General features: G+C 71.1%; 39 protein-coding genes and 2 pseudogenes. 18 read left to right on the forward strand and 23 right to left on the reverse strand.

Annotation, left to right across the window (positions count from 1 at the left end; translation table 11 throughout):
• Nucleotides 1-353 precede the first annotated feature (353 nt).
• The 5 genes from pflA to ACFW1A_RS07165 form a co-directional block, all read right to left on the reverse strand.
• On the reverse strand, nucleotides 354-1,166 hold the full coding sequence (gene pflA, locus ACFW1A_RS07145; RefSeq protein ID WP_380405552.1) for a pyruvate formate-lyase-activating protein: 813 nt from the start codon (nucleotides 1,164-1,166) through the stop codon (nucleotides 354-356).
• 80 nt (nucleotides 1,167-1,246) lie between these two features.
• Nucleotides 1,247-3,508 carry a formate C-acetyltransferase gene (gene pflB, locus ACFW1A_RS07150; RefSeq protein ID WP_380405557.1) on the reverse strand — a complete coding sequence of 754 codons (2,262 nt, stop codon included), beginning with the start codon at nucleotides 3,506-3,508 and terminating at the stop codon, nucleotides 1,247-1,249.
• A 31-nt stretch (nucleotides 3,509-3,539) separates the two neighbouring features.
• Nucleotides 3,540-6,188: a bifunctional acetaldehyde-CoA/alcohol dehydrogenase gene (gene adhE / locus ACFW1A_RS07155; RefSeq protein ID WP_380405561.1), complete on the reverse strand. Its 2,649-nt coding sequence runs from the start codon at nucleotides 6,186-6,188 to the stop codon at nucleotides 3,540-3,542.
• A 239-nt stretch (nucleotides 6,189-6,427) separates the two neighbouring features.
• Nucleotides 6,428-7,285 carry a universal stress protein gene (locus tag ACFW1A_RS07160; protein WP_380405564.1) on the reverse strand — a complete coding sequence of 286 codons (858 nt, stop codon included), beginning with the start codon at nucleotides 7,283-7,285 and terminating at the stop codon, nucleotides 6,428-6,430.
• Nucleotides 7,286-7,708: 423 nt separating this feature from the next.
• Nucleotides 7,709-10,093, reverse strand: coding sequence for a phosphoketolase (locus ACFW1A_RS07165; RefSeq protein ID WP_380405567.1), 2,385 nt, complete (start codon nucleotides 10,091-10,093; stop codon nucleotides 7,709-7,711).
• Nucleotides 10,094-10,385: 292 nt separating this feature from the next.
• Here ACFW1A_RS07165 and ACFW1A_RS07170 point away from each other — a divergent pair, with 292 nt between their 5' ends.
• The gene (locus tag ACFW1A_RS07170; RefSeq protein WP_380405570.1) at nucleotides 10,386-11,975 is read left to right on the forward strand and encodes an oleate hydratase; all 1,590 of its coding nucleotides are present in this window, start codon (nucleotides 10,386-10,388) and stop codon (nucleotides 11,973-11,975) included.
• A gap of 289 nt (nucleotides 11,976-12,264) precedes the next feature.
• Here ACFW1A_RS07170 and ACFW1A_RS07175 read toward each other — a convergent pair whose 3' ends face one another.
• Genes ACFW1A_RS07175 through ACFW1A_RS07195 form a run of 5 tightly spaced genes read right to left on the reverse strand, consistent with a single transcriptional unit; the run spans nucleotide 12,265 to nucleotide 17,857 of the window.
• Nucleotides 12,265-13,041: an HPF/RaiA family ribosome-associated protein gene (locus tag ACFW1A_RS07175; protein ID WP_380405573.1), complete on the reverse strand. Its 777-nt coding sequence runs from the start codon at nucleotides 13,039-13,041 to the stop codon at nucleotides 12,265-12,267.
• The gene (locus ACFW1A_RS07180) at nucleotides 13,041-14,060 is read right to left on the reverse strand and encodes a carbamate kinase (protein ID WP_380405576.1); all 1,020 of its coding nucleotides are present in this window, start codon (nucleotides 14,058-14,060) and stop codon (nucleotides 13,041-13,043) included. The genes ACFW1A_RS07175 and ACFW1A_RS07180 overlap by 1 nt, the downstream gene beginning before the upstream one ends.
• Before the next feature lie 2 nt (nucleotides 14,061-14,062).
• Nucleotides 14,063-15,067: an ornithine carbamoyltransferase gene (argF, locus tag ACFW1A_RS07185; protein WP_380405579.1), complete on the reverse strand. Its 1,005-nt coding sequence runs from the start codon at nucleotides 15,065-15,067 to the stop codon at nucleotides 14,063-14,065.
• A gap of 17 nt (nucleotides 15,068-15,084) precedes the next feature.
• Nucleotides 15,085-16,308, reverse strand: a complete 1,224-nt coding sequence (locus ACFW1A_RS07190; RefSeq protein ID WP_380405582.1) for an arginine deiminase — start codon at nucleotides 16,306-16,308, stop codon at nucleotides 15,085-15,087.
• A gap of 19 nt (nucleotides 16,309-16,327) precedes the next feature.
• Nucleotides 16,328-17,857, reverse strand: a complete 1,530-nt coding sequence (locus tag ACFW1A_RS07195) for an amino acid permease (protein WP_380405585.1) — start codon at nucleotides 17,855-17,857, stop codon at nucleotides 16,328-16,330.
• Nucleotides 17,858-18,331: 474 nt separating this feature from the next.
• Between ACFW1A_RS07195 and ACFW1A_RS07200 the strand changes: the two genes are divergently transcribed.
• From ACFW1A_RS07200 to ACFW1A_RS07215, 4 genes and pseudogenes are all read left to right on the forward strand, one after another.
• Complete coding sequence (locus ACFW1A_RS07200; protein ID WP_380405588.1) at nucleotides 18,332-18,982, forward strand: hypothetical protein; 651 nt, start codon at nucleotides 18,332-18,334, stop codon at nucleotides 18,980-18,982.
• A 617-nt stretch (nucleotides 18,983-19,599) separates the two neighbouring features.
• The gene (locus tag ACFW1A_RS07205) at nucleotides 19,600-20,487 is read left to right on the forward strand and encodes an aldo/keto reductase (RefSeq protein ID WP_380405591.1); all 888 of its coding nucleotides are present in this window, start codon (nucleotides 19,600-19,602) and stop codon (nucleotides 20,485-20,487) included.
• A 170-nt stretch (nucleotides 20,488-20,657) separates the two neighbouring features.
• A pseudogene (locus tag ACFW1A_RS07210) lies at nucleotides 20,658-21,071 on the forward strand (transposase); the annotation flags it as partial.
• Between the two features lie 278 nt (nucleotides 21,072-21,349).
• Nucleotides 21,350-22,246: a serine/threonine-protein kinase gene (locus ACFW1A_RS07215; protein WP_380405594.1), complete on the forward strand. Its 897-nt coding sequence runs from the start codon at nucleotides 21,350-21,352 to the stop codon at nucleotides 22,244-22,246.
• 900 nt (nucleotides 22,247-23,146) lie between these two features.
• Here the strand turns inward: ACFW1A_RS07215 and ACFW1A_RS07220 are convergent.
• The 4 genes from ACFW1A_RS07220 to ACFW1A_RS07235 all read right to left on the reverse strand — a co-directional run bounded on the left by ACFW1A_RS07220 (nucleotide 23,147) and on the right by ACFW1A_RS07235 (nucleotide 25,408).
• Nucleotides 23,147-23,611 (reverse strand): hypothetical protein, encoded by a 465-nt coding sequence (locus tag ACFW1A_RS07220; protein ID WP_380405597.1) that lies wholly within the window; start codon nucleotides 23,609-23,611, stop codon nucleotides 23,147-23,149.
• Between the two features lie 121 nt (nucleotides 23,612-23,732).
• Nucleotides 23,733-24,098 (reverse strand): hypothetical protein, encoded by a 366-nt coding sequence (locus ACFW1A_RS07225; protein ID WP_380405600.1) that lies wholly within the window; start codon nucleotides 24,096-24,098, stop codon nucleotides 23,733-23,735.
• A gap of 231 nt (nucleotides 24,099-24,329) precedes the next feature.
• Nucleotides 24,330-24,821: a hypothetical protein gene (locus ACFW1A_RS07230; protein ID WP_380405603.1), complete on the reverse strand. Its 492-nt coding sequence runs from the start codon at nucleotides 24,819-24,821 to the stop codon at nucleotides 24,330-24,332.
• A 113-nt stretch (nucleotides 24,822-24,934) separates the two neighbouring features.
• Complete coding sequence (locus ACFW1A_RS07235) at nucleotides 24,935-25,408, reverse strand: hypothetical protein (protein WP_380405605.1); 474 nt, start codon at nucleotides 25,406-25,408, stop codon at nucleotides 24,935-24,937.
• A gap of 898 nt (nucleotides 25,409-26,306) precedes the next feature.
• Here ACFW1A_RS07235 and ACFW1A_RS07240 point away from each other — a divergent pair.
• On the forward strand, nucleotides 26,307-26,993 hold the full coding sequence (locus ACFW1A_RS07240; RefSeq protein WP_380405608.1) for a bacterial transcriptional activator domain-containing protein: 687 nt from the start codon (nucleotides 26,307-26,309) through the stop codon (nucleotides 26,991-26,993).
• Between the two features lie 168 nt (nucleotides 26,994-27,161).
• Here ACFW1A_RS07240 and ACFW1A_RS07245 read toward each other — a convergent pair whose 3' ends face one another.
• Nucleotides 27,162-28,109 (reverse strand): ketoacyl-synthetase C-terminal extension domain-containing protein, encoded by a 948-nt coding sequence (locus ACFW1A_RS07245; RefSeq protein WP_380405611.1) that lies wholly within the window; start codon nucleotides 28,107-28,109, stop codon nucleotides 27,162-27,164.
• A gap of 580 nt (nucleotides 28,110-28,689) precedes the next feature.
• Here ACFW1A_RS07245 and ACFW1A_RS07250 point away from each other — a divergent pair.
• A complete protein-coding gene (locus ACFW1A_RS07250; RefSeq protein ID WP_380405613.1) occupies nucleotides 28,690-30,504 on the forward strand; it encodes a ThiF family adenylyltransferase in 1,815 nt (604 codons plus the stop codon).
• Entirely contained in the window at nucleotides 30,501-31,493 is a 993-nt protein-coding gene (locus ACFW1A_RS07255; protein ID WP_380405616.1) for a 3-oxoacyl-ACP synthase III family protein, read from the forward strand. Before ACFW1A_RS07250 ends, ACFW1A_RS07255 begins: the two co-directional genes overlap by 4 nt.
• Nucleotides 31,494-31,996: 503 nt before the next feature.
• On the opposite strand, the gene ACFW1A_RS07260 is transcribed toward ACFW1A_RS07255, so the two are convergent.
• Both ACFW1A_RS07260 and ACFW1A_RS07265 read right to left on the reverse strand, forming a co-directional pair.
• Nucleotides 31,997-32,677 carry a response regulator gene (locus ACFW1A_RS07260; protein WP_380405619.1) on the reverse strand — a complete coding sequence of 227 codons (681 nt, stop codon included), beginning with the start codon at nucleotides 32,675-32,677 and terminating at the stop codon, nucleotides 31,997-31,999.
• Nucleotides 32,674-33,819: a sensor histidine kinase gene (locus ACFW1A_RS07265; RefSeq protein WP_380405665.1), complete on the reverse strand. Its 1,146-nt coding sequence runs from the start codon at nucleotides 33,817-33,819 to the stop codon at nucleotides 32,674-32,676. Before ACFW1A_RS07265 ends, ACFW1A_RS07260 begins: the two co-directional genes overlap by 4 nt.
• A gap of 184 nt (nucleotides 33,820-34,003) precedes the next feature.
• Between ACFW1A_RS07265 and ACFW1A_RS07270 the strand changes: the two genes are divergently transcribed.
• Genes ACFW1A_RS07270 through ACFW1A_RS07285 form a run of 4 tightly spaced genes read left to right on the forward strand, consistent with a single transcriptional unit; the run spans nucleotide 34,004 to nucleotide 36,627 of the window.
• Nucleotides 34,004-34,708, forward strand: coding sequence for a hypothetical protein (locus ACFW1A_RS07270; RefSeq protein WP_380405621.1), 705 nt, complete (start codon nucleotides 34,004-34,006; stop codon nucleotides 34,706-34,708).
• A complete protein-coding gene (locus tag ACFW1A_RS07275) occupies nucleotides 34,705-35,517 on the forward strand; it encodes a hypothetical protein (protein ID WP_380405624.1) in 813 nt (270 codons plus the stop codon). The genes ACFW1A_RS07270 and ACFW1A_RS07275 overlap by 4 nt, the downstream gene beginning before the upstream one ends.
• Complete coding sequence (locus tag ACFW1A_RS07280; RefSeq protein ID WP_380405627.1) at nucleotides 35,514-36,434, forward strand: ABC transporter ATP-binding protein; 921 nt, start codon at nucleotides 35,514-35,516, stop codon at nucleotides 36,432-36,434. The genes ACFW1A_RS07275 and ACFW1A_RS07280 overlap by 4 nt, the downstream gene beginning before the upstream one ends.
• Nucleotides 36,435-36,465: 31 nt before the next feature.
• On the forward strand, nucleotides 36,466-36,627 hold the full coding sequence (locus ACFW1A_RS07285) for a hypothetical protein (RefSeq protein ID WP_380405630.1): 162 nt from the start codon (nucleotides 36,466-36,468) through the stop codon (nucleotides 36,625-36,627).
• A 571-nt stretch (nucleotides 36,628-37,198) separates the two neighbouring features.
• Here ACFW1A_RS07285 and ACFW1A_RS07290 read toward each other — a convergent pair.
• From ACFW1A_RS07290 to ACFW1A_RS07300, 3 genes and pseudogenes are all read right to left on the reverse strand, one after another.
• Nucleotides 37,199-37,352 (reverse strand): annotated as a pseudogene (locus tag ACFW1A_RS07290) (DUF255 domain-containing protein); the annotation flags it as partial.
• A gap of 310 nt (nucleotides 37,353-37,662) precedes the next feature.
• Entirely contained in the window at nucleotides 37,663-37,977 is a 315-nt protein-coding gene (locus tag ACFW1A_RS07295) for a putative quinol monooxygenase (RefSeq protein ID WP_380405633.1), read from the reverse strand.
• A 97-nt stretch (nucleotides 37,978-38,074) separates the two neighbouring features.
• Nucleotides 38,075-38,449 carry a nuclear transport factor 2 family protein gene (locus ACFW1A_RS07300; protein WP_380405636.1) on the reverse strand — a complete coding sequence of 125 codons (375 nt, stop codon included), beginning with the start codon at nucleotides 38,447-38,449 and terminating at the stop codon, nucleotides 38,075-38,077.
• Nucleotides 38,450-38,577: 128 nt separating this feature from the next.
• Here ACFW1A_RS07300 and ACFW1A_RS07305 point away from each other — a divergent pair, with 128 nt between their 5' ends.
• Together ACFW1A_RS07305 and ACFW1A_RS07310 are read left to right on the forward strand one after the other, a co-directional pair.
• On the forward strand, nucleotides 38,578-39,396 hold the full coding sequence (locus tag ACFW1A_RS07305) for a MerR family transcriptional regulator (RefSeq protein WP_380405639.1): 819 nt from the start codon (nucleotides 38,578-38,580) through the stop codon (nucleotides 39,394-39,396).
• Between the two features lie 101 nt (nucleotides 39,397-39,497).
• A complete protein-coding gene (locus ACFW1A_RS07310; protein WP_380405642.1) occupies nucleotides 39,498-39,965 on the forward strand; it encodes a nuclear transport factor 2 family protein in 468 nt (155 codons plus the stop codon).
• A gap of 88 nt (nucleotides 39,966-40,053) precedes the next feature.
• On the opposite strand, the gene ACFW1A_RS07315 is transcribed toward ACFW1A_RS07310, so the two are convergent.
• From ACFW1A_RS07315 to ACFW1A_RS07325, 3 genes are read right to left on the reverse strand one after another with little or no spacing between them, the layout of a single operon-like run.
• On the reverse strand, nucleotides 40,054-40,533 hold the full coding sequence (locus ACFW1A_RS07315) for a hypothetical protein (RefSeq protein WP_380405645.1): 480 nt from the start codon (nucleotides 40,531-40,533) through the stop codon (nucleotides 40,054-40,056).
• Entirely contained in the window at nucleotides 40,530-41,447 is a 918-nt protein-coding gene (locus tag ACFW1A_RS07320; RefSeq protein ID WP_380405648.1) for a metallophosphoesterase family protein, read from the reverse strand. The genes ACFW1A_RS07315 and ACFW1A_RS07320 overlap by 4 nt, the downstream gene beginning before the upstream one ends.
• Nucleotides 41,448-41,467: 20 nt before the next feature.
• Entirely contained in the window at nucleotides 41,468-41,776 is a 309-nt protein-coding gene (locus ACFW1A_RS07325) for a plastocyanin/azurin family copper-binding protein (RefSeq protein ID WP_380405651.1), read from the reverse strand.
• On the opposite strand from ACFW1A_RS07325, the gene ACFW1A_RS07330 reads away from it, so the two are divergent.
• The 4 genes from ACFW1A_RS07330 (at nucleotide 41,769) to ACFW1A_RS07345 (ending at nucleotide 44,871) form a co-directional block, all read left to right on the forward strand.
• On the forward strand, nucleotides 41,769-42,005 hold the full coding sequence (locus ACFW1A_RS07330; protein WP_380405654.1) for a hypothetical protein: 237 nt from the start codon (nucleotides 41,769-41,771) through the stop codon (nucleotides 42,003-42,005). The genes ACFW1A_RS07325 and ACFW1A_RS07330 overlap by 8 nt on opposite strands.
• Before the next feature lie 281 nt (nucleotides 42,006-42,286).
• Nucleotides 42,287-42,862, forward strand: coding sequence for an RNA polymerase sigma factor (locus tag ACFW1A_RS07335; protein WP_380405656.1), 576 nt, complete (start codon nucleotides 42,287-42,289; stop codon nucleotides 42,860-42,862).
• Complete coding sequence (locus tag ACFW1A_RS07340) at nucleotides 42,859-43,590, forward strand: Rieske (2Fe-2S) protein (RefSeq protein WP_380405659.1); 732 nt, start codon at nucleotides 42,859-42,861, stop codon at nucleotides 43,588-43,590. The genes ACFW1A_RS07335 and ACFW1A_RS07340 overlap by 4 nt, the downstream gene beginning before the upstream one ends.
• Before the next feature lie 126 nt (nucleotides 43,591-43,716).
• Nucleotides 43,717-44,871 (forward strand): hypothetical protein, encoded by a 1,155-nt coding sequence (locus ACFW1A_RS07345; protein WP_380405662.1) that lies wholly within the window; start codon nucleotides 43,717-43,719, stop codon nucleotides 44,869-44,871.
• The last annotated feature ends 132 nt before the right edge of the window (nucleotides 44,872-45,003 follow it).

Raw genomic sequence — 45,003 nt, forward strand, 5'->3', positions numbered from 1 at the left:
GCCCCCCCCGCGGCCTGGCGCCACCCCCCCCGGAGCCCGCCACCCCGCCCCCGCACCCCCACCCCCACCCGCACCCAAGCGACGCGGCCGGCCGCGCGCGTGCGGGCGCCCGCCACTGCGCTGTGCCTTGTGCCTTGCGCGGGTCTCGGCCGCTGCCCCGCAACCATGGGCCAAGCCCCGCGACAGGCCGGGAAGCGCGTCCGCGGACATCCCTCGCTGTGGTCCGGATCGCGCGTCCGGAGCCCGGAGCCCGGCCGTCAGTGGCTCGCGGCGCCGAGCACGACGAAGCTCCCCGGTCGGTCAGCGAGCCGTGGGGCTCGACCGTACCGGGGAGCGGGTGGGACAGGCTCGGGTCACACGGCGTGCAACCCGTGGGCGGCGAACACCGCGCGAGCGGCGGCCACCTGGTCGCCGGTCGGCGTCGGCGTGTCGGCAAGGGTGAACTCCAGACCCAGCGCGCGCCACTTGCCGGCGCCGAGCTTGTGGAAGGGCAGCACGTCGACCCGCGCGACGTTGCCGAGGGAGGCGGCGAAGGAGGCGACGCCCTCGATGTTCTCGGGAAGGTCGGTGAGCCCCGGGACGAGGACGAAGCGGACCCAGACCTCGGTGCCGAGGTCGGCCAGGCGGCGGGCGAAGTCCACGGTGGGAGCGAGTCCCTGCCCGGTCAGCCGGCGGTAGAGCGCGCGGTCCCAGGACTTGATGTCGAGCAGGACGAGGTCGGTGTCGGCGAGCAGCGCGTCGGTGGCGCGGGAGCCGAGGAAGCCGGAGGTGTCCAGGGCGGTGTGCAGGCCGAGTTCGTGCTTGAAGCGGTGCAGCAACTCGCCGGTCAGGGCCGGCTGGAGCAGCGGCTCGCCGCCGCTGATCGTCGCGCCGCCGCCGCAGGCGCGGATGAACTCGGTGTACTTCGCGGCCTCCCGGACGATCTCGTCGGCGGTGGTGCGCCGGCCGTCGCGCAGGTGCCACGTGTCGGGGTTGTGGCAGTAGAGGCAGCGCAGCGGGCAGCCGGCGAGGAAGGCGACGAAGCGCGTCCCCGGGCCGTCGACGCCGGTCGACAGGTCCCAGGAGTGCAGCATGCCGGTCACCGGGCACGAGGCCGTCGTGCCCGCAGCCGGGCACGGCGGGGGTGCGGCGTCGCCGGCCGGGGCGGCGACGGTGGGTTCGGTCATTCCGGGTCTCCTTGCGCAAAGGCGCGGTGCCGACGCCCGTGGTCGGGGTGGGCGTCGGCACCGCGTGCGGGTGGGCGCTGCTACAGCGCGCTGTGGAAGGTGCGGCCGATCACGTCGAGTTGCTGCTCGCGGGTGAGGCGGACGAAGTTGACCGCGTAGCCGCTGACCCGGATGGTCAGCTGCGGGTACTTCTCGGGGTGCTCCATGGCGTCCAGCAGGGTTTCGCGGTCGAGGACGTTGACGTTCATGTGGAAGCCGTGGCAGGCGGTGTAGCCGTCGAGCACGCCGACCAGGTTGGCGATCCGCTCCTCCGCGGAGCGGCCGAGCGCGTCGGGGGTGACGGTGTTGGTCAGGGAGATGCCGTCCTCGGCCTGCTCGTAGGGGAGCTTGGCCACGGAGAGGGCCGCGGCGACGTAGCCGTGGCGGTCGCGTCCGTTCATCGGGTTGGCGCCCGGGGAGAACGGTTCGCCGGCCTTGCGGCCGTCCGGGGTGGCGCCGGTCTTCCGGCCGTAGACGACGTTGGAGGTGATGGTCAGCACGGACTGGGTGTGCTCGGCGCCGCGGTAGGCGGGCTGCTTGCGGACCTTGTCCATGAACTCCTCGACCAGCCGCACCGCGATGGCGTCCGCCCGGTCGTCGTTGTTGCCGTAGGCCGGGTACTCGCCTTCGACGACGTAGCCGACGGCGAGGCCGGTGTCGTCGCGCACCGGGCGCACGGTCGCGTGCTTGATGGCGGAGAGCGAGTCGGCCGCCACCGCGAGGCCGGCGATGCCGCAGGCCAGGGTGCGCCGGACGTCGCGGTCGTGCAGGGCCATCTCCAGGCGCTCGTAGGCGTACTTGTCGTGCATGTAGTGGATGACGTCCAGCGCGTGGACGTAGGTGGCGGCCAGCCAGTCGAGCTGCTGGTCGAGTTTGGCGAGCACCTCCTCGTAGTCGAGGACGTCGCCGGTGACCGCACCGGTGGCGGGGCCGACCTGGGCGCCGGAGATCTCGTCCCGGCCGCCGTTGATCGCGTAGAGCAGGGTCTTGGCGAGGTTGACCCGGGCACCGAAGAACTGCATCTGCTTGCCGACCGGCATCGCGGAGACGCAGCAGGCGATGGCGGTGTCGTCGCCGAACCGCGGGCGCATCAGCTCGTCCGACTCGTACTGGATGCTGGAGGTGTCGATCGACACCCTCGCGCAGAACTCCTTGAAACCAGCCGGGAGTTGCGGCGACCAGAACACGGTCAGGTTCGGCTCGGGGGCGGGCCCGAGGTTGTAGAGGGTCTGCAGGTAGCGGAACGAGGTGCGGGTCACCAGCGGGCGGCCGTCCTCGCCGATCCCGCCGATGGACTCGGTCACCCAGGTCGGGTCGCCGGAGAACAGCTCGTCGTACTCGGGGGTCCGCAGGAAGCGCACGATCCGCAGCTTGACGACGAAGTCGTCGATCAGCTCCTGCGCCTGCTCCTCGGTCAACCTGCCCGCGTCGAGGTCCCGTTGCAGGTAGACGTCGAGGAAGGTGGAGGTGCGGCCCAGCGACATCGCGGCGCCGTTCTGCTCCTTCACGGCGGCCAGGTAGGCGAAGTAGAGCCACTGGACCGCCTCGCGGGCCGTCGCGGCGGGGCCGGAGACATCATGGCCGTAGCCCGCGGCCATCTGCTTCAACTCGCCCAACGCCCTGATCTGCTCGGCGAGTTCCTCACGCTCCCGGAGGGTCTCCTCCAGTCGCGACGGGTCGTGCGGCAGGTGATCCAGTTCGGCCTTCTCGGCCCGCTTCACCTCGATCAGCCGGTCCACGCCGTACAGCGGCACCCGGCGGTAGTCGCCGATGATCCGGCCGCGTCCGTAGGCATCGGGCAGGCCGGTGATGACGCCGGCCTTGCGGGCGGCGAGGATCTCGGGGGTGTAGGCGTCGAAGACGCCGTCGTTGTGGGTCTTGCGGTACTCGGTGAACACCTTCTCCAGCCCCGGGTCGACCGGGTAGCCGTAGGTCTTCAACGCGCCGGCGACCATCCGCCAGCCGCCGTAGGGCATGATCGCGCGCTTGAGCGGGGCGTCGGTCTGCAGCCCGACGATCAGTTCCCGTTGCCGGTCGATGTATCCGGGCGCGTGCGCGGTGATGCCGGCGGGCACGTCGTGGGCGACGTCGTACACCCCCTTCGCCCGCTCCTCGGGGAAGCGGTCGGTGATCTGCTTCCAGACCGCGAGGGTTCGCTCGGTGGGCCCGGCCAGGAAGGAGGCGTCTCCCTGGTAGGGGGTGTAGTTGTGCTGGACGAAGTCGCGCACGTCGATGGTCTCGCGCCAACGGCCGCCCTGGAAGCCGTGCCAAGCGGTCGAGGTCCCGTGCTGCTGTGCGGTCATGGTCGGTCTGTCCTTCTCGCTCGGGTGGTGGTCAGGACTGGTTGCCGTAGTAGGCCTGGCGCATCAGCTGCTGCATGTCGGCGAGCAGCGGCATCCGGGGGTTCGCCGGGGCGCACTGGTCCTCGTAGGCGTTCATCGCCTGCTGCGGCAGGGCCGCCAGGAAGGCCGTCTCGTCGACGCCGACCTCCTTGAAGGAGCGCGGGATGCCCACCCGGTCGCGCAGTTCCTCGACGGCGGCAGCCAGCGACTCGACGCCCTGCCCGGGGGTGTCGGCCGGCAGTCCGAGCATCCGGGCGATGGCCTGGTAGCGCTCGGGAGCCACGTAGCTGCGGTACTTGGGCCAGCTGGTGACCTTGGCCGGGGCCGTGCCGTTGTAGCGGATCACGTGGGGCAGCAGCAGCGCGTTGGTGCGGCCGTGGGCGACGTGGAAGGTCGCGCCCAGGGTGTGTGCCATGGCGTGCACGACGCCGAGGAAGGCCGAGCCGAAGGCCATGCCGGCGATCGTGCCGGCGTTGTGCATCTTCTCCCGCGCGGCGGGGTTGGTCGGGCCCTCGGTGACGGCCTGCTCCAGGTTGTCGAAGATCAGCCGGATGCCGTGCAGGGCCAGGCCGTCGGTGAAGTCGTTGGCGTAGACCGAGACGTAGGTCTCGATGCAGTGGGTGAGCGCGTCGAATCCGGTGTCGGCGGTGACGGCCTTGGGCAGGTGGGTGGTCAGCGCCGGGTCGACGATGGCCACGCTCGGGGTGAGCGCGTAGTCGGCGAGCGGGTACTTCTGGCCGGTGGCGGTGTCGGTGATCACCGCGAACGGGGTCACCTCGGCCCCGGTGCCCGAGGTGGTCGGGATGCACACCAGCTTCGCCTTCTCACCCAGGTCGGGGAAGGTGAAGGCGCGCTTGCGGATGTCGAAGAACTTCTCCTTCAGGTCGGCGAAGTCGACCTCCGGGTGCTCGTACATCAGCCACATCACCTTGGCCGCGTCCATCGGCGAGCCGCCGCCGAGCGCCACGATGGTGTCGGGCCGGAACGCGCGCATCAGCTCCGCGCCCCGCCGGACGGTGTCGATGCTCGGATTGGGCTCGACGAAGTCGACCACCCGGACCTCGACCGGCTCCCGGCGGCGGTCCAGGATGCCGCGGATCCGTTCCAGGTGGCCGATCTCCACCATGGTCCGGTCGGTCACGACGACGATCCGGTGGGCGTTCGGCATGCTGGCCAGGTACTTGATGCTGTTGCGCTCGAAGTAGATCTTCGGGGGGACCTTGAACCACTGCATGTTGGTGTTGCGCCGCCCGATCCGCTTGATGTTCAGCAGGTTCAGCACCGAGACGTTCCCGGCCACCGAGTTGTGCCCGTAGCTCCCGCAGCCGAGCGTGAGCGAGGGCAGGAAGGCGTTGTACACGTCCCCGATGCCGCCCTGCGAGCTGGGCGCGTTCCAGATGATCCGGCACGCCTTGACCGCGTGGCCGAACTCCTCGACGAACGCCGCGTCCTCGGTGTGCACCGCCGCCGAGTGCCCCAGCCCGTTGAACTCCACCATTGCCGCGGCAAGTTCGACGCCCTCGCGGCGCGAGGCCGCGGTCAGCACGGCCAGCACCGGGCACAGCTTCTCCCGGGTCAGCGGCTCCGAGGGCCCGACCCGCTCCACGTCCACCAGGATCACCGAGGTGCCGGCCGGCACCTCGAACCCGGCCGCCGCGGCGATCTCGTGGGCGCTGCGGCCCACCGCGTCCGCGTTCAGCCGCTCGCCGGCGCAGGAGGAGCCCCCGTCGTCGGCGGGGAACAGGTACCGCTCCAGCAGCACCTTCTCCTCGGCACTCGCGTGATGCGCCATCAGCGTGCGGAACTCGCCGAGCGCGGCGTCGCGGACCTCGGCGTCCAGGACGACGGCCTGCTCGGAGGCACAGATCATGCCGTTGTCGAAGGTCTTCGACAGCACGATGTCGTTGACGGCCCGCTTCAGGTCGGCGCTCCGCTCGACGTAGGCGGGGACGTTGCCGGCGCCGACCCCGAGGGCCGGCTTGCCGCAGGAGTACGCGGCCCGGACCATCGCGTTGCCGCCCGTCGCCAGGATGGTGGCCACGTCCGGGTGGTGCATCAGGGCGTGGGTGGCCGCCATCGACGGCGTCTCGATCCACTGGATGCAGGACGCGGGCGCTCCGGCGGCCACCGCGGCGTCCCGCACGATCCGGGCCGCCTGCGCCGAGCAGCGCTGCGCCGAGGGGTGGAAGGCGAACACGATCGGATTGCGGGTCTTCAGCGCCAGCAGGCACTTGAAGACCGTGGTGGAGGTGGGGTTGGTGACCGGGGTGATGCCCGCGACCACGCCGACCGGCTCGGCGATCTCCACGATCCCGTCGATCTCGTCCCGGCGGACCACTCCGACGGTCTTCGTCCGGGCCATCACGTGGGTGACGTTCTCGCAGGCGAAGACGTTCTTGACCGCCTTGTCCTCGAACAGGCCGCGCCCGGTCTCCTCCACGGCCAGCGCCGCGAGGCCGGTGTGCTGCGCCAGTGCGGCCAGGGACGCCTTCTTGACGATGTGGTCGACCTGCTCCTGGGTGAAGTCCGCGTACTCCTGAAGGGCCGTCAGCGCGTCGGCGACCAAGGCGTCGACGGCGGTGGTGCTGGCCGGGGCGGGGACGGGAGGATTCGGTTCCTCGGCCTGTGGGCGGCGGGGCATGGCGGGACCACCTTTCGGTTCGTCATCCGGGGATCGTGCGCCGGCGGGCATCGCTCCCGCTGCTCCTCACAGCCTTCCCGAACGACACGCTTCGGGGCGGCGGCCGTTGGGGCACTCCCAGCGGGTCGAAGGTCCCTCGTCCGACGGCTGCCGGTGCACCAACGCCCCGGGGCCGGACGCGACAGCGGCCGTGGCGGGACCTGGTGTCGGTCCTGCCACGGCCACTGTCGCGTTGCCGGTCAGGCGTGCGGCACCACCGCGACCGGGCTGTGCGCGTGGTGCAGGACCGCGTGGGCCACGGCGCCCAGCCCGGGCACGGCCGGCCCGATCCTCGGGGTCCGCCGGCCCACAACCACCAACGAAGCGCTGCGAGATGCCTCCACCAGGGCCTTCCCGGCCGGCCGGCCCGTCACCTCGGCCGCGACGCGCACGTCGGGGAACTTCTCCCGCCAAGGTGCCAGCGCGTCCTGGAGCCGGACCAGCGCAGCCATGGCCAGAGCCTCCGCAATGTCCGGCGAGTCTGTCGGAGCTGCCGTCACATACCGTCCGGTCGACAGGTTCCGGCTCTCCACCAGGCGCAGCCCGACGCCCCGCTCGGCGGCCTGCTCCAGGGCGAAGGCGAGCACCTCCGCAGCGGGCCGGGCACCGTCCACCCCCACCACCACGTCGGATGCCGCGCCGCCGCCCTCCGTTCCCACCGGGACCAGAACCACGGGGCAGGCCGCGTGCGCCGCCACGCGCAGCGCGACCGACCCGACCAGCAGTCCGGCGAGCCCGCCGAGCCCGCGCGAACCGAGCACCAGCAGGCCCTCCCGGTCCCCGGCGGCAACCAACGCGTAGGCCGGGTGGCCGGGGACGTGCTCGCAGGAGATCTCCAGGCCCGGCAGCACGCCCGCGAGGTGGTCCCGCAATTCGAGCACCGGCCGGGGCAGCGTCGGCGCCGGGTCCCGGGGGACCGCCGAGAACGCCGGCTCCTCCCCGCCGACGTGGATCATCCGCAACGCACGACCGCTCCGGTGGGCCTTCTGGGCCGCCCACTCGGCCGCGGCCGCGCTCCGCGCCGATCCGTCGACCCCCACCACGACAGCGTGAGACATGATCACGACCTCCTTCGTCCTGGGTCGCGAACCGATGTGCGCGACCTCGTGGTGGTCGCGAACGGATGTGCGCGACCTGGTGTCTGACGGACAGGCTCGCGGCCGGCGACGGCCGGCCACAGAGGCCGAGCAGCCCCCGACCGGTTCCGAAGGTCCCGGTCGGAGGCTGCTGCGACGCCTCGGGTACGACTGCCACCGGGCAGTCGGCGTGCTGCAGGCTCCACCGGGGGAGCAGGTGCGGCACCAGGGGCAGGGCGTGCAGCAGGTGCGGCGTGCGGCCACGCAGCAGCGCCTCGCAGGCGGCCCACTCGGCGGACCACTCGGCGGGCGCCGGGCGGGCTTCGGATCCGTCGATGCCGACCGTGACGGCCGGGTCCTTGGCGATCGTCCCCTCGGGCGGAGCGCCTTCGGTCCGGATCCGGGTCAGCGGCCCGGCTGCCAGTCCGCGATCTCGGGCAGGTCGGTGCCGTGTTCGCGGATCCAGTCGTGGTGCCGGCTCCGCTGGTCGGCCATGGCCTGCCGGACGGCGGCGGCCCGGACGGCCAGGCCGGGGACGCGGTCGATGACGTCCATGACCAGGCGGTAGCGGTCGAGGTCGTTGCGCACCACCATGTCGAAGGGCGTGGTGGTGGTGCCGGACTCCTTGTAGCCGCGCACGTGCAACTGCGGGTGGACGGTTCGGCGGTAGGCGAGCCGGTGGATCAGCCACGGGTAGCCGTGGTAGGCGAAGACCACCGGCCTGTCCCGGGTGAACAGGGCGTCGAACTCGGCGTCGGGCATCCCGTGCGGGTGCTCCTCGGCGGGCATCAGCCGGGCCAGGTCGACCACGTTCACCACGCGCACCCGCAGCTGCGGCAGGTGACGGCGCAGCAGCTGTGCGGCGGCGACCACCTCCTGGGTCGGCACGTCACCGGCGCAGGCCAGCACCACGTCCGGCTCGACGCTGCCGTCGTCGCTGCCGGCCCACTCCCAGATCCCGGCTCCGCGCGCGCAGTGGGCGCGGGCCTCCTCCAGGCTCAGCCAGTCGAAGCAGGGCTGCTTGCCCGCGACCACCACGTTGACGTAGTCGCGGCTGCGCAGCACGTGGTCCGCGGTGGCGAGCAGGGTGTTGGCATCCGGCGGGAAGTAGACGCGCACGGCCTCGGGGCTCTTGCTGAGGACGTGGTCGACGAACCCGGGGTCCTGGTGGGAGAAGCCGTTGTGGTCCTGGCGCCAGACGTGCGAGGTGAGCAGGTAGTTGAGGGAGGCGATCGGGGCGCGCCAGGGGATCTGCCGGGTGGTGCGCAGCCACTTGATGTGCTGGTTGACCATCGAGTCGACGATGTGGACGAACGCCTCGTAGCAGGAGAACAGGCCGTGTCGGCCGGTGAGGAGGTAGCCCTCCAGCCAGCCCTGGCAGGTGTGCTCCGAGAGGATCTCCAGTACCCGGCCGTCGCGGGCCAGGTGCTCGTCGACCGGCAGGGTGTCGGCCTGCCAGGCCTTGCCGGTGGCGCCGTAGACGGCCTGGAGCCGGTTGGAGGCGGTCTCGTCCGGCCCGACCAGGCGGAAGTCGCGGCGCCGCGCGGTGTCGGCCATCAGCTGTTCGAGCAGGTCGCCGAGGACGCGGGTGGGCTCGTGCAGGGTGGTGCCGGGCTTGTCGACCGGGACGGCGTAGCGCTCCAGGGCGGGCAGGGGCAGGTCCTGCAGCAGCAGGCCGCCGTTGGCGTGCGGGTTGGCGCCGAGACGGCGGCGGCCCTCGGGAAGGCAGTCGAGGACTGGTGCGGTGGGCCGCCCGTGCTCGTCGAACAGCTCCTCGGGGCGGTAGGAGCGCAGCCAGGCCTCCAGCTGCGCCAGGTGGGCGGGGTTGTCGCGGACCTGGTCCAGCGGGACCTGGTGGGCCCGCCAGGTGCCCTCGACGGGCACACCGTCCACCTCCCGCGGGCCGGTCCAGCCCTTCGGAGTGCGCAGGACGATCATCGGCCAGCGCGGGCGCCGGGTGGAGCCGTCGGTGCGGGCCTCGTGCTGGACGGCGGCGATCCGGTCGAGGGCGGTGTCCATGGCGACGGCCATCGCGCGGTGCACGGCCATCGGGTCGTCTCCGGTGACGTACAGCGGGTCGTGGCCGTAGCCGCGCAGCAGGGCGTCGAGTTCGGCCTCGGGCAGCCGGGAGAGCACCGTGGGATTGGCGATCTTGTAGCCGTTCAGGTGCAGGACCGGCAGCACCGCGCCGTCGTGCACCGGGTCGAGGAACTTGTCGCTGTGCCAGGAGGCGGCCAGCGGTCCGGTCTCCGCCTCTCCGTCGCCGATCACGCAGGCGACCAGCAGCCCGGGGTTGTCGAAGGCGGCCCCGTAGGCGTGGGAGAGGGCGTAGCCGAGCTCGCCGCCCTCGTGGATCGAGCCGGGGGTCTCGGGGGCGACGTGGCTGGGCACCCCGCCGGGGAAGGAGAACTGCCGGAACAGCTTCGCCATGCCCTCGGCGTCCCGGGTGACGGACGGGTAGGTGTCGGTGTAGCTGCCGTCCAGCCAGGAGCCGGCCAGCACGGCCGGGCCGCCGTGGCCCGGCCCCCAGACGCAGACGGCGTCCAGGTCGCGCCCGGAGATCACCCGGTTCAGGTGGGTGTACACCAGGTTCAAGCCGGGCGAGGTCCCCCAGTGCCCGAGCAGGCGGGGCTTGATGTGCTCGGGCCGCAGGGGCTCGCGCAGCAGCGGGTTGGCCATCAGGTAGATCTGACCGGCCGCCAGGTAGTTGGCGGCCCGCCAGTGGGCGTCGAGCGCCCGCAGGTCGGACTCGGTCGGCTCTGCGGTGGTCGGATCGGCGGTCACGGGCATGGCGGCGGGCTCCTCGGGAACCGGGTGTGGCTGACCCCTCCATCGTCACGCCCCGCACCCGCCCGGGCACAGGGCCGACCGGGCCGTCGCGGGCGGCCGAACGAAGGACTTCCGGCCCACCAGGGCCCTCCCGGTCCTGTCCGGGGGCGCGCGGCGAAGCGCCTGACGGAGGACCAACGGCCCTGGGAGCGGGGCCGCCGGCCCCACGCGCGCGCCGCCACTGCGGCCGGAGGCTGGCGGCACCCCTGCCGACCGCCGCGGGGGCGCACCCAGCGGACGAACGGAACACGACATGATCGACAGCGGACGTGAGACGAAGGCGTACCTGGTCGGCGGCGGGATCGCCGCACTGGCCGCCGCGGCCTTCCTGATCCGCGACGGCGACGTCCCCGGCGAGAACATCCGCATCATGGAACAGCTCCCGCTGGCAGGCGGCTCGCTCGACGGCCGGGGCTCACCGGAGCAGGCGTACGTGACCCGGGGTGGGCGGATGCTGGAGGACGAGGCGTACACCTGCCTGTGGAACCTCCTGGAAACGATCCCCACCCTGGACGACCCGAAGGTCTCCGTCCGCCAGGAGATCGCCGACTTCAACCGGGACTGGCCCACCGACGCCCGGGCCAGGCTGATCGACGCCGACCACCGCATCATCGACGCCGCGCGCCTGGGCCTCGATGCCCGCGACCGGCTGGAGCTGACCCGGCTGCTGGTCCTGCCCGAGTCGGTGATCAGTGCCCGCCGGATCGACGACTTCTTCTCCGAGCACTTCTTCAGCACGAACTTCTGGGCGATGTGGCGCACCACCTTCGCCTTCCAGAACTGGCACAGCGCCATCGAGCTCAAGCGGTACCTGCTGCGCTTCCTCCAGGAGTTCCCGCGCATCCACACCCTGGCCGGCGTGCGCCGCACCCGCCTCAACCAGTACGACTCCATCGTCCGCCCGCTCACCGACTGGCTGGCGGAGCGCGGGGTGCGCTTCGAGCACGGTGTCACCGTCACCGACGTCGACTTCACCGAGCAGGACGGCATCCGCCGCGCCAGGCGCCTGCACCTGGACCGCGAGGGCCGCCGCGAGGAGGTCGACCTCGCCGACCTCGACCTCGCGTTCATCACCCTCGGCTCGATGACCGCCGATGCCGCCTACGGCGACGACCACGCCGCGCCCGAGCTGGTCCGCGACAAGCGCGACGGCAGCTGGACACTCTGGGAGACCCTGGCCCGCAAGGCCCCCGACTTCGGCCGGCCCGCCGTCTTCAACGGCAGCATCCCCGAAGCCGCCTGGGAGTCGTTCACCCTCACCATGCGCAGCCCCGCCCTGCTCGGGCGGATCGAGGAGTTCAGCGGCAACACGCCCGGCACGGGCGCCCTGATGACGTTCAAGGACTCCCCGTGGCTGATGTCGGTCGTCGTCCCGCGCCCGCCGCACTTCGCCGGCCAGCCGGACGACGTGTTCACCCTGTGGGGCTACGGCCTGTTCGGCGACACCCCCGGCCAGTACACCGGCAAGGCCATGGCCGACTGCACCGGGCAGGAGATCCTCACCGAACTCCTCGGCCAGCTCGGCTTCGACGACATCGCCGACGAGGTCCGCGCCACCACCACCGTCACCACCGTGATGATGCCCTACATCACCAGCCAGTTCGCCCCGCGCACCGTGCACGACCGCCCCCGCGTGATCCCGCACGGCGCCCGCAACTTCGCCTTCCTCGGCCAGTACGTCGAGATCCCCGAGGACGTTGTCTTCACCGTCGAGTACTCCGTGCGCGGCGCCATGCACGCCGTCTACCGGCTGCTGGGCCTCGACCTGCCCGTCCCACCGGTCCACCACGCCCTGACCGAACCCGCCACAGTCCTGCGGGCCCTGCGGACCGCCTTCGCCTGAACACCCCGACGTCGGGTCGAGTCCCGCCCGTCCCACGCGCCGGCACCCCACCGGCTCCGGGCCCGACCTGGTCACAGCGCGGCGGCGCACCCCCGGCACGGAAAGCCGGAGGTGCGCCGCCGATGCACGCTGCAGGCAACCCTGCGGGTCGACGAGGCAGCACCCGCGAGGCAAGCCGGCTCGGCTGCGGAGCGGGTACGCGAGAGCCGGGGACGGCCCCACACCGTCCCCGGCTCCGCACTTCGTGCCCGGTCGAACCCCCACGGTCGCCGGGCCGGACCCCCGCCCCCTACAGCACGGGGGTGATGAGGCCGTAGTGGCCGTCGTAGCGGTGGTACAGCACGTTGCCGTGGCCGGTGGCGACGTCGGTGAAGAACATGAACGGCAGACCGCCCAGGTCCAGCCGCGCCACGGCCTCGGCGACAGCGAGCCGCGGCACACCGACGGTGCTCATCGGCAGGCCCGGCACCGGCTCGTCCAGGGGGCCGGTGGTGGCCAGCCGGTACCCGTCGTCGGCCCGGTCACGGTGGACCACGCTGTCGTAGCCGCTCGCCGCGTCGGTGAACAGGTGGAAGTCGTAGTCCATCGCCTCCAGCTCGAACACGGCTTCCCAGGCCGTCTGCCGCGCCAGGCTGTAGGACTTGTGCCGGACGATCCGCCGCTCCGGCGTACTGCGGGCGTGGTGCTGCGGGCGGTGCTCGTGCCGGGTGCCGTCCTGCAAGGCCGCCGGTGCGCTCGCGTGGTGGTCGCGGTGGTGGCGGAGGCGGGCGATCCGGGAGTTCAGGCGGTCCTGGAGCAGGTCGACGGCCTCCTGCATGGTGGCAGCGGCCACGTGCGCCCGCACCGGCCTGCCGTTCAGGTCGACAACGGCCTGGGCGAGCGAGGGCTTCGCCATCGCGTGGTTGGCCTCCTGGGTGAGCTTCACCCGGGCGGCGAGGACCGGCTCGTCCAACCTGCCCAGCACGGCGAGCATCTTCGCCCTCGCGTAGTCGGGCGCGGCCGAGGTGACCTCGCCGCGGGTCTCCACCAGGACCTCGGTGGCCGGCCCGGTCTGCAGACGGTTCATCACAGTTCCCTTTCCTGGTGGGTTCGGACTGCCGCGGGCGGTGCGGCCGGGCCGTGCGCCGAGGGTCCCGTCGGCAGCGCCGCAGCTCCCCGGTCGTGCGGTGCGGGCCGTGCGCGGACGGTGGTGCCGGTGGTGCCGAGGAGGGCCCCGAGGGCATCGTCCAGCGGGCCGATGGCGGCGAGGTTGCCGGTGCGTTCGGCGAAGGCGGCGGCGGCCTCGGCCTTGGGGCGCATCGAGCCGTCGGGCAGGTCCAGCTCGTGCAGCCGGCCGGGGGTGACGGTGGTGAGCGGGCCGGGGTGGGCCGCACCGAAGCGGGTGAACACGTGGGTGACGTCGGTGAGGATCAACAGGGCGTCGGCGCTGAGCTCTTCGGCCAGCAGGGCGGCGGTGCGGTCCTTGTCGACCACGGCCTCCACACCCCGCAGCTGGCCGGTGTCCGGGTTGCGGACGACCGGGACGCCGCCGCCGCCGGCGGCGATCACGACGGCTCCGGTCGCCAGCAGGGCGCGGATGGCGGGCACCTCGGTGACCGCCACCGGCAGCGGCGAGGGGACGGTGCGGCGCAGGTGGCCACCGTCGCGGGCACAGGTCCAGCCGCGGTCGAGCTCCATCATCCTGGCCTGGTGCTCGGTGAGTCGGCCGCCGATGAACTTGTCGGGATGCTTGAAGGCGGGGTCGTGGGGGTCGACCTCGGTGTGGGTGATCAGTGCGGTGACGGCGCGGCCGGGCAGGCGGCCGACGAGTTCGCGGGCGAGCAGGGTGCCGATCATGCCCTGGGTCTGCGCGCCGAGGACGTCCAACGGGTAGGGGACGGTCAGGGCCGGGTCGCCCTCGCTCTCGACGGCGAGCAGGCCGATCTGCGGCCCGTTTCCGTGCGTGATCACGAGTTCGTGTCCGGCGAGGACGAGTTCGGCCAGTGACCGGGCGGCGTCGTGGACGTGGTGCTGCTGGACGGCGGCGTCGGGCCGTTCGCCCCGCTGGAGCAGGGCGTTTCCGCCGAGGGCGGCGACGATGCGCATGGTCAGTCCCTCCCGAGAGTGGCGACGAGGATCGCCTTGATGGTGTGCATGCGGTTCTCCGCCTGGGTGAAGACCAGGGAGGCCGGCGACTCGAAGACCTCGTCGGTGACCTCCAGGCCCTCCAGCCCGTGTTCGGCGGCGAGTTCGGCACCCAGGTCGGTGCGCCGGTCGTGCAGGGCAGGCAGGCAGTGCAGGAAGGCGGTGTCCGGGTTGCCGGTGGCGGCCATGGTCCCGGCGTTGACCTGGTACGGGAGCAGCAGGTCGATGCGCTCCTTCCACCGGGCGTGGTCCTCGCCCATCGAGACCCAGACGTCGGTGCAGAGGTAGTCGGCGCCGCGCACCGCGTCCTCGACCTGGTCGGTGAGGGTGAAGCGGGCGCCGCTCCGCTGCCCGAGCAGCAGGGCCTCGGCGACCAGCAGCGGATCCGGCCACAGCTCGCGCGGGGCGGCGATCCGCACGTCCATGCCGAGCAGGCTGCCCATCACCAGGAGCGAGTGGGCGGTGTTGTTGCGGGCGTCGCCCAGGTAGCAGAAGGAGATCTGCTCCAGCGGCCGGCGGCTGTGCTCGCGCATGGTGAACACGTCGCACAGGCTCTGGGTGGGGTGGCACTCGTCGGTGAGGCCGTTGTAGACCGGAACCCCGGCGTGGGTGGCGAGTTCGGTGACGGTGTCCTGGGCGAAGCCCCGGTACTCGATCGCGTCGTACATCCGCCCGAGCACCCGGGCGGTGTCGGCCACCGACTCCTTGTGGCCGAGGTGGGAGCTGTCGGGGCCGAGGAAGGTGGTGGTGGCGCCCTGGTCGGCGGCGGCCACCTCGAAGGCGCAGCGGGTGCGGGTGGAGTTCTTCTCGAAGATCAGCGCGAGGCGCCTGCCGGTGAGCTGCCGGCGCTCGGTGCCGGCCGCACGGGCGGCCTTGAGGTCGGCGGCGAGGTCCAGCAGGTGGTGGATCTCGGCGGCCGTGAAGTCGAGTTCGCGCAGGTAGTGCCGGCCGTGCAGGTCGGTGGTCATGGTTCTCTCCCAGCAGGTCAGTTGGCGGGATCGCGCTGGACGGGGCAGCTCATGCAGCGCGGGCCGCCGCGGCCGCGGCCCAGCTCGGAGCCGGCGATGGTGACGATCTCGATGCCCTGCCTGCGCAGGTAGGTGTTGGTGGTGGTGTTGCGCTCGTACCCGACGACCACGCCGGGCTCCAGGGCCAGGAAGTTGCTGCCGTCGTCCCACTGCTCGCGCTCGGCGGCCCGCACGTCCTGCTCGGCGGACAGAAAGCGGACCTTGTCCAGGCCGAGCGCCTCGGCGAGGGAGGCGGCGAGGTCGCTGTCGGCGCCGACGTCGAAGCCGGCGGGGCGCTCGGGGGCGGGGACGAGGGTCCAGGAGCGCAGCCGGTCGGCCAGGCCCGGGTAGACGGCGAAGGTGTCGCGGTCGATCATCGTCAGGACGGTGTCCAGGTGCATGAACGCGCGGCTCTCCGGAAGCCGCACCGCGATCAGCCGGTGCGCGGTGTTGGTCAGGAACAGTTGCTGGGCCAGGGTTTCGACGGCCTGGGCCGTGGTGCGCTCTCCCATCCCGACCATGACCACGCCCGGTGCGAGCACGTGCACGTCGCCGCCCTCCAGGCTCAGGCCGGGGGCCGTGCCGGTGCCGTCGAGCAGTGGGGGCGGGGCCTGCGCGAACAGCGGGTGGAAGCGGTAGATCGCGGCGGTGTGCAGGGTCTCGCGGCGGCGGGCCGGGCGGGCCATCGGGTTGAGGCTGTAGCGTCCGCCGATCCAGCACGAGTTGTCGCGCGGGAAGAGGTGGTTGGGCAGCGGCGGCAGCGCGAAGTCCTGCTCGCCGAGCGTCTGCCAGGCCAGGCTGGGCGGGGTGCGCAGCGGCAGGTCGTCCTTGAGGACGCCGCCGATCAGGTACTCGGCCAGGGTCTTGCCGTCGAGCTGCAGGCACAGCTCGTGGAGCGGTTCCACCAGGGCGGGGCCGACGGTGGCCGGGGTGACGACCTGGCCCAGCAGCCAGGCCCGGGCCGGAGCGAGGTCGAGCGTCTCGGCGAGCAGGTCGGCGTAGTGGTGGACGCGCACGCCGTGGTCGCGCAGCACCTGGGCGAAGGCGTCGTGCTCCTCGCGGGCGCGCTTGGCCCACAGGATGTCGTCGAAGAGCAGGCCGTCGACGTTGCGCGGGGTCAGCCGGGACAGTTCCAGGCCCGGGCGGTGCAGGATCACCTGGCGCAGGCGGCCTGCCTCGGATTCGACACGCAGGGTGGACACGGGGGTGCTCCTCGGGGTTTCAGTGCTGGTGACGCGTGGTCAGTGCACGGCGCAGGACGGTCGGCAGGCCCACCGGGCGGGCGGCGCGAGCCGCCTTGGGCAGGGGCGCCGCCGTCGCCTTCGGCAGGGGCGCCGCGGTGGGGTCCGCGGGCTCGGCCCCGGCCGGTCCGGTCGAGGCAGCGGTTCGGGCCGTGGTGGTCGGGCGCTTCAGCCAGATGTAGACCGGGATGCCGAGCAGGATGGTGAACAGGCCGTAGTAGACGGTCTGGTAGCCGCTGCCCTGGATCGACCAGTACGAGAAGGCGAGGGCGAGCACCGCAACCGTGGCGTCGCGGGCGAAGCGCCGCCGCTCCAGCTCCTGACGGCCGTGCACCACCAGCCAGTACAGCTGGGCCGCGGCCGAGAGCAGGTACGGGACGACGGCGGTGAGCACGCTCAGCAGCACGATCTCGGTGAAGACCTTGGTGAACCGGGTGTAGCTGACCACGGTCAGCACCGAGGCCAGGACGGTGGCCGAGACGATGCCGAAGACCGGCACCTCGCCGCTCCCACGAGTGCCGGTGAAGGCGGTGGGGAAGAGCCCGTCGCGGGCGGCCGCCATCGGCATCTCGGCGCAGATCAGGGTCCAGCCGTTCAGCGCGCCGAGTCCGGAGACGATCGCCGCGACCGCGACCAGGTTGCCGGCCCAGTGGCCGCCCGCGATGGTGTTCATGGCGTCGGTGAACGGCGCGGTGGCGGAGCCGAGGCGGGTGTGCGGGACGGTCCCGAAGACCGCCAGGGTGCCGAGCAGGTAGATCGCGGCGCAGGCCAGCGTGCCGTACACGGTGGCCCGTCGCACGTTCCGCTCCGGCTCCCGGACCCGGCCGGCGGCCACCGACGCGGTCTCCAGGCCGATGTAGCTGAACAGCGCGATCGCACCGGCGGCCGACACGGCGCCCAGCGCCGAGCCGCCGCTCGCGTTGAAGGCCCCGAAGTTCCCGGACTTCACGAACAGCAGGCCGGCGGTCGCCATGAACGCCAGCGGCAGGAACTTCAGCACCGTGGTCACCACCTGGAAGGCGCCGATGGTGCGCACCCCGGTCAGGTTGACGATCGCCGGCAGCCACAGCCCCGCCAACGCGATCCCGACCGAACCCCAGGTGTGGTGGCCCTTGTTGACGAACACCTCGACGTACCCGACCCAGGCGACCGCGATGGCCGCGTTCCCGGCCCAGGCGGTGATCCAGTACGACCAGGCGGTCAGGAACCCGGCGAACTCGCCGAACGCCTCCCGGGCGTAGACGTACGGTCCGCCACTGCCCGGCACCCGCTGCGACAACCGCCCGAAGACCAGCGCCAGCGCCAGCGCGCCGATCGTCACCAGCACGAACGCCACCAGTGCGATCGGCCCGTAGGGCGCGAGCGCGGACGGCAGCGCGAACACCCCGGTACCGATGACGCTGCCGACCACCAGCGCGGTCGCGGCGGGCAGCCCGAAGCCGCTCCCTGCCCCTGCGGTTCCGTCAACCGCCGTGCCCTGCGGTGGTCTTCCGCGACCGTGTACGGACATCTGGTGCTCCTCTGCGATGCGTCCGGGAGGCGGACACCGGTGCGTCCGTCGCTCACGGTGACGATCCTGGGGCCGCGGCCGCCGGTCACCCCAGGGACCATCGGACCCTGATCACGGCGCCACCCGTCCCCTCCCCACGACCCACTGGTCCCGGGGCTCCCGGCTGCCCGGGGTCCGGGGCCGTTCAGGGACCACTGGCCCTCTCCAGGACCCCCTCGGTCCCTGGGCCGAGCCGATCGCCTCCGACAGAGTTCTCGACGGAGGACCGGGCCAAGGCCTGGTCGTCGACGGCCGCCATGGCCGCCATGGCCGCCACGACCGCCACTCCCGGGGCGTGCGGCTCGGCCCCGTCGCCCACGCCGTGCTCCACCACCTCGCCGCGCCCGGCGCGGTGATCCCGCGCACCTGAGCCCGCCCGTCCTCTTTCGTCCCCTCCCGTCCTCTCCCGACCGGTCACCGAAGGGCAGTCCGCCAATGACCCGCACGCCGCGCACCCGTCCCATCCGTCCGTGGCACCGCAGCCTGCGCCGGGCGCTCGGTGGCGAGCGCAATGAGCTGGCCCGACCGGTGGACCGGGCCCGCAGCCGGGCCCGGCTCGTCGCCGCCGTCGCCGGCACTATGGCCCTCGTGCTCGGTGCCACCGCCGGGTGGACCTCGTTCGACTCGCGTGAGCACCGTGCCGCTGCGGCAGCTGCCCGCCTGCACCACCTGGACGCCGTCCTGCTCACCTCGACCAGCACCACGACCGACAGGACCGGCACCGAAGCCCCCCAGTACCGGGCCACCGCCACGTGGACGTACCCCGCCGGGCAGCAGCAGACCGGCACCGTGGGCATCGGCCGACAGGCAGGGGCGGGTTCCACCGTCAGCATCTGGGTCGCCGACACCGGCCGCCCGGCCACCGCCCCGGCCAGCATCGCCGACCTCGCCTCCGACGCCGTCGTCGTCGGCCTGCTCGCCGCGGGCATCCTGTTCGCCCTCATCGCCTGCGGCCTGGGCCTGCGCCTGCGATCGCTGGACCGCCGTGCCGACACGGCCTGGCAACGCGCCTGGGCGGAGCTGGAACCCGTCTGGACCGGCCGGGCCTCCCAACGGCCCGGCACCGAAGGCCCTCGGCACAGCTGAACCCGGTCCGCCGACCCCGGTCCGCCGACCTCGCCCCGGCGCACACCGCGCCGGAAGGACAGCCCCGGGGTGACGTCCGTGCCCCTCGACAACGAGCCCACCCAGGCATGTCAGCGCGTCCTGCTCCTGCCCACCCTCCACGGCCTGCGCCGGCTGCACCGGGGTGCTGGTGATGTCCTTTCCGTCGAGGAGACGGGAGGCGAGGCTGTCGCGCAGCGCCCGCGCCATCGATGACCTGCTGGTGGACGCCCTGCCCTGCTAGGGCCTGTCTGACCATTCCCGCCGGGTCCGGCCCGCCCGGCACCCACTCTCGCCGCACGGCCGAAACGCCCAAGTAGCTCCGCTACGAGGGCGTTCCTGCCGCACGCCGAGAGCACGCACCGAACGACCCGGCCTGATCCGACGCGAATTGTCAGACAGGCCCTAGAATGCTGGTCATCACGTGAGCCTTCTCGGTGTGGATTCCGATCCGCCGAGGAGGCTTTTTTCATGCCCGGGGCCCGCCCGGCTCGACACCGGTGGACCCGCTTCGAGGTCCTCGCCCTGCCGAGCGACCTGAACGCGCCGCGCCCCACCCATCGGTTCGTTGTTCCAAGCCGCAAGATGAGATCCGCGTTATGAGCCAACAGACGAACACCCATCCTGCCATGGGTACTTGGCAACTTGGCGACCGGACCGTCCATCGCGTCGGGTTCGGCGCGATGCGGCTGACGGGTACCGCCCCCTTCGACCGCGGCGTGCCGCGTGACCGCGATCGGTCGATCGGCGTGCTCCGTCGGGCGATCGAGCTCGGTGTGAACCACATCGACACCGCCGCCTTCTACTTCTCGGCGACGCGCTCCGCCAACGAGCTGATCAACCGGGCACTGGCGCCGTACCCGGAGGACCTGGTCATCACCACCAAGGTCTGGCCGGGTCGCGATCCCTCGGGCGCGTGGTGGTGGGCCGCGCCGGCGCAGTTGCGCGGCCAGGTCGAGGAGAATCTGCGCCAACTCGGCCGCGATCACCTGGACGTGGTGAACCTGCGCGTGCCACCGAGCCGGCGGGCCGGCTCGATCGGCGAGCACTTCGGCGCTCTGGCCGAACTGCGCGATGCCGGGCTCATCCGCCACCTCGGCATCTCCAACGTCACGTCCGAGCAACTGGCCGAGGCCCGGGCCATCGCCCCGGTCGTCTGCGTGCAGAACCCGTACGGGATCGGTGCGTCGGGCGAGGACCGGGCGCTCCTGCGGCTCTGCGGTGAACTCGGCCTCGCCTTCGTCCCGTTCTTCGCGATCGCCGGTCCTGGACGCGACGCGGGTCCGGCCCCCAGCGACCACGAGGCGGTGTACGCCGTAGCCCGCGCGCACGGTGTGTCCGTCGCACAGGTCCGGCTGGCCTGGACCTTGCAGCAGGGGCCGCACGTGCTGGCGATCCCGGGCACCGGTGATCCGGACCACCTCGCGCAGAACATGGCGTCCGGCGCACTGCGGCTCTCGGACGACGAGATGACACTCCTCACCTAGCTGCGGCCGGCCGGGGCGTAGCGGCGCCACTGCCGGCCGAAGCCCACTCCGCGGGTCACCGCTCGGACCGAAAGGGTCAGCCGGCGCCCTACGGGTCTGCAGAAAGAACGGTGTAGCTCCCGATCAAGGAGAAGCACCTGGTGAAGGAAGTAACCGTCTCGGCTGAGGCCATGGAGGCTGTGCGGCCGGTGGAGTTGCAGCCGGGCGCGCTGGACGGGCAGTTGATCGGGCAGCTGGTCGACAGGGCCCGTGCGAGCGGGCTGCAGCTCACCGGCGCCGGCTGCCTGCTGCAGCAACTGACGAAGAGGATCCTGGAGTCCGCTCTCGAAGGCGAGACGACGGACCACCTCGGCTACGAGAAGCACGATCCGGCCGGGGCGGGCAGCGGGAACTCGCGCAACGGCACCCGGTCGAAGACGGTGCTGCCCGAGGTCGGCCCGGTCGCGATCGAGGTTCCCCGCGCCTGCGAGGGCTCGTTCGAGCCGCAGCTGGTCCGCAAGCGCCAGCGGCGCCTGTCCGGTGTGGACGAGAGGGTGCTCTCGCTGTCCGCCCGCGGTCTGACGCACGGTCAGAGTTCCGCGCACCGACGCCCGCCTCATCGACGAGGCCGATACCTGGCCGACGTGCACGAGGCGATCAGGCGGCGCGGCTGGATGCTTCCTGGCCACTCTGACGATCACCGCGCCTGCTGCTGATGGTCATGGGGCAGGACAGTTGCCTACGGCTGCCTGGGTCTCGCCCGTGCTGGGGTTCGAGCACAGGCCATCATTCCGCTGCGGCCCCAACTTCCTTGCCGCTCGAATGCATAGGATCCACCTCAAGGCGACAGCTATGCCGAAGCTGGATCTGGTGGAGGTGCGGTGTGGGATGGCTCATTGCAGGCCGCTACGAGCTTCAAGAACTGCTTGGCAGAGGCGGCATGGGCGAAGTATGGTCCGCCCGCGATGCCGTCATTGGTCGCCACGTCGCGGTCAAGATGATGCAGACTCACCTGGGCGGGCACGCTGCTGACCTGCTCTTCCGCGAGGCGTGTACCGCAGGATCACTCAACCACCCCGGTATCGTCACCGTTCATGACCTGGGCCAAGACGCTGACGGCTCACTCTTCCTCGTGATGGAGCTGGTTCACGGCCGTAGCCTGAGCCAGGTCCTGCATGACGATGGGGTGCCTACTGTCACGCAGGCAGTCAAATGGGGGGTAAGGATCGCTGACGCCCTCTCAGCGGCCCACCAGGCCCGCATCGTGCACCGAGACCTCAAACCGGCCAACGTCATGCTCGCCGACAACGGCCGGGTGAAGGTCTTGGACTTCGGCATCGCCAAGCGTCTTGACACCAGCAGTCCAACAAGTACCAGTATCATGGGCACCCTCGCGTACATGCCGCCCGAGCGCTTCAACACCGGGCGCCAGGATGCCCGCGGCGACCTGTATTCGCTCGGCTGCCTACTCTACGAGCTTCTCACCGGGAACACCCCCTTTGGGGACCTGCCCACGACAGCTCTGATGTTTGCCCACGTCAACCGCGTTCCCGAGCCTCCCAGTGCCCGACGTCCCGGTACCCCCACATCGCTGGACACCCTGGTTGCGCAGCTACTCGCAAAGGCCCCCGAACGCCGGCCGAAAACCGCCGCGGAAGTCAGCGTCCGACTCCGAGCCGCGATCACCGGCAGGAAGGATCAGCGCCCCGCGCCGACTCAGAAGTCCAGGTTCATGAAAAATATGGCGGTCTATCTGGGCCTGGTTGATGACACGGATTGAGAGGGTGCACTGACCACTCGGTAGTGGGCCTGAGCCGCGGCTGCACCCGGCACCCAATCTCGCGCACTGCAGTAACTGCAGGATCCGATCGTTGTGGTCCGGGCCGTCGGGAGCGAGTCACGTGACTGGCTGGGCTTGATTCGGTTGGTGGACACCCCAATCAGGTTGTCCACCAACCGAATCAAGCCCACTTCGGGATGGCCAAGAAGTGGGGTGCGAGAAGCGACGAGCGAAGGGTTTCCCCAACTCAATGGCTCCGACTGAGGGCGACAAGGCATCGCTCAAGCTGGTCTTGGAGGAACTCATTCGGCGCCTGCATCTGGTTGAGAGCGGCCTTCCCCCGGGGAAATGGCCAGACGTGGGGGATTGGCCTGGACGGGGATGACGGTGTTGTCGGCCTCGTGAGCTCCCCGAGGCGTCCAGCCGGACGGTGACCGGCTGTGGTCGCCGGCGGCGTATCGGCTCCAGGTCCCGCCGCTTTCTCTGAGGAGGCGGCTGGTGGTCTTGTCGTGGTAGCCGAGGGCGTCCGCGACGACGGGGGCGAGCAGTTTGCCGCGTCGAGATCGGCGAGGTCGGAGAAGTCGTCCTGCAGCGCACTGGTCTGTGTCGTGGTCGGGTGCGGGCCAGGGCGGCAGCTTTCCGGAACTGACGTCACGTGCGGTGGTGCCCGTGCAGGTGGTCGAGGTCGAGTCGCTGGTGGTGGCCGGGACCGGGCGCTGTGAGCGCCAGTGACGCAGCGCCGGTCCAGATCTTTGCTCGGATGTTTTTACTCCCCGAGTATGTCTGAGCGGCCGACATCGGCGCCGTTTGAGCGGTGACGGCAGAAGGTCACGGCGGATGTGTTCGCGCGGCCGGGAGTCCGGCTGCCGGCCCGGCGGCCGGACTCCCGGCGTCTGCGGGTCAGCAGTGGAACGGGCCGACGGCGAAGTTCGCCTCGTTCCCGGCGGTGTCGTCGGTCCACGCCTGCACCACGACGCAGTGGCCGACGGCCGGGACGCTCGCCGGCCCGGCGTAGTAGCTGTAGTTGTTGCCGTCGTCGCCCTCCTTGATCGCATTGCAGGAGACGGGGGTGTCCTCGGCACACTCGTAGACGATGACCTGCGTCCACGTCGGGGTGCCGTAGAGGGAGCCGGTCTTGACGTTGACGGCGCAGTTCTTGCCCGTGGAGCCGTCCCAGAAGAGGTGGACGTAGCTGTAGACGGCGCCGGCCGAGGTCTTGACGGGGTAGGGCGAGCCACTGACCTCGTTGCCGGAGCAGCCCCAGCCGCTGGCGGAGGCGCTGGTCGTGCCGGCGACGGTGACGGCGCCGGCCATGGTGAGGACGGCCGCGACGGCCGGTGCGATCCTGTGGACGAGAGCACGCATGCGAATCGAAGTCCTTTCAAGCGGAATAGTGTCGGGTGGATCACTCCGGCTGGACGCCGGAACTGCGTTGCCAGGCGGCCAGGGTGTCGAGCGGTCGCACGAACAACTGGCTGATGAAGCGTCAGTTAATGAACATCGCAACGGCGTTGTTGTAGGCGGCGGCCGGAAGCCGGCCGGCGAATCCCTGGTTGATCGGGATACCGAAGCTGGTGGCGGGCGGGGCCCCAGCAGGAACGCTGAGGTTCCAGGAGCAGGAGGTGTTGTTCACGGCCGAGGCGGCGTTCCTGTTGACGGTCAGGCCGTAGCCCGACCCGTTGTTGCCCCAGTTTCGGATGGAGAACTGGCTCAGGTCGTTGTACGAGCCGGGGATCCAGTGCTCGAAGGAACCCCGGCCCACGCCGGGCGAGTTGTGCCAGAGGCGGAATGATCCGGTGGGGCAGGCCTCGACGCCGGTCGGCGGTGCGTCGGCGTTGGCGCGTCCGGCCATGCCGAGCACGGCACTGGATGCGAGGCGGGTGCCAGGGAGCGGTGCAGCCGGCGAGAGTCCGTGCCGCTGAGGGGCCATAGCCTGTGCGAGCGCGTGGCGCTGGTCGGCAGGCGTGTTTCTCGCTGTGTTCACACCCGCGCTGCGTGTCGGGCCCGGCCTTGCATGGATTGCCCGTCGGGCGCGGGCGGTCGGTGGCCGTGGACCGTCCGCGGTCGTCCGGGTCGGGCCGGGTCAGCCGCAGTGGAAGGCGCCGCTCCAGTAGGTCGCGTAGTCGCTGGCGGTGCGGTCGGTCTCGGCGTAGACCGCGATGCAGTGGCCGGCGCCGGGGACGGAGACGGGGCCCGCGTAGTAGGAGTAGAGCGTGGTGTCGTTGGTCGGGTCCTCCTGCGAGGGGAGGTTCCAGCCGCTGCAGGAGTTGATGCTGGGCGCGGTCTCGGAGCAGACGCTGAGCTTGACCTTGGTGAGCGTCGGGGTGCCGTACAGGTTGCCCGTCTTGACGTTGACGGCGCAGTTGTTGCCCGAGGACGGGTCGTAGAAGAGGTGCACGTAGCTGTACACGGAACCCGTCGTGGTGGACACCCGGTACGGCGAGCCGCTCACCTCGTTGCCGGAGCAGCCCCAGCCACTGGCGGAGGCGCTGGCGGCGCCGCCGATCGTGACGGCGCCGGCCATGGTGACGACGGCCGCCACGGCCGGTGCGAACCTGCGGACGATGGCGTGCATGGCGTGGACTTCCCTTCCAGGGTTGTCGAGTTCGCGCCCACGGTGCCGACCGGCGGCGGGCCTGGCGCGCTGTCTTCGAGTCGGTCGGGGCGGAAGCTGCGGGTGAGGCGGCTTCAGCAGTGGAAGGGGCCGATGAACAGGTCGGCCTCGTTGGCGCGGCTGGCGTCGAGGGTCCAGGCCTCGAGCACGATGCAGTGGCCGGCGGCGGGCACGCTGACGGGCCCCGCGTAGTAGCTGTAGATGTTGTTGTCACCGTCTGCGGCGATCTGTTCGCAGTTGCCGCCAGGGGTGTCTCCGGCAGCGCACTCGCTCAGGCTGACCTCGGTGAGGCTCGGGGTCCCGTACAGGCTGCCCGTCTTCACGTTGACGGCGCAGTTGCGGCCCGTCGAGCCGTCCCAGTACAGGTGGACGTAACTGAAGACGGCCCCGGAAGGGGTCCTTGTGGGGTAGGGCGATCCGCTGACCTCACTGCCGGAACAGCCCCAGCCGGCGGCAGAGGCGCTGGAGGTGCCGGCGACCGTCACGGCGCCGGCCATTGTGATGACGGCCGCTACGGCCGGAGCGAGTTTCTTGACCAACGAGTGCATGGAACGTCGGGTCCTTTCGGCTGGAGGATGGGGTCAGGGCGCCGATCTCGGGCACGGCGCGATGTGGTCGAGCAGGTGGATGTCGGGTGCCGGGCTGGGCGTGCGGGCAGTCGGGAGGTGGACGGTCTGCATCCCTTGGGCGCACCCGCACGCGAGGACCGGGCCCCAGTCGCCGGGGCTTCGCGGCGAGCCGGTGCGCCCGGTTCTCCGTCAGGCGGTTCTTACCGGTCTCGGTTGCAGGGGCCGGGTTGGCCGTGGATGTCGGCGGGCTCGTAGATGAGGGCGCAGATCTTGTGCCCCGGACCGTCGTACCACCAGCCGGAGCCGGCGCCGTTGGAGCTCCAGAGGTGCGCGCGGTTGTCCGTCAGGGTGAACGTGCACTGGCCGTTGTCGGTGACGGTCGGGTTGAGCTCCTGCTCGTCGTGCCAGGCACCGTTGACCCACTTCAGTTGGATCTGCTGATCGGCAACGCAGTTCGGGTGCGGATCCAGTGGTCGCCCTCGTTGGCGGCGAGCGCGGGCGTCGACGTGGTGAGGGCGACGACGAGGCCCGGGCCGAGGGCCGTCGCAGCGGATCGCAGGGACGAACGACGGGACGGCACGGGCATGGAGCGGATCCCCCCTGGACCGATGTGATCGGGCAGCAGCCGGGTGTGTCTCAGTGGCACAGCCCGGCTGCCGACAACCCTGCCTGCCACCCCTCACCGTTGAGTAACGTAGCGTTAACGCGCAAACGATCTCTGTAATCGACACTCGCCGCCCCGTCATGCAGCGAGCAGTCCTGCGCCCCGCGGCGCAGCCCGGTGGCCCGGCAGACGGAGTCGTCGGCGCCGGCGAGGCCGGCGAGGCGGTGGGCCGACGGGCCGACGCCGGCTCCACCGACGGAAGCCCGGCCTGCGGTGGCGGAGCCGGCCCGCGCAGCAAACGGTGCACATGCCCCGACCTTCGGCATCCAGCTCCCCGGCGGTGCGGGCTACCTCGCCCTGCCGGTCGCCGTTGCCCTGAGCGCGGCAGCGATCCGGCGCAGCCTGCGCCGACGCCGCGACTACCAACTCGACGATCTGCCATCAACTCCGATGCCCTACTTCTACACGGCCGCCCGACGCGCCGGCACGGCCCCGAGCCCGGACGACCGCGCGGCCGCCCACCGCCGCACGGTCGAGCTCTACCGAGGCGACCTGTGCACCGGCCTGGACCGCCCTTGGCTCACCGCACCGCGCGAGGACGCCCGCCGACGCGTCCTCCACGCCCTCGCCACGCTCGTCGGCAGCACGGACGACCCCGAGGAGAAGCTCGGACTGCTCGAACGCGCCCTGGACCACGACCCCTACAACGAGCAGCTCCACCTGCGGCTGGCCAGCCAGCACCTCGCCCTCGGCCGTACCGAAGCTGTCCGACGCATCCAGGAACGCCTCCGGGTTCACCTCGCCGAGATCGACGAGCGTCCCACCCCCGGAACCGTCCGCGCCTTCCAGGACCTGCTGAGTCCCGCCCATCCGAACTCCACCCGCGCATCCTCACCACGTCCCGGGCTGACGCCCGGGAATCGGGGGACGGCGGGCTCGCCCGGTGCGCGACCGAGGTAGTGCGGGCTGGCTCAGTATGCGAGCTGTCCGGATCACCGTGGCGTTCTCGTGGTTGCGGACACGAGTGGCGGCATCCCTGCTAGAGGTGCCTCTGCCCTGCGGAAACGTGATTCGACCCCTCAGAAGCCGCCGTGCTCCCGTACGACCGCCTCGCAGGCCTCGATCGCCTCACGGAACACCGGCTGGGAGGCGAGAGTTCCCGTCCCATGCCCGCCCACTGCGTGCCCTGGCCGGGATAGACGAAGACGATTCGGGGCTGCTCGGGGGCCTTCGGACCGACACCACCACACCCTGCACGACATCCCCGGCTTCAGCTGTCTCCCCCGCGGTCCAGGCACGCAGCGCGGCGGCGGCCTCGGGCGCCGTGCTCGCGGTCAGGACGAGGCGGTGCCGGTAGTGGTCACGGCCGCCGGCCGCACTCACGCACACGTCCGCCAGCGGCGGTCCGTCCGAGCCCGAGAGCAGGTCCGCGTAGTGCCCGGCGAGCGCGGTGAGGGCCGGGGGAGAGCGGGCCGAGACCGGCAGCAGGACCGGTGTGCTCCCCAGTGCCCCTCCATCCTTGGACTTCACCTTGCTGCGGGAGGGTGCGCTGCGCAGCACCCGGTCCACGTTGGTGCCGGTGGCGCCGAAGCTGTTGACGCCGGCGGTCAGTGCACGGCCGGGGCGGCAGCGGGGTGGCGTCCGTCGTCGCCGAGCAGGGCGTCCGCGTGCTCCGCCAGGTCGAAGGCGCCCGGCGCGTCGGGCGCGGCCGGTCGTACTCGCGAAGGCCCACCAGGGCGCGGTGCACCTGGGGCAGGGGCACGGATGGACGGCGGTGCCCATTGACACCGCCACACCGAGCGCCGCCTGGGCGGCCTTGCCCACCATTTCGTACGGGGACCTACCGATCGCCAGCCCGCCCGCGGCGCGCCGGTACAGCAACTGGCCCTCGGCGATGTTGGTGCTCAACTGCACCGGCAACTCCCGGCGGACGGCGCGCACGGCGTCCGCGATGTCCATGATCCGCCGCGACTTGATCGTGCCCAGCGCACTGCGAGGGTCCTCACTGTCGATGATCAGCGCCCCGCCGAGCACCGCCTCACAAGCCTCCTGCCGCCCGAACACACTGACCAGCAACCGCCGGGCCCCACCGATCCCGCCGCGCAAGCGACTTCCCCACCCTCTGGAGCGATCTTGACGACGGAGCGGACGACACCGGGAGTCCGATGCCCTGGTCACTGCCCTCGGGTTGAATCCCTCCCGTGCGGAATCCAGGATCCGGTCGGGTCCTTCGCCGTAGCGGCGCAGCTGTGCTTCGCGCAGCCGCGAGCGCCGCGGCTCCGGCAGAGACCTGGGCGGAGGCTGTGCTCGGCCGTATGCCGTCCTCGAGGCAGTTCGGGCGGGCGGGGCGGTGTCGCGGATCGGTCCGCGAGGCGCCCGTAACGATGTGGGTGCGTGATCGTTTTCTCGGGGGAAGCTGCGATCCACGAGGTCAGGGGCAGCTCATGTCGGGGGTGGCGGGGGTCGTCGCAGGAGCGCAGGTGATCCTGCGGCTTTGAGGGCGAACCGGCTGGGCCGGGCCGAGGGGGCTCGGGCGGCTGCTGTCCAGTGATCAACATGTTCTTACCCCTTTCGTGTGAGATGGGTCAGGCGCCACCACGGCAGATGTGTAGCGTGCATGCCAATTACAGTCCCTGCTGACAGGAGTGACGGACCGTTGAATGCGCAGTGGTGTTTGAGCGCCGTTTTGGTGCCCGCGGACGGCGGGGGTGGCGACGCCCTCGTCGAGATGGTGCGCGAACTCCGCGCCCGCGTCCTGTTCGACCACGGGAGGCGGCCGGTGTTCCGCACACCCGGCGGGAGTTACGCCGATGATCAGGATCTGGACCTGGGGGCCTGGCACTTCATCGCGCGCGGGGAGCCGGACGGGCCGCCATTGGGCTACATCCGGCTGTCGACTCCCGCCACGGGGCATCTGTTCCAGTCCCGGGCGTTCCTCGGCGCCGAAGGGTACGAGTCGGTGCTGCGGGTGGAGGGTGCCAGTCTTGCAGAAACGTTCGAGCACAGTCGTTTGGTGGTCGAGCACCGCGCCAGGAAGCTGGGGCTCGGCGCGTACCTGAACGCCGTGGCGATCGGGGCGGCGCACGCGATGGGCGCACGGCTGATGATCGGGACCTCGGGCACCAAGGACGGCCAGGACGCCTTCCACGAGCGTTTCGGCTTCCGGTCGCTGCCAGCCACGCGTCGCTATGTGGCTCAGTACACCGAGGACGTGGTGATCATGGTGCACCGGGTCGCCGACGGCGCCGGCGAGTACACGGACCTGGTCAGCCGCCTCCGGGACTCGTTCCCCGCGCTGGCCGCGGCTGGGGAGCCCCCGTACGAGACCGTGTCGGTTCCGTACGCCAGGACGGAGCTGCGGGTGGACGCGGAGCTGTCCGGGGAGTCGGCCTGGTCGCCCGTGCTGTTCAACCGCACCGATCCGAACGACCGTCAGGCGCTGGACGCGCTCGTCGACTCCAGCCTGGTCCGCGAGGTGCACGACACCATCGAGGAGCAGTTGGAGGAGCTGATCTGCAGCCGCGAACCGGTCCTGCGCGGCGATTCCGGGCGGATCGCCGCGAGGCGCGCGGGCCAGCTCGCCGGGGCGTCCGCGCGGGACTACGGCCGGTGGGCCTGGTACCCGTGGTCGGGCCGACTGGTCCACGTCCTGCCACGCGAGGAGTTCCGGCTCGTACGGACCGACCGGAACCGCGGAAAGATCGAACGTCCGGCCCAGCGACGACTCCTCGACCGCACCATCGGCGTTGTGGGACTGTCCGTCGGCAACGCCTCCGCGATCACCTTCGCGCTGGAGGGCATCGGCAGCCGGTTCAAGCTCGCGGACTTCGACGCCTTCAGCCTCTCCAACCTCAACCGCCTGCGGGCCGGCGTCCACGACCTGGGCGTCAACAAGGCGGTGATCACCGCTCGGCAGATGTACGAGATCGACCCGTACCTCGATATCGAGATCCACCCCGACGGCCTCACCGACGAGAACCTCGACGCCTTCTTCACCGGCCTCGACCTGCTGGTCGAGGAGTGCGACACCCCCTACGCGAAGATCGCGGCCCGCGAACGAGCCCGCGTGCTCGGCATTCCCGTCGTGATGGACTGCAACGACCGCGGCATGCTCGACGTCGAGCGCTTCGACCTCGAACCCGGGCGGCCCCTGCTGCACGGCCTGATCGGTGACGTGTCCTCGGCCGAGTTGAAGACCCTGTCGCAGCAGGAACGGGTGGATCTGATCCTGGCGATGGTCGACGCCGAACGCATCAGCCCCGAACTGCGTGCCTCGTTCGACCAACTCGGCACCACGCTGAGCAGTTGGCCGCAGCTCGCCTCCGGTGTAGCGCTGGGCGGCGCCCTGACCGCCGAGGCCGCGCGTCGCATCCTGCTCGGCGGCGACTGCCCGTCCGGCCGGTTCTACGTCGACTTCGCCGAGCTGATCTGCGCGGCCGCCGACAGCCTCACGCAGAGGTGCCCGGCATGAGCCTGAACCTACCGGTCCTCGTGGCGGGCACCGGGGTCCACCTGCCGGAGACCGTCGTCACCAACCACGACCTGGCCCGCATGGTCGACACCACCGACGAGTGGATCACCAGCCGCACCGGCATCCGGGAACGCCGCTGGCTCGCGTCCGACCGCGCGGTGTCGGACATGTGCGTGGACGCCGCCCGGGAGGCGCTCGCGTCGGCGGGGACCACACCCGGGCAGCTCGACGCGATCGTGGTCGGCACCTACACCTGGGACCAGCCGCTCCCCTCGACAGCCCTGATGGTGAAGGACCGGCTGGACGCCCACCGGGCCCTCACGCTCGACGTCACCCACGCCGCGTGCGCCAACGGCCTGCAGGCCGTCCTGCTCGCCGCGCACCTGATGCAGTCCGACGCCGCCCGCACCGTCCTGGTGGTCGCCGCCGATGCGGCATCCCGCGTCACCGACCCCGAGGAGCGGACCACCCGGATCTTCTTCGGCGACGCGGCGGGCGCGGTGGTGCTACGACGGGGCACCGAGGCCGGAACCGGCCTGCTCGCTTGGGACTTCGGCTCCGAGCTCTCCCACGACGTGGAGATCCCGGCCGGTGGCTCCCGGCTGCCGGCCAGCACGGAGACGCTGGCGGCCCGCCAGCACTACCTGAAGATGAACGGCCGCACCGTCTGGGACACGGCGACCCGGCGGCTGCCCGACAGCATCCTCAACGCCACCGCCGCGGCGGGCGTCCCGACCGAGGAGGTCTCCCACTTCTTTCTCCACCAGGCCAACCTGAACATCATCAAGGCCGCCATGGAGAAGCTCGGGGTCCCGCTGGACCGCGCTCCGGTCACCCTCGACCGGCTCGGCAACACCGGGTCGGCCGGTGTGCTCACCGCGCTCCACCAGTCCCATCACCAGGGGCTCGTCCGCCCCGGCGACACCTATCTCATGTCGTCGATCGGCGCGGGCTTCCAGTGGGGGACGCTGGTGTTCAGACAGCACTGAACACCACAGCCGTGCCGGTACCACCGCGACACCCCGGGACCCGTCACCGTGACCCCGGCCGCCCCGGAGGATCTGCCCCACCCCCGCGGTGGAGCGGCAGGATCGATTCTCCCCGGCCTGACGGTCCGGTCCGGCGGTGGGCCGGTGCTGCATGCGGTCCTGGCCCGGCGCACCACCCTGGTGCGCTCCGCGCTTCGCGTACCTCGCACGGCCAGGTCCTGCGCCGATGTCGACACGGTCGTGGTGACGGTGTCGCTGGCCGCCCCGCTCAAGCACCGACGGATCGAACGCAGGCTCGCCCTTACCTGGGAGAGCGGCGCGCAGCCGGTCGTGGTACCCGCCGAGGCCAACCAGTGCGCCGACACGGCGTCGGCCACGGCCGAGGTGACACCAGGTACGGAAGTGCTGGTGGCCAGCCAGTTGCCGGGCGAGGACCGGCTGGCCACCGGCGCCGTATGCAGCCACACTTTTGCGGCTCCTGACTGGACTCACCGTCGCTGGTGCTATCGGCCGCTCTTCGGTTGGTCTGCACTGCCCGGCATGAGGTGGGATTCCCAGGCCCAGGCGGTGATCTCGCTGCGGTTACGGGCACCGAGCTTGTTCTGGATCGCGGTGAGGTGGCCCTTCACGGTGCTGACGGAGATGAAGAGGGCGGCGGCGATCTCCTGGTTGGTGCTGCCCCGGGCGACAGCGCGGATGACGTCGGTTTCCCGGTCGGTGAGCGGGGTGTTGGGCTGGAGGGCGGAAGGGGATTTGACGGGGGCGAGGTTGCGGAGCAGGCGCCGGGTGATCGACGGGGAGATCAGTGCGTCCCCAATGCTGGCGGCCCGCACGGCGGCGGCGAACAGGGTGGGGTCGCCGTCCTTGAGGACGAATCCGAGGGCTCCGGCCTGGAGGGCGCCGTGGACGTACTCGTCGAGCCCGAAGGTGGTGACGATGACGACCCGCAGCGGGTCGACGATGCCCGGGCCGGCGAGTGCGCGGGTGACGTCGATGCCGTCGAGGCGGGGCATGCGGATGTCGATGAGGCAGACGTCGGGGCGCAGTTGGCGGGCGAGGGCGACGGCCTCGGCGCCGTCGCGTGCTTCCGCGACGACGGTGATGTCGGGCTCGTCCTCCAGGATGAGGCGCAGGCTGGTGCGGATCATGGCCTGGTCGTCGGCGACCAGCACGCTGATGCTCATCGGCGGTCTCCGGCTGGCAGGGGCAGGGTGGCCCGTACCGACCAGCCGGAGCCGGGCTGCGGACCGGCGTTGAGCGTACCGCCCAGTGCCTCGATGCGCTCGCGCATGCCGACCAGGCCGTAGCCGCCGCGCGGGGAGGCGCGGATCGGGGGGTGCGGCGGAGCATCGTTGCCGATCTCGACGGTGATGTCCGTGCCGTCCTGGGAGATGGTGACGATGGCCGCGCGGGCGCCGCGGGCGTGGCGGGCGATGTTGGTCAGGGATTCCTGGACGACCCGGTACACGGTGGTGGTGACCACGGGTGGCCAGGTCGGAGCCCCGATGGGTAGCCGGAGGTCGACGGCCGGTCCGTGTTCCTCGAAGCGGCGGACCAGGTCGATGAGTTGCTCCGGACCCGCGGTGACGGCGGCGCCGTCCTCCGCGTCGCGGAGCAGGGCGACCACCCGTCGCATGGCGTCCATGGCGTCGGTGCCCGAGCGTTCGATGTCCGTCAGGGCGGTGCCGAGTTGGGCGGGCTGCTTGCGGAGCATGATCTGGGCGGCGTGGGTGTGCATCACGATGCCGGAGACGTGATGGGCGACGACATCGTGCAACTCCCGTGCCAGGGCCAGGCGTTCGTCTCGCCGCACCGCCTCGACGGTGGCCTGGCGGCGATGCTCCAGGAAGCGCAGGACGAGCCCCGTGCCGAGGCCGGCCAACCAGCCCTGGACGCCCATGTGGAACGTGGTGACGGCATGTGAGGTGATCGCGAGGCGGCCGAGTGCCGTGACCACGAGCCCGGCCGAGGAGACCACGGCGGCTCGCCAGGGCGGGAGGACCCGGATCGCGGAGCCAGCGAGGACGCTCAGAGCCAGGGACGCGGCAACGCCGGACTGGTCGGTCGGGTACCCCAGGGCGGCGGCGAGCACGGCGACAGCCGAAACGGACAGGCCGACGGCCACGGCGACCAGCCGGTTGCGCTCCCGCAGCAGCGCCGCGACGCACACCACCGCACCGGTACCGCAGTCGAGCAACCAACCCCGGCCGCCCGCGTGGGCGGCATGCCAGTAGGCCGTCGCTGCCAGCACCGCCGCCAGGCCAAGCCCGAGCAGGACGTTGGTTCGTCTGGTGGCCAGTGCACCCAGTGCGGCCAGCCGTTCCATCACACTCACGGCGCTCAGACTACGGAACCGGTCACGGCCGGTGTACCGGCCAAAGGGACCGCTCCGATCCAACCGATCAGTACTTTTGGCCGGTACGAGACACGGCTGGCGTGAGCAGGCTTGACGGCATGCAACGAGACCTCGACACACCCCGCGGCGACGCGGTGCCCGCACGAGCCGGCAGGTGGACGTGAACCGGTCCACCTTGGCCCGCCTCCGATTGGAGCTGCGGGTCATCGGCATCGCCCCGCCGGTGACGGCACTGGCGGCAACACTGGGCGGCGCGATCCTGGTGATCGCCATGCACACCTCCGGGGCCGGCGCGGAGCACCTCGACCTCGCCGCCGGCGCGGTCCTGGCGGGCTTCGCCCCGCTCGGCACCGCCGTCGCGGCCTCCTCGATCGTGGGGCGTGATTCCGGCGCCGAGCTGGTGATGACCAGCACGGTCTACCGCCGGGTGCTGTTCCTGCGTGTCGGTCTGGTGGTAGTGCCGGCGGCCCTGGTCACGCTGGTGGACGCCGTCGTGTTCCGGGCCTTGAACGCCTGGCCCGTGGGGCAGGGCACAGGCGGTTACGTCCTGGTGTGGGCCCCGCCGATGCTCTGGCTGGTCGCGCTGGCGATGCTCATCGCGATCGGCCTGCGCAGCCCGGCCGCCGCAAGCGGCCTGATCGGGGGCCTGTGGCTGGCCCAGTACCTGATGACGCGCGCCATCCTGGACAACACGGTGCTGCGGGCGCAGTACATGTTCATGGGCGTCGCCGCCAAGGTCCCGGCGCACGAATGGACCGTCAACCGGATCGCCCTGCCCGTCGTCGGTCTCGTCGCCATCGTCGCGGCCGGCCTGCTGCTGGGGCGTCCCGAACGATTCTTGGGGAGCGATGGCGCATGACCGCCGTCCTTCGGCGAATCGCTCCGCCGACGACAGCTCAGGGCTGGTGGGCGAAGACCGTCGCGGCCGCCCGCTACGAGTACCTGATGCAGGTGCGCCGCCCGGCCGTCTGGCTGGTCGTGATCGGGTTGATCGCGCTGCGCTGCGCATCGCCCTTCCCGCCGGGTTTCACCGGCACCACGGACCACACCTTTCTGGTCGCGGACTGGGCGGGCAACTTCATCATGCTGTGCCCGATCGGCGTCGGCGCCGTCCTCGCCGACCGAGTCCGGCGGGAGTCCCGGCTGGAACTGAACGACCTCCTGACCTCGACGCCCACCGGCATCGGCCCGCGCCTGTGGGGCAAGGCCATCGGCGCCGGCGCGGCGACCATCACACCGGTCGCCGTCGCCTGGGTGGGCCTGCTCGGCTACCTGACCGCCCAGCGCGGGGCCGGGGTGATCTCGGTCGGCCTCGCGGCGTTCGCCGCCATCATCCTTCCCGGGCTGGTCTTCATCTCGGCCTGCTCAGTCACCGTCCCGTACCTGACCGGGCCCGTGCTGTACCGGCTCGGTGTGTTCGGCTACTGGATCTGGGGCAACATGGTCGGCCCGCGCTTCGGGATCCCCACCCTCGCCGGCACGCCCTTCGAAGCCATCGGCGAGTACCCGGCCGGTGCCTGGTTCCACGGCACCCTGTTCATCGCCAGGCAGCGGGGACTGCACCCGACCGGCGGCGAGGCCGTCCTCAGCATTGCCTTCCTGCTGCTCATGGCGCTCGCCGCCCTCATGACTACTCAGCTCGTGCTCACCAAGAGGAGCCCGTCATGACCGCGCCCAACGTGACCATCACCGATCTGACCGTCACCTTCCGGCGCGGACAGGTCCGCGCCCTCGACGGCATCAATCTCCGTCTGCCCGCCGGCATGGTCGGCCTGCTCGGCCCCAACGGGGCCGGCAAGACCACCTTCATGCGGGTCCTGACCGGGGTGCTGCTGCCGACCGCGGGCACCGTCGCGGTGGACGGCACCGACCTGACGTCGCGCAGCCGGCGCCGAGAGGTCAAGTCCACCACCGGCTACCTCCCCCAGGAGCTCGGCCTGTACCCGGACCTGACGGCCAAGCAGTTTCTCGACTACATGGCGCTGCTCAAGGGCATCACCGACCGGCGCGCCCGCCGCGCTCGCGTCAAGGAGGTCCTCGAACTGGTCTCGCTCAGCGATGTCGCCAACCGGAAGGTGAAGGGCTACTCGGGCGGTATGAAGCGCCGCGTGGGCATCGCCCAGGCGATCCTGAACGACCCCCGGCTGCTGATCGTCGACGAACCCACCGTGGGACTTGACCCCGAGGAGCGGCTGCGGTTCCGCAGCCTGCTCGCCAGGCTGGCCGGCGACCGGACGGTGCTGCTCTCCACCCACATCGTCGACGACATCGTGCAGACCTGCCCGAACGTCGTGGTGATCGAGCGCGGGCACGTCGCCTTCCAGGGCGCCATCGGCGATCTCGCCACCCGCGCCGAGGGCATGGTGTGGCACGTCACCCAGCCGGCCACCACCTCGCCACCCGACCTGCCCACCGTCAAGGTCACCCCCAGCACGACCGGCACCACCTACCGGGTCATCAGCTCCGGCGCCCCCGCCCCGGCCGCCGAGAGCGTCGGCGCCACCGTTGAGGACGGCTACATCGCCCTCATGCACGACACCGCCCCGGAGCGGGCCCAGCACGGCCCCGACCTCCGCGTCGTCTGACCACAACCCGTCAACACCCAAGGACCAGAAGATGTCCCAGCAGCCGCTCGCCGCCGTCCTGGCCGCCGCCGACACCACCGGCTTCCACCCCGGCCTGGCCTTCTTCGTGGAGTGGGCCCTCATCATCGGCGCCATAATCGGCGGTCCCATCTACGCCGTCCGCCTGATGCGCAACCGCCGCAACCGCCGTTGAACACCCGTCTGAGCACAAGAGTGCCACTCGGACGAGGCGGCCGGCTGATCTTCGACCCTGGCGTCTACGTCCCTGCCTGGCGCGCGAGGTCACACAAGCGACATGAACGCCGCATACGCCCCGGGTCGAACGGCGGTGGCACCACGTAGCGCCCGACAGCGACACGAGAACACGATCCCTCGTCACTGCTCGGTCCTTCTCGACGCATCTCAACCGATGAAGCCGCCGCGTGTGCACCGGTTGTGAAATGATCTTCCCTGAGGGCCATTTTTCCGCAGGCCAGAGGTATGTTCGATCAGAACTACGACTGCTAGGAGCGTCTCCGACCTGCGGAAACGTGATTCGCTCTCTCATCGCTTCCGCAGGTCGGCAAACGCCCTGACCTGCGAAAACGCTAGGCTTCCGACTCGCGTCGATTGCTCTGCGGCTCGCGATGTGAAATGAGAGTGCACTGGGTTCGATCTCGGCGGGAGTTCTGTGTAGCGCCTCCCGCTCCTAGGCCCACGAGCCCCGAGCGGTGCACTTGTGGGCCATCACGTGGCACCAGTTGATTGATCGTCAGAAGCGGTAACCAATAGCAGGATGCGTACCCCACCGAGAGGAGGATGGGTACGTCCCGCCTTGCCGCTTCTGACATCGCCTCCTCTCCCCACGCCACCAGTCCACAGGTTGGTGGCGTGCTGCTGGAGATAAGGCGACTGGGCATGGACCAGTCGATTCACCATGCCCGCAGAATTCCAGCTCCCTGACCCAATTTTGCGAGGGCCGCAGCCGAACACGCCGGGAGCCCACGACCTCCGGCCAATCAGCGGTCTTGCTCGTGCTTTGCCGGGTAGTGCTGCCGTCGGCCGGGCCGCCCGAACAGGTTAAGTAACACCCGCGCTGGCGGTGGCCGGGCGAGATTCCCCACCGTCAGCCGCCTGGCGGCACATCACGTGACCACCGCTGCGATCACGCCGTGTAGTCACAAGCTCGTACAGGCCGACCCGACGCTGCTGATGCAGGGCGGCTTGGACCCGGCCTGAGCTGGGGCGCTCAGCGCGCTGCGATGCCCTGGCCCTGGTAGATCTCGTCGTAGTAGTGGATCACCAGGGGGCGGGTGAGCATGGCCTCGAAGGTGGCGGTGAAGCCGTTCGCGGTGCGCCAGGCGAGGTAGTCGGTGTAGTTGTGTGCCTCGGTCCACCGGGTCAGGCCGGCGACGTGGTCGGCGTCGCCTTGGTCGCGCAGGATGCGGATGTGTTCGCAGCCCTCGTGCTCGAGGCTCTCACCCAGGATGTCCAGCAGTAGTTTTGCGACGTCGTCGCCCCGGCCGGGCTGGGAGAAGAGCTCGGCGATGACCACTGTGCTCATGGGGTGCTTCCTGAGGTGTGTCGGTGCTGTCCGGTCACCGGGCAGCGGTGGGAGTTCGGGAGACTCGCGTCGGCCGGCCGCCGGAGCGGACAGGTCTTCAGTAGGGAGCCGGCGCGTTGTGCACGATGATCAGTGAGCTGATCCTGCCGTCGGTGACGGTGAAGTAGTTGGTCAGTACCAGCTCGTCGGGGAGGTTCGTCTTGTCGTACTCGCCGTCGTAGCGCGCCCGCACGATCGTCAGCGTGCGGTGGGGCACGACCTGCGTCACGTCCATGGTGACCTTGGCGTCCACCAGTTCGCGGCTCGCCCAGGCGCGGATCGACGCGGTGCCGACGAATTCGCGCAGCGCGTCGTTGACCAGGGCGTCGTTGGTGAAGGTCGCCATGATGGCGTCCACGTCGAAGGCGTTGACCGCCGCGATGTGGGCGGTGACGACGTCGGGCAGTGCATCGGCTGGGCCGGTGGTGTTCATGGTGGCTCCTTCGTCGGCCTGTGACCGTTGGGGTCCGTACTGAACACGTTGGGTGCTCCCCGTGCGGGAGGGTCAACCGGTGGTCCGGTGCTGGACCCTCCGGCAGGGGGAGGGTTCATACTGGCGCCATGCACACCGGTCTGACCGTCGGCGAGTTCTCCCGCGTGTCCCATCTGAGCGTCAAGACGCTGCGGCACTACCACGACGTCGAGCTGCTCACGCCGGCCGACGTCGACCCGGGAACCGGCTACCGGTACTACTCCCTGGGCCAGGTGCCGACGGCGCAGGTGATCGTTCGGCTGCGCAACCTGGAGATGCCCGTGGCGGATGTCAAGGCCGTGCTCGCCACTGAAGACGTTGGCACCCGCAACGAGCTGATCAGCGCGCATCTCGCGCGGTTGGAGGACCGGCTCGCGCAGGCGCAGAGCGCCGTCGAATCGCTGCGCGAGCTGCTGGCCCGGCCCGCGCGCGGGTCAGCCATCGAGTACCGCACGGTCCACGGTCAGCCGGCCATCGGCATCCGCGAAGTCGTCGACCGGCAGGACGTGGTGAGCTGGTGGCAGGGCGCCCTCGGCGAGCTGCACGGCTTCGCCACGGCCCGAGGACTGCGCCGGACGGGCCCGATGGGCGGCCTGTTCGCGAGTGAGCTGCTCCAGGACGAGCGCGGAGAGGCGCTCGTGTTCCTTCCGGTCGACGGTGACGCGCGCCCGGTCGGCCGGATCGACGCAGTGGTCGTGCCCGGCGCGGAACTCGCGGTCGCGGTCCACCACGGGCCCCTGGAGACCATCGACCTCACCTACGGCGACCTGGGCACCTACGCCGCACGCCACGAGATCGGCGTCGACGGCCCGCTGCGCGAGTTCTACCTGCGCAGCCCCCTCGACGCGACCAACGAGCACGACTGGGTCACCGAGGTCGGCTGGCCCATCTTCCGCTCGAACGGATAGCGGCGGTTCGGCCGCGCCGGTGCGGTGACGGCGTGCCTTGATCCGGGCTCAGCCCACCGGTGCTCTCATGCAGGTGTCATTCACTTCCCGAGGGAGTCGCCTTGTCTTCTCACGACCCGATCTCACCGCAGGAGGCCGCCGACCGGCTGGCCATCCGGGAACTCATCGACGCCTACGCCCACTGCGCCGACCGCCGGGACGCCAAGGGGCAGATGGCACTGTTCACCGAGGACACCCGCTTCCTGGTCTTCATGGACGCCACCGCCGCCGACCCGACCCAGGAACTGCACGGCCGCGAAGCCCTTGCCCCGGTCTTCGACAACCTGAACACCTACAAGGCCACCACTCACTTCAACGGCCAGAGCACCGTGATCCTGGACGGCGACCGGGCGAGCGGCGAGAGCTACTGCCTGGCCCACCACATCTCCTACGGCGCGGATGCCGAGCGCACGATCATGATCGCGTCCATCCGTTACCTGGACCATTTCGCCAAGCGCGAAGGCGAGTGGCTCTTCGCCGAACGACGTCTGATGGTCGACTGGACCGAGACCCGCCCCAGCACTGCCTGAACCACTCGGCCAGGCACACCCGCTCTCATACCGCTGGTTCAGGATGCGCCCGGCCCCCCGCCCACCAGGGGCCTGGCTCGGACTGTCTTCAGCGTGCGCTCGGTGGGCGGGACACGGGTGCCCGCCGGTGCCGGACGGTGAGGTATCCAGCTGCGAGCAACGCCAGCACGGCTGCGCATTCGGCGACGATGCTGATCAGCGCCTGCGGAGCGGGTTGCAGGCCGTGTTCGACGAATCCGAAGACGCCTGTGGTGCGTGAGGCGGCGAAGCCGGCCAGCGCACCGCCGGCCGTGCCCACGGCAGCGAGGTGGATGAGCGCGGGCGGCGGGAGGAGTGCCCCCGCCACCAGCAGCGCGCCGAGACCGAACGAGGCTGCGGCCTGGAGCAGGAACAGGACGCCGACAACGTGCAGGTAGCGATAGCCGTCGAGGTAGAGCTGCGCGTGGACGGCGCCGCCGGCGGCGAGTGCGGCACCGCCGATCAGGCTGAGCAGTCTCGCCGCTGCGGGCGGGTGTGCTCCGGTCCTCGCGGGGGTGCGGCCGGGTACGGGCGAGGGGCTGTCGTTCATGCGAGCTCCTGGTCGGTGATCGCCAGCGCGGTGGTGCCCTGCCGGTACTGGACGGTGCGGATGCCGAGGGCGGTGTGCAGCTGCCGGGCCGGGAGCACCTGCGGGGTCGGAGCGGGGGCCTGGCCTGGCTTGGGCAGTGGGTAGGCGGTCGTGGTGGCCGAGTGGAAGGTGACGTTGCCTTCCACCCGGCTGAACAGTTGGTGGACGTGCCCGTTGAGGGCGGTGACGGAGGAGAACCGCTTGAGCAGGTTGAGAACCTGCAGCGCGTCGTCGGTCGACCAGCCCCATTGCGGGTACATGGCGAACAGCGGGATGTGGCTGAACACGACGATCGGGGTGTCGGAGGACAGGCCGGCGACGTCGCGGCGCACGAAGTCGATCTGATCGGCGCCGAGGTGTCCCAGCTTCTCCAGGCTGAGGGTGTTGACGAGCGCGATGAAGTGCACGCCGTGCGTGTCGAAGCTGTACCAACCGTCACCCTGCGTGCCCTGGGCGAAGGCCTGCCGGTAGGCGCGGCCCTGGTCGCCCACCGAGTCGTGCTCGCCGGGGACCGTGAACACCCGCTCGGTGCGCAGACCGCTCATCATCTGCTTGACCTGGTCGAACTGGGCCGGGGTGGACAGGTGGGTCAGGTCGCCGGTGTGCATGACGAAGTCGGGCCGGAACCCCAGCGCGTTGACCTGGTCGATCGCGCGGGTGAAGGAGCCGGTGACGTCGGTGTTGGCGGGCCCGGCGAAGCCGATGTGGCTGTCGGAGACCTGCACGAAGCGCAGCGTGTTGGCGTCGCCGGCGGTCGCGGCGGCGATGCTGTCGCGCGAGTCAGCGATGTGGCTGACGACCTCTCCCGCGGTGACGCTCAGCACCACGGCGGCTCCGAACCAGCCGGCGTGCCGGGCGAGCTGGCGGCGGGTCATGGGGGCGGTCATAGGATCGGTCATCGGGTCACCGTCACGGTGGCCGTCATGAACGGGTGGATGGTGCACAGGTAGCTGTAGCTGCCGGGGGTGGTGAATGTGTACGAGTAGCTCTGCCCGGTGTTCAGCGCCTTGGAGTTCAGCGGTCCGGTGTTGTTCTGGCCGGTGACGGTGTGCGGCTCGCTGTCCTGGTTGGTCCAGGTCACCGTGGTACCGACCTTCACCGTGACGGCGGCGGGAGCGAAGGCGAAGTTCTTGATGGCCACGCTGTCGGAGCCCACCGGCGTACCCGCGGGTGTCTGCGCGTCGGTGCCGGGGGTCGTGGGCATCGGCATCGTCATGGTCGGCATGGGACCGGCGCCGGTTGCGGTGGCGCCGGGCATCCCGGCCAGGCTCGACTGGCCGGAGCCGGGGGTGAGGGCGGTGGCCGTGGCCGACCCGGTGCTGTGCGTGGGGCTGGAGCATCCGGCCAGGGTCAGCCCGGCTGCCGCGAGCAGCGCGGCCGCGGCGCATGCCCGGCGCCTGGTAAGGGAGATGTTCATCGGTTCGGCTTTCTGATCGGCCCTGGGCGGGCGCGGACGAAGAGCTGGAGCTGGCTTCGGCGGGTGCCGGGGCCGGGCGCTTGCGCCACAGCCCGCTGCCGTCGCAGAGGGGATACGGGCGGGGGTTACACCGGCACCGCGCACGGCACGGCTGTAACCCCTGCCCGTATCTGTTGGCGAGGAGAATCGACGGAGGTCAATCGATGCCGAGAGAACAGATCCGGTGCACGCCGCGCTCTACCATGAGCCGTGGCCGGTCGCCGGAGATTCGCAGCGCTCAGACGGGTCGGCTCCGGCATGATCTGGCGTGCTGACACCGCGGTGCCGGCGTCCCGTCCCGCGCTACTGCCGTGGGCGACGTACCCCGACTGGGACGCGATCTACGCCGACAACGTGGGGCGCATCTACCGGTTGATGTTCGCGAAGGTCGGCAACCGTCCGGACGCCGAAGACCTGACCTCGCAGGTGTTCACGGCCGCGCTCGGGCCGTTGCGGCCCGGCGCCGAGATCGGTCAGGTACGCGCCTACCTGACGGCGACCGCGCGCACCGTGCTCGCCGAGCACTGGCGTCGCACCCTGGGTCACCAGGTCACCGAGATCGACCCCGACGACCTCGACCTCGCCGATCAAGCACTCGGTGCCGGGGAGGGCGACAACGCCGAAGCCGACGCGCACGCGCAGCGCATCCTGGAAGCGCTGCCGGAGCGGTACCGGCAGATTCTCGTCCTGAGGTTCCTGCGGGGGTACACCGTCCGGCAGGCCGCGACGGAACTCGGGGTCACGGTGGCGAACGCGAAGGTCCTCCAGCACCGCGCCCTGCGTGCGGCCGCCCGGGTGGAGAACAACGCCGACAAGGAAGGGGCAGCGTCATGAGACGGCAGGCAGTGGACCGCTACGTGGAACGGCTGCTCGGCCGGCGCCGCCCCAAGCCGTTCGCGGCCACCGAGGACGAACTGGCCGTGGTACGCACCGCCATCGACCTCGCGGCCGCCGGGCCGGACGCCCAGGGCCCCAGCCCTGCCTTCGTGGACCGGCTGCGCCGGCAGCTGCGCGAACAGGAGCAGACGCGGGCGGCCACGCCCGCACCGCAGCCGGCGTGGCGCACCCCGCCGCGCCGTCGGCTGCTGGCTGCGGGAGCGCTCACCGCCACCGGCGCGCTGGCCGGGGTGGCCGCGGACCAGCTCCTGCAGCGACGCGAGGAGGGCGCGCAGGCGCAGCGGCCCGGCCCGTCGGCAGAAATCGTCCCGGTCGCCGGCAGCTGGCAGCCGGTCGTCCAGGCCGCCGAGCTGCCCGAGGGAGCCGTCGTCGCCTTCGATCTGGGCGCTGTGACCGGATTCGTCCGCCGTACCGACGGGCGCATCCGGGCCGTCTCGGGCAACTGCACCCATCAGGGGTGCCGGCTCGACCTGGACAGCGCCCGCGACAGGCTCGCCTGCCCGTGCCACGGAGCGACCTTCAGCCTCGCCGGCGTGAACCTGACGCGTCCGCACCAGTCCGGCGAGCCGCTGCCCGCGCTGCCGCGACTCCCGGTGCGCGAACTCGACGGCGCCATCCAGATCTACGCCCCGGCTGCCGACCACTCCCCGAAGACGACCGAGTAACCTCGCCCCACCGGAACAGCTCTGGGAGGAAGCCGACCGACGTGCCCGAGTTCTGAGCCTGTCCTACCCACCAAGCGTGGGCCTGAGGCGGTCATTCCTAGGATCGTCGGACCATGGATTCCGGGCATGGCCGTGAGCTTGTCCTACTACAGGCAGGAGTGCGAGACCAGGTCGCCGACCTGGTCGCCGAGCGCCTGCCCTGCGTTCTCGTCGAACAGGAAGTGCTGGCCGGCGAAGATCCGGCTCTCCGCCGCCTCGTCCGCGGCGGCGGAGAAGCTGTGGAACTCGCGTACGACTCCGGGGACGCCGGCGTTCGAGAGCGAGATACTGGCGGACTCCCTGAAGGAGGCGGACGGGGCGAAGCGGTTCGAGGCCGACTTCGAGGGTGGGACCGATCCGTCTGCCATCCTGGCGCTGATTCCCGGCGACGAGCGGCAGCAGTCGGAGATCCTTCGCCATCTGGCGGAAGGGGAGGGCGTTTCGGTTCTGGACCTGGTCACGCCCGACATGCTGGCCACCGCCATCGCGGAGACGCGCCGGAGGCCGTCGACGGGGGAATCCGCGGGCGGGCCCGGTCCAGCCGCCGTCCTGGCGCGGTTCCCCACCGACAAGGCGGTCGTGGACGCGGCGAAGGAAGCCGCCGCCGCTCGCGTCGCGGGACCCGACGGGGCAACCTGGCGGGGAATCGTCCAGGCGGTCCAGGACGAGAGCATCGTCGACGAGGACGCGTTCAGGGAGTACCTGCGGACCACCTTCCGCGACGTCGACCAGAAGAACCTGCGCGACTTCGGGTGGGACGTGTACGGCATCGTGACGTCGAAGGCCACGCTGCCGGACCTCACCTACCGCCCGTCCCGCTCCTCCGAGGCCACCGTCCGGTTCAGGGACGGCCGCGCCGACCGGCTCGGGATCAACTCGCACATCGGCGAGACCCGGTGGGACGGCGTGAAGCTGGCGTACCTCGACACCGGCCAGCGCGCGGCCACCCTGTGGGTGAAGGTCGGCGAGGGCGCGTGGTCCAAGGACGGCAACTGGGGCGGCCGCCTCCAGGTCACCTGCGCCACGGCGGAAGGCCAGTGGATCGACTCCAGCGACGGATGGGTGCGGCCCCAGTCTGCGAAGGGCGACCCAATCACCTTCTACGACATGGGCCCCTACTACGAGATCTGGCAGAAGGACTGCGAGACCGGTCGGCCGCTCACCATCCAGGACGGCTACCTGCGGTTCGTGAAGGGCGCCACCCCGGGCACGTTCAACCTCCAGGACGCCACCTGGACCTGACCCGGCCGTAGCAACGGTGGGGCCCCGCAGCGGCTGGGATGCTGTTGGCGAATTCGGGGCCTGCGCGTGACGTCGGCCTTCAAGACCTGGTTGTGGTCTTGAAGGCCGACGTTGTGGTTTGGGGGAGGGTGC

It is taken from the genome of Kitasatospora sp. NPDC058965, from assembly GCF_042741245.1.
Lineage (GTDB): Bacteria > Actinomycetota > Actinomycetes > Streptomycetales > Streptomycetaceae > Kitasatospora.

What these genes read in the sequence shown, in the direction of transcription:
- pflA (WP_380405552.1), bottom strand. Translation starts at nt 1,166, where the DNA reads ATGACCGAACCCACCGTCGCCGCCCCGGCCGGCGACGCCGCACCCCCG.
- pflB (WP_380405557.1), bottom strand. Translation starts at nt 3,508, where the DNA reads ATGACCGCACAGCAGCACGGGACCTCGACCGCTTGGCACGGCTTCCAG.
- adhE (WP_380405561.1), bottom strand. Translation starts at nt 6,188, where the DNA reads ATGCCCCGCCGCCCACAGGCCGAGGAACCGAATCCTCCCGTCCCCGCC.
- ACFW1A_RS07160 (WP_380405564.1), bottom strand. Translation starts at nt 7,285, where the DNA reads ATGTCTCACGCTGTCGTGGTGGGGGTCGACGGATCGGCGCGGAGCGCG.
- ACFW1A_RS07165 (WP_380405567.1), bottom strand. Translation starts at nt 10,093, where the DNA reads ATGCCCGTGACCGCCGATCCGACCACCGCAGAGCCGACCGAGTCCGAC.
- ACFW1A_RS07170 (WP_380405570.1), top strand. Translation starts at nt 10,386, where the DNA reads ATGATCGACAGCGGACGTGAGACGAAGGCGTACCTGGTCGGCGGCGGG.
- ACFW1A_RS07175 (WP_380405573.1), bottom strand. Translation starts at nt 13,041, where the DNA reads ATGAACCGTCTGCAGACCGGGCCGGCCACCGAGGTCCTGGTGGAGACC.
- ACFW1A_RS07180 (WP_380405576.1), bottom strand. Translation starts at nt 14,060, where the DNA reads ATGCGCATCGTCGCCGCCCTCGGCGGAAACGCCCTGCTCCAGCGGGGC.
- argF (WP_380405579.1), bottom strand. Translation starts at nt 15,067, where the DNA reads ATGACCACCGACCTGCACGGCCGGCACTACCTGCGCGAACTCGACTTC.
- ACFW1A_RS07195 (WP_380405585.1), bottom strand. Translation starts at nt 17,857, where the DNA reads ATGTCCGTACACGGTCGCGGAAGACCACCGCAGGGCACGGCGGTTGAC.
- ACFW1A_RS07200 (WP_380405588.1), top strand. Translation starts at nt 18,332, where the DNA reads ATGACCCGCACGCCGCGCACCCGTCCCATCCGTCCGTGGCACCGCAGC.
- ACFW1A_RS07205 (WP_380405591.1), top strand. Translation starts at nt 19,600, where the DNA reads ATGAGCCAACAGACGAACACCCATCCTGCCATGGGTACTTGGCAACTT.
- ACFW1A_RS07220 (WP_380405597.1), bottom strand. Translation starts at nt 23,611, where the DNA reads ATGCGTGCTCTCGTCCACAGGATCGCACCGGCCGTCGCGGCCGTCCTC.
- ACFW1A_RS07225 (WP_380405600.1), bottom strand. Translation starts at nt 24,098, where the DNA reads ATGGCCGGACGCGCCAACGCCGACGCACCGCCGACCGGCGTCGAGGCC.
- ACFW1A_RS07230 (WP_380405603.1), bottom strand. Translation starts at nt 24,821, where the DNA reads ATGCACGCCATCGTCCGCAGGTTCGCACCGGCCGTGGCGGCCGTCGTC.
- ACFW1A_RS07235 (WP_380405605.1), bottom strand. Translation starts at nt 25,408, where the DNA reads ATGCACTCGTTGGTCAAGAAACTCGCTCCGGCCGTAGCGGCCGTCATC.
- ACFW1A_RS07255 (WP_380405616.1), top strand. Translation starts at nt 30,501, where the DNA reads ATGAGCCTGAACCTACCGGTCCTCGTGGCGGGCACCGGGGTCCACCTG.
- ACFW1A_RS07260 (WP_380405619.1), bottom strand. Translation starts at nt 32,677, where the DNA reads ATGAGCATCAGCGTGCTGGTCGCCGACGACCAGGCCATGATCCGCACC.
- ACFW1A_RS07265 (WP_380405665.1), bottom strand. Translation starts at nt 33,819, where the DNA reads ATGGAACGGCTGGCCGCACTGGGTGCACTGGCCACCAGACGAACCAAC.
- ACFW1A_RS07275 (WP_380405624.1), top strand. Translation starts at nt 34,705, where the DNA reads ATGACCGCCGTCCTTCGGCGAATCGCTCCGCCGACGACAGCTCAGGGC.
- ACFW1A_RS07280 (WP_380405627.1), top strand. Translation starts at nt 35,514, where the DNA reads ATGACCGCGCCCAACGTGACCATCACCGATCTGACCGTCACCTTCCGG.
- ACFW1A_RS07285 (WP_380405630.1), top strand. Translation starts at nt 36,466, where the DNA reads ATGTCCCAGCAGCCGCTCGCCGCCGTCCTGGCCGCCGCCGACACCACC.
- ACFW1A_RS07295 (WP_380405633.1), bottom strand. Translation starts at nt 37,977, where the DNA reads ATGAGCACAGTGGTCATCGCCGAGCTCTTCTCCCAGCCCGGCCGGGGC.
- ACFW1A_RS07300 (WP_380405636.1), bottom strand. Translation starts at nt 38,449, where the DNA reads ATGAACACCACCGGCCCAGCCGATGCACTGCCCGACGTCGTCACCGCC.
- ACFW1A_RS07305 (WP_380405639.1), top strand. Translation starts at nt 38,578, where the DNA reads ATGCACACCGGTCTGACCGTCGGCGAGTTCTCCCGCGTGTCCCATCTG.
- ACFW1A_RS07315 (WP_380405645.1), bottom strand. Translation starts at nt 40,533, where the DNA reads ATGAACGACAGCCCCTCGCCCGTACCCGGCCGCACCCCCGCGAGGACC.
- ACFW1A_RS07320 (WP_380405648.1), bottom strand. Translation starts at nt 41,447, where the DNA reads ATGACCCGCCGCCAGCTCGCCCGGCACGCCGGCTGGTTCGGAGCCGCC.
- ACFW1A_RS07325 (WP_380405651.1), bottom strand. Translation starts at nt 41,776, where the DNA reads ATGCCCACGACCCCCGGCACCGACGCGCAGACACCCGCGGGTACGCCG.
- ACFW1A_RS07335 (WP_380405656.1), top strand. Translation starts at nt 42,287, where the DNA reads ATGATCTGGCGTGCTGACACCGCGGTGCCGGCGTCCCGTCCCGCGCTA.
- ACFW1A_RS07340 (WP_380405659.1), top strand. Translation starts at nt 42,859, where the DNA reads ATGAGACGGCAGGCAGTGGACCGCTACGTGGAACGGCTGCTCGGCCGG.
- ACFW1A_RS07345 (WP_380405662.1), top strand. Translation starts at nt 43,717, where the DNA reads ATGGCCGTGAGCTTGTCCTACTACAGGCAGGAGTGCGAGACCAGGTCG.